At 65.4% G+C, this 45912-nt stretch carries 31 protein-coding genes and 2 pseudogenes; 13 read left to right on the forward strand and 20 right to left on the reverse strand.

From position 1 onward, the window contains the following. Both AC1DQF_RS07795 and AC1DQF_RS07800 read left to right on the forward strand, forming a co-directional pair. Positions 1-516, forward strand: a 516-nt coding sequence (locus AC1DQF_RS07795; RefSeq protein WP_477524646.1) for a hypothetical protein, incomplete at its 5' end; no start/stop codon positions are given. A 220-nt stretch (positions 517-736) separates the two neighbouring features. Continuing rightward, positions 737-2296 (forward strand): hypothetical protein, encoded by a 1560-nt coding sequence (locus tag AC1DQF_RS07800; RefSeq protein ID WP_477524647.1) that lies wholly within the window; start codon positions 737-739, stop codon positions 2294-2296. A gap of 35 nt (positions 2297-2331) precedes the next feature. On the opposite strand, the gene AC1DQF_RS07805 is transcribed toward AC1DQF_RS07800, so the two are convergent. The 12 genes from AC1DQF_RS07805 to AC1DQF_RS07860 all read right to left on the reverse strand — a co-directional run bounded on the left by AC1DQF_RS07805 (position 2332) and on the right by AC1DQF_RS07860 (position 12826). Further along, complete coding sequence (locus tag AC1DQF_RS07805) at positions 2332-5355, reverse strand: LysM peptidoglycan-binding domain-containing protein (RefSeq protein WP_477524648.1); 3024 nt, start codon at positions 5353-5355, stop codon at positions 2332-2334. Further along, positions 5352-5771 carry a pilus assembly protein TadG-related protein gene (locus AC1DQF_RS07810; protein ID WP_477524649.1) on the reverse strand — a complete coding sequence of 140 codons (420 nt, stop codon included), beginning with the start codon at positions 5769-5771 and terminating at the stop codon, positions 5352-5354. The genes AC1DQF_RS07805 and AC1DQF_RS07810 overlap by 4 nt, the downstream gene beginning before the upstream one ends. Then, positions 5768-6196, reverse strand: a complete 429-nt coding sequence (locus tag AC1DQF_RS07815) for a TadE/TadG family type IV pilus assembly protein (RefSeq protein WP_477524650.1) — start codon at positions 6194-6196, stop codon at positions 5768-5770. Before AC1DQF_RS07815 ends, AC1DQF_RS07810 begins: the two co-directional genes overlap by 4 nt. Next, positions 6193-6546, reverse strand: coding sequence for a TadE family protein (locus tag AC1DQF_RS07820; protein WP_477524651.1), 354 nt, complete (start codon positions 6544-6546; stop codon positions 6193-6195). The genes AC1DQF_RS07815 and AC1DQF_RS07820 overlap by 4 nt, the downstream gene beginning before the upstream one ends. Positions 6547-6565: 19 nt before the next feature. After that, a complete protein-coding gene (locus AC1DQF_RS07825) occupies positions 6566-6751 on the reverse strand; it encodes a hypothetical protein (protein WP_477524652.1) in 186 nt (61 codons plus the stop codon). 29 nt (positions 6752-6780) lie between these two features. Next, positions 6781-7527 (reverse strand): type II secretion system F family protein, encoded by a 747-nt coding sequence (locus AC1DQF_RS07830; protein WP_477524653.1) that lies wholly within the window; start codon positions 7525-7527, stop codon positions 6781-6783. 152 nt (positions 7528-7679) lie between these two features. Continuing rightward, a complete protein-coding gene (locus AC1DQF_RS07835) occupies positions 7680-8528 on the reverse strand; it encodes a type II secretion system F family protein (protein ID WP_477524654.1) in 849 nt (282 codons plus the stop codon). Beyond that, on the reverse strand, positions 8525-9835 hold the full coding sequence (locus AC1DQF_RS07840) for a CpaF family protein (RefSeq protein WP_477524655.1): 1311 nt from the start codon (positions 9833-9835) through the stop codon (positions 8525-8527). The genes AC1DQF_RS07835 and AC1DQF_RS07840 overlap by 4 nt, the downstream gene beginning before the upstream one ends. Positions 9836-9981: 146 nt before the next feature. Next, the gene (locus AC1DQF_RS07845) at positions 9982-10740 is read right to left on the reverse strand and encodes a P-loop NTPase family protein (protein ID WP_477524656.1); all 759 of its coding nucleotides are present in this window, start codon (positions 10738-10740) and stop codon (positions 9982-9984) included. Next, the gene (locus AC1DQF_RS07850; protein WP_477524657.1) at positions 10740-11282 is read right to left on the reverse strand and encodes an SAF domain-containing protein; all 543 of its coding nucleotides are present in this window, start codon (positions 11280-11282) and stop codon (positions 10740-10742) included. Before AC1DQF_RS07850 ends, AC1DQF_RS07845 begins: the two co-directional genes overlap by 1 nt. Positions 11283-11441: 159 nt before the next feature. Beyond that, positions 11442-12380 (reverse strand): hypothetical protein, encoded by a 939-nt coding sequence (locus AC1DQF_RS07855; protein WP_477524658.1) that lies wholly within the window; start codon positions 12378-12380, stop codon positions 11442-11444. Next, a complete protein-coding gene (locus AC1DQF_RS07860) occupies positions 12377-12826 on the reverse strand; it encodes a hypothetical protein (protein ID WP_477524659.1) in 450 nt (149 codons plus the stop codon). The genes AC1DQF_RS07855 and AC1DQF_RS07860 overlap by 4 nt, the downstream gene beginning before the upstream one ends. A 449-nt stretch (positions 12827-13275) precedes the next feature. Between AC1DQF_RS07860 and mobF the strand changes: the two genes are divergently transcribed. From mobF to AC1DQF_RS07880, 4 genes and pseudogenes are all read left to right on the forward strand, one after another. Beyond that, entirely contained in the window at positions 13276-16806 is a 3531-nt protein-coding gene (gene mobF, locus AC1DQF_RS07865; RefSeq protein ID WP_477524660.1) for a MobF family relaxase, read from the forward strand. Positions 16807-16910: 104 nt separating this feature from the next. Beyond that, on the forward strand, positions 16911-17255 hold the full coding sequence (locus AC1DQF_RS07870; protein ID WP_477524661.1) for a hypothetical protein: 345 nt from the start codon (positions 16911-16913) through the stop codon (positions 17253-17255). Positions 17256-17478: 223 nt separating this feature from the next. Further along, positions 17479-18555 carry a DNA (cytosine-5-)-methyltransferase gene (gene dcm, locus AC1DQF_RS07875; protein ID WP_477524662.1) on the forward strand — a complete coding sequence of 359 codons (1077 nt, stop codon included), beginning with the start codon at positions 17479-17481 and terminating at the stop codon, positions 18553-18555. A 603-nt stretch (positions 18556-19158) separates the two neighbouring features. Further along, positions 19159-19871: pseudogene (locus AC1DQF_RS07880) on the forward strand (type II restriction endonuclease). Here the strand turns inward: AC1DQF_RS07880 and AC1DQF_RS07885 are convergent. Together AC1DQF_RS07885 and AC1DQF_RS07890 are read right to left on the reverse strand one after the other, a co-directional pair. Next, positions 19845-20297, reverse strand: a complete 453-nt coding sequence (locus tag AC1DQF_RS07885) for a very short patch repair endonuclease (RefSeq protein ID WP_477524663.1) — start codon at positions 20295-20297, stop codon at positions 19845-19847. The pseudogene AC1DQF_RS07880 and the gene AC1DQF_RS07885 overlap by 27 nt on opposite strands. Beyond that, positions 20267-20473 carry a hypothetical protein gene (locus AC1DQF_RS07890; RefSeq protein ID WP_477524676.1) on the reverse strand — a complete coding sequence of 69 codons (207 nt, stop codon included), beginning with the start codon at positions 20471-20473 and terminating at the stop codon, positions 20267-20269. Before AC1DQF_RS07890 ends, AC1DQF_RS07885 begins: the two co-directional genes overlap by 31 nt. 163 nt (positions 20474-20636) lie before the next feature. Here AC1DQF_RS07890 and AC1DQF_RS07895 point away from each other — a divergent pair, with 163 nt between their 5' ends. The 5 genes from AC1DQF_RS07895 to AC1DQF_RS07915 all read left to right on the forward strand — a co-directional run bounded on the left by AC1DQF_RS07895 (position 20637) and on the right by AC1DQF_RS07915 (position 35046). Further along, entirely contained in the window at positions 20637-25427 is a 4791-nt protein-coding gene (locus tag AC1DQF_RS07895) for a DEAD/DEAH box helicase (RefSeq protein ID WP_477524664.1), read from the forward strand. Between the two features lie 5 nt (positions 25428-25432). Continuing rightward, positions 25433-27172 carry a UvrD-helicase domain-containing protein gene (locus AC1DQF_RS07900; RefSeq protein ID WP_477524665.1) on the forward strand — a complete coding sequence of 580 codons (1740 nt, stop codon included), beginning with the start codon at positions 25433-25435 and terminating at the stop codon, positions 27170-27172. Between the two features lies 1 nt (position 27173). Continuing rightward, the gene (locus AC1DQF_RS07905) at positions 27174-30347 is read left to right on the forward strand and encodes a helicase-related protein (RefSeq protein WP_477524666.1); all 3174 of its coding nucleotides are present in this window, start codon (positions 27174-27176) and stop codon (positions 30345-30347) included. After that, positions 30337-32055, forward strand: a complete 1719-nt coding sequence (gene drmB / locus AC1DQF_RS07910; protein ID WP_477524667.1) for a DrmB family protein — start codon at positions 30337-30339, stop codon at positions 32053-32055. The genes AC1DQF_RS07905 and drmB overlap by 11 nt, the downstream gene beginning before the upstream one ends. 1311 nt (positions 32056-33366) lie before the next feature. After that, positions 33367-35046, forward strand: coding sequence for a TM0106 family RecB-like putative nuclease (locus AC1DQF_RS07915; RefSeq protein ID WP_477524668.1), 1680 nt, complete (start codon positions 33367-33369; stop codon positions 35044-35046). Between the two features lie 555 nt (positions 35047-35601). On the opposite strand, the gene AC1DQF_RS07920 is transcribed toward AC1DQF_RS07915, so the two are convergent. Both AC1DQF_RS07920 and AC1DQF_RS07925 read right to left on the reverse strand, forming a co-directional pair. Beyond that, positions 35602-37158, reverse strand: a complete 1557-nt coding sequence (locus AC1DQF_RS07920) for a 5-methylcytosine restriction system specificity protein McrC (RefSeq protein ID WP_477524669.1) — start codon at positions 37156-37158, stop codon at positions 35602-35604. Next, positions 37155-38678: an McrB family protein gene (locus tag AC1DQF_RS07925; protein WP_477524670.1), complete on the reverse strand. Its 1524-nt coding sequence runs from the start codon at positions 38676-38678 to the stop codon at positions 37155-37157. Before AC1DQF_RS07925 ends, AC1DQF_RS07920 begins: the two co-directional genes overlap by 4 nt. Before the next feature lie 679 nt (positions 38679-39357). Here AC1DQF_RS07925 and AC1DQF_RS07930 point away from each other — a divergent pair. Further along, positions 39358-40785 (forward strand): MvaI/BcnI family restriction endonuclease, encoded by a 1428-nt coding sequence (locus AC1DQF_RS07930; protein ID WP_477524671.1) that lies wholly within the window; start codon positions 39358-39360, stop codon positions 40783-40785. A gap of 111 nt (positions 40786-40896) precedes the next feature. Further along, positions 40897-41043: pseudogene (locus AC1DQF_RS07935) on the forward strand (IS481 family transposase); the annotation flags it as partial. Between the two features lie 321 nt (positions 41044-41364). Here the strand turns inward: AC1DQF_RS07935 and AC1DQF_RS07940 are convergent. The 4 genes from AC1DQF_RS07940 to AC1DQF_RS07955 form a co-directional block, all read right to left on the reverse strand. Further along, positions 41365-42312 (reverse strand): hypothetical protein, encoded by a 948-nt coding sequence (locus AC1DQF_RS07940; protein ID WP_477524672.1) that lies wholly within the window; start codon positions 42310-42312, stop codon positions 41365-41367. A 2-nt stretch (positions 42313-42314) separates the two neighbouring features. Next, complete coding sequence (locus AC1DQF_RS07945; RefSeq protein WP_477524673.1) at positions 42315-43799, reverse strand: AAA family ATPase; 1485 nt, start codon at positions 43797-43799, stop codon at positions 42315-42317. A 315-nt stretch (positions 43800-44114) separates the two neighbouring features. Continuing rightward, positions 44115-45380: a hypothetical protein gene (locus tag AC1DQF_RS07950; protein ID WP_477524674.1), complete on the reverse strand. Its 1266-nt coding sequence runs from the start codon at positions 45378-45380 to the stop codon at positions 44115-44117. A 101-nt stretch (positions 45381-45481) separates the two neighbouring features. After that, on the reverse strand, positions 45482-45912 hold a 431-nt coding region (locus AC1DQF_RS07955; RefSeq protein WP_477524675.1), incomplete at its 5' end, for a hypothetical protein.

The raw sequence follows: 45912 nt of genomic DNA on the forward strand, positions 1-45912 counted from the left end.
GACGACTGCGGGATGGTTCGGAGGTTGTACGAGGACGTCGGCAGCCACATCAGTGAGGACGCCGCACCTGGAGGCCGACTTGACGGTGCAACGCTTCCAGATGGAGATGCTGATTCTGAAGCAGGGTCTGAACTGGAAGATCCGCGGCCAGCGTCGCGCGGCATCCGTAATGAGCCTGCCCTCGATGCAGATCCCACGTCGCTCATAGCGACCGCCGGCGGCTACATCGACGGTGGCTGGCAGGAATTCAGGAGCTCCCGGTTCTCAAGGAAGCTCGATGGAACATGGGTGCTCAACAGCTACCCCGCGCAGGGTGTGCTCGCACTCCAGTTCATGGGCCGCAACTTCTCAGGATTCGCCGAGGTCTTCAAGGACGACATCGCGACGGTTCGTGTCGCTGCCAAGAGGCTCACCTTCGCCGTCGAGCTGGTCGATTGCAACGGCAACCAGCTTGTTGCTCTCGGTCCGAAGGGCCGGCTCCGCAACATCTTCAAGCATCTCGGCCATGCGATCTGACTGCGATGACGTAGCCATCATCGCCCTGGAGCCGACGTGCGCATTGGGCGCCGCCAGAAGTGGTGAGCCGCTTCACCCGACTGCCTCACTCATTCTGCCTACTTGTGTCAGTGCAACTTCCTAGACTTCCGTCGGAGACGGGGGAGACCGAGCGTGATGATCGAGCAAGCAGCCTGGGTGGGGCCGCCCAAATGCAATCTGTCGACCCCGTGGGGGACCGATGAGTGAGTCGACGTCCCGTAACACCGACGCCGATCCGCCACGCTTCCAGACTCGATCCGAGCGGGCAATGCGCTGGCGCGCTGATCGCGTGGTCGCGAAGTGGGAGAGCCGGGGTTGGGATCCAGTTTCTCGAAGTCACGGTCCGCTGCGAACAACGATGGTCTTTCGTCGCCAGAAGAAGGCGAAACGGCGCTGGATCCGGTTCTCGATTGCCGTAACCGTCATCTTGTTGCTTGTGCTTGGCGGATTCGCCTTGGTCAAGTTCGCGCCTTCCAAAGTGGCGCCAGCTGTCGACCAGTTTCCAGGAGTGACGCTCGATAGCGATAACGACGGACTTCCGGATCAGGCGGAGACTGAGGCGTGGCGGACGCAGGCAGGCATCGAATACCGCACGGACCCGAACGACCCGGACAGTGACGATGATGGTCTCACTGACGGCGACGAGGCCGGCCCGCGAGTCGAAGGTCTGGACGGCGCGAGAGCCTACGCGGGGAGGTCGGATCCCAACACGTCGGACACCGATACCGATGGCCTGTCCGACGGGGTCGAAACAGGCGACGTCGCCGCACTGGGGCCTGGCCCTTCGGTGGCGTTCGTGGTGTCCAATCCACAAATGGCTGACTCCGATGATGACGGGATCGGCGATGGCGACGAGTACTTCTTCGACATGGAGCCGTTGAGCGCTGATACCGACGACGACGGATTGCCCGACGGCAAAGAACTGGACTTTGGCTCCGATCCCACCTTGGCGAATCCTGACGAGGACAGCTATGACGACCTTGAGGAGTACGAGCGGCAGTCGAATCCGCTCTCGTACGACCTGACGGGCGACGAGCGCGTCGCGGCGGGCGAGGCTGGTCTGAAGTACGGCGATTGCGATGAGTGCGCACTGGACGCAGGACTCAGGGTCGAGCAAATTGAGTCCGCGGAGTATCTCGGCGGGCACATCGCGAGCGGGATCGTTGTCTATGGGGATTTCCGAGACCTTGCCCTCAACCTTTGGAAGCAGAAGTTCCTCGCAGCGGGTCTCGCAGCCTTGGCGTTGATTCCGTACGCCGGCGACGGGACCAAGGTGGCTTCACTGCTGACCACGTTCGCCAGGCGCGGTGATCGCGCAGAGCAGGCCGTCCGGGACGTCACCGAAAGACTGCCGTTGTCAGCATCGATCAAGAAGAAGGTCCTTGACGGACTACCCAGTCGAGTTGGCAAGCTCCCGCCTGAGCTCGCTGGCGGGCCGAAGAACTACGTGGTCTACAAGGGCACCGATTATGTCGGCATCACGAACGACTTTGAACGCAGGCTGGCACAACATGCGAGAGCCGGTCGATCCTTTGTTCCGCAGCCCATTCCGGGGGCCTCAGGCCTGTCGCGTGGCGAGGCTCGTGCTATCGAGCAGGCTTGCATCCTCCAGGGCGGGCTGGCGTCGGGTGGCGGATCACTCCAGAACAGGATCAACAGCATCGACCCCAAACTCGGGTACACGACAGCCGCGGTCGACTTTGGACTCGCCCGGCTCAAGAAGGTCGGGGGCACCTGCCCTGTAGTGGCGCTGCCCTGATCTCAAGAGGAGATGACGCAACCACGCACTGTCGGCTATCCCGTGCGTGACGTGCGCCCGTCCCACTTCCGTCGTCGAATCACGTGGATTGACCGATCGGGAACGTCGATGGGCCCGAGGTTGTCGTCAGACCGGTTGAGCACCCCATTGGTCAGCCGGGCCTCCGCACGCTCGTCCTCGCCGGCGGCTTTGTCGACGGCCACCAGATCGAGCTGAGCGATCTCCTCATAGGGCGCAGCGTCCGAAGCCGTCTCAGCGGCGAAGCGGGCCAGGTCCAGGTCGCCGGCGGTCAGCGCGTGGGTCGTGACTATGTGGGCGGTGTCGACGATCGCGCAGGACATGATGTGGTCCAGGCGTTCGCCCTCGAGGAGCCAGCTCCAGCCAGCCGGGCGAAGGTCGGTGAACGGTTCGCCGCTCACGAGTGTGAGTGCAGTCGTCAGGTCCTCGATCCCGGCCGCCCCGCGGCTTTGGCCGCGCGTGCGGAGGCGGCGGAACAGGTCCAGGTCGGACGCAACGCCGCGTACGACGTACTTTCCCTGCACGCCATCCGCGTGGGTTTGTCGGGCGTTAGGGAGGTGCGGTCTGCCGGTGCGTGGGTCCGGTCCGAGCCACCCGCGGACGATGCCCACGTCCTTTCGCGCCCGTTCTGGTTGGATCCCGAACGCCTCGCTGATTTCTTTGGCCGTGACCCCATTGGGGTGGAGCGTGAGAAACGCGAGGAGCTCGACGTAGAAGGGTCGCCGATGTGCCATCTTGCGGCTGTCGCCGAGGGTGCGGGCGCTGACTGGCCCGAGCAGGGTGAGCTTCGGCTCCATGAGCCGGGACGCCTGCCACCGGGCGACGTCCTCGTCTAGCTGGGGATCAGAGTCGAGCACCTTGCGCTCGGTCTCGGCGGTCACGACCGGTGCGAGTCGCTGCATGTCTTCGGTGACGGCCGCAGCGCGGGCCTCGTACAGGCCGGTGTCCTGGGGCAGTAGAGATCGCTCTCCCGCCGGGCCTTCCGCCGGCCGCGGTTGGGTCATCGCGTTCGTGAGAGCTCCGCCCGCATCGGCGAACTCAGTCGACTCGTCCGCTGGGGCAGGCGTGACGGTGGCGTCTCGGGTGATGTCGACGAGGGTCGCGCAGGCCCGCGCCTCCTCGCCGCTCAGGCCTGCCGCGGTCAGGTGCAATCCGAGGGTTTCGACGGTCACCTGTCCCGTTTCACTGACATGGAGATCTACTTCGCCGAGCGAGGCGTCGGCACCGATCGTGAGGATGGCGGCACCCGATCGGCCCCGGTAGCCGGTGACGATCTTGGCGACCTCGCGCAGTGCTTCCACGTCGGCGGCTTCGGCCGTGCTGATCAGTGCCCGGAACTGGTCCGGCTCGATGGTCGGGTCCTCCGCCTCGAGATCAGCGGTGAGGCGTTCGAGGAAGGCCGTGTCATCAGTTGCGTGATGGTGGAGGCGACTCGGATCGATGTCGGCCAGTTCGTCGCAGATCCCGAGGGTGTCGATCTCGACGAGCGCTGACCAGGGATTGAGAGCGAGCTCGGCTGCGATATGGCGGCCCAGCGCGGTCGTCTTCTCCAGTGACCCGGTGAGAGCGGAGGTATGAACCTCTTCGAGGTTGACCAGGACGAGGGCTCCGTCGGCGTCCATGCCGATGCTGACGAGCAGTGGATGTGGGGCTGCCGATCCGTGCTGGTCAGCGGGGACGTCGGCGAGGGCGATGCTCCAGGAGGTGCCGGTGCCTGCCCAGCGGCCGGGGAGTTCGGCCGGCGTGGCGAGTTCCACGCCCACTTCTGCGCTCCCGAGGGTGGCTGTGACGACGCGAGTGCCAGGTGTGCTCTCTCCGAGCTGACGGAGCGCTCGGTCCAGGACCTCGATCCGCGGTGCTGTGATCGAGCCGGACGCCTGAACGCTCTTCTCCATTGGCGTCAGCTCGCTGGGTGGGGGAACGATGACGTGGCCGGGGCGGCGGTAGCGCAGTTGGGTGCGCCGGTGCTGGCGGAGCACCAGCATCAGTGACCCTGCGAGGACGGCGCTGGCTCCGGCAAGTCCGGGTAGGACCCAGGCGGGGAGGTCCTCGTCGCTGCTCGGCTGCACGGACATCTCGGTCACGGCACTGTCCTCAGAGGAGTCCTCGTGCGTGACTTCGGGAGGCTCGGTCACCTCCGGCGGCCGCCTCGAGTCGGATTCGCCATGCTGCGTTCTCGCCCCTCGATGGGTGTGGTCCTCGGTGGGCAGGGTGAGGCGCCACCCGGGCCTGATCAGGTCGGGATCGGTGAGGTGGTCCCCGTCCGGCTGGACGGTCGCACGGGACGCATCGAAGATCTCGGGATGCCGATCCGCCTCTCCAAGCTGGGATTCGGCGATCTCGGAGAGCGTGTCGCCATGCTGGACGATGTACGCGTCTCCCCGGTCGCCCTCCGGGCGTTCGTCGGGAAGACGGAGCACGAGTCCGGGCGCGATGAAGTCGGGTTCGCCGTTCAACGCCTGCTCGTTGAGCGCCACGATCTCGCGGAAGCGTGTGCCATCGCCGAGGTGCTCCTGGGCGATCCGCCACAGGCTGTCGCCGCGTTTCACCGTGTACTGAATCGTCGGCCGCGGTTCTGGAGTTGCAGTGTGCGTCATCGCCGACGTTGCAGATGGTGGCTGGGCCGCGGTGGCGAGCGCGGCCACGGGTTGTACCGGCAGTGCGGCGGCAGCCGGCACATTCACCGACTCGGACGCGATGGGTGTGCTGATGAACAGGAGCGCCGCCACTGCGACAAGCCGTCCTGCCGCCAACTGCGGCAACGCGAGCCCGGGAAGGCGCACCGTGCGGACGCCTCGCACTCGGGCAACCAACTCCGCGATGAGCGAAACCAGCATGACGGCCCAGGCCACCCACGCGACGGCGCTGATGATGACCAATGCGAGCGTGCCGTCGTCGGGCGCCATGAGGCGATCCCAAGTCACGTCGCTGCGACCAGGTACGGCGTCGATCGCCAGCAGGACTGCTGGCGTGCCAACGGCGATCAGCAGGATTGCGAGGGACGCGATCAAACCCGCAAGTCGGGTCTTGAGGATGTTCATCGTTCGGTGCCTCCGAGACTTCTCACGAGTCGAGCCGATGCCTCGCCGCTCACTTTCAGGTTGCCGATCCCGAGCACGCCGAGGAAGCGCGGCTGGTAGGTGTCGGTGACGTGGACGGACAGCGTGGTGCCGCCGGTGATGGCCACGGTGCCGTCGGCATGTGCGGCGGACAGGTAGTCCTGAGCCGCGTTCTTGGCGGCGGCCGCGTCGATGCGGACGTAGTCGCCCTCGATGGCAGGCGCTGCCTGCACCTGTTCCCCGCCGGCTCGGGCTGCTTGCGCCGCGAGGTCGTGGGCTCGCTGTTGTGCGTGAACCTGGCCGCCGAGGTCGACGGCCAGGCCGACCATGAGGGTCATCCCGGCGCTGGCCGTGGCCATCCAGATGGTGATCGAGCCCCGCTCGTCGGGGCGCGTCATGAGGTGCGCTCTCGCCACGTGTCCAGCGGGCTGCTCATCGACTCCCGGAGGAGGCGGCTGCCTGGGAGGCCGGGGATGCTGAGGTCCGACAGTTTCAGGCGGCACTCGACGGTGACGTCGACCGTTGAATCGCGACCAACGGCACGGGTGAAGGCCTCGGTGTCCACCGTGACCCCTACGTGCATGCAGGGGAGTCCTTGGTTGGCGATGCTTGTCTCGGCCGCCTCACGAGCTGCCTCGGTGGCTGCAGACGCCGTGCGTGCCAAGGACGCGGAGCGCGCAGCGTCCGCCGCGGCGGACTCGAGGGCCTGGTGGGTGGTCGCCGTACGACCGCCGAGGATGATGAGGGCGATGAATAGGGCGAAGGCGGGCACACCGACGGCGACCTCCACGGAGGCCGAGCCGAGGTCGTTGCGGCCCGTCATGGCGACGTGAGCCGTTCTACGGGCACGCTGGCGCTCTGCTCGATCTTCGGTCGCCAACCTGGGATCACACTGAGCGCGTACCCGGTCACGACGACGGTCGCCCGTGTCGACGAGCGGTGGGCGGAGGTAGTCGAGGAGCCGAGTACGTCGTCCCCGCCCGCCTCGCGGACGAAGGCGGTGGCGGCCGAGATGCCCGTCGACTCCAGCCCGCCTTCGGCGCCGGCCACCCTGGCGCCTTCCTGGGCGGCGGCAATCGCCACGCTTCGGGCATGGTGATAGAGCGCGGCCTGCATCCCCACGAAGAGGACCGCGAACAGGGCAGGGAGCAGGATCACCAGCTCGATCGTCACCGAGCCTCGATCACCGCGCCTACTGGATGTTTCCGGCCTGCGTCGTGACATAGGCCCGTACCGCGGCGACGACGATTGCGACGATCGCGATCACGGCGACGGCCCAGAGCACGTGCTCGATCGTGACCGATCCACGCGCGCGTTGATCACGTCGTACGTCGAGCGCCAGCCGCACGGTGATCAGCAGCGTCAGAATCCGACTCATCGGTGCCTCCTCTCCATGGTTGTTGTCTGTCAGGTGTTGCCGAACATCCGAAGCAGCGAGGGCGCCACCAACAGCGCCATGAAGACCACACCCAGCAGGGAGCCGGGAATGGACATGCGCTCGCCTACGGCGTTCGCCTCGGCGAGCTCGTCGTTGAGCATTGCGGCGCGCATGGCGCTGGATCGGGCGCGCAGGGTGGCGTAGACCGAAGCGCCCTCCTCGCCCGAGAGCCGCATGATGTCGGCGAAGTCGTCCAGCTCGGGAAGGCCGAGTTCGTCGGACAACGCGTGGAGGGCGTCCCACGGGGGCAGGCCGGACCAACGGGATCGGGTGAGTTCCTCGCTGAGGCGGGTGAAGACCCAAGAGTCCCCGATCTCCGCCGATGCCTCCATTGCCTGTCGGGCACCGGAGCCACTGTTGCGCTCCAACGCGACCAGGTCGATGTAGGCGCCGAGCGCTCGCTGGAACTCCAGCCTCGCCTTCTTGGCGTCGTCAACGGCGTTGTAGTTGGGCAGGAAGAACATGACGGCCGCAAGGCCGACCGACGCGAGGACGGGCAGCGCGAACGGCAGCCCCAGACCGAGGAAATCGAAGAAGACGGCCAGCATGGGAACCAGCGCGAGGCCGAGGGCCGCAAAGGTGACCTTCTCGCCATAGAAGCGTGCGAGAGAGATCCGGAGCAGTGCGAGCTCGCGGTGCGGCGTACGGGTCCAAAGGCCCGACGGCAACACCCGCATCGCCCACACGCCGACGCGCTCTTGGCGTGTGGTCGGCATCGGACTCGTACCCACTGCGGAAGGCCGCGACGGGGCAAGGCGTCCGAGGGCATCCGCAAGGTCAGGTTGGGCGGGAATCAGGCGTGCGACTATGWGCGCGAGGCCAAGCCCCACCAACCCGCCCGCCAGCAGCACGACTTGGAGCCCTGTCGTCATGACGTCACCGACCGGACGCTCAGAAATCGGGGGAGTGGTTTGCCGATCGCCATCTGGCGCATCCACACCAGGGTGGCGACGTAGGCGGCAAGCAGCAGCAGCAGGATGATCTGCCCCAATGGAGTGGAGTAGGGCTCGACGTAATCGCCAGACACAGCGAGGATCGAGAGCGCCGACGCGCTGATCAGGGTCACCCAGCGGGCGGTAGCGCGGGGTTTGGCGCGGTCGGCCTCGACCTGACGCCTGGCTCGGACGTCGGCCGACACCGACTCGGCGAGGCCCTCCAAGACGCTGGCCAAGCCGGCGCCGCGACGTCGGGCGCCGAGGATCAGGTTCGCCGCGACCAGGTCGCCGGTCGAGTCGTCGAGTTCATCTGCGAAGGCGCGCAGCGCGTCCTCGGTCACCCATCGCGCCCGGAGCCGCGCCACCAACCTGTTGACCTCGCCCGCAATCGGTGCGGGGGTCGATCGCAGTGTCGCGACCAGGGCCTGCTCCAGGCCCACGCCGACCGTCAGCACTCCCGCAAGAGAGCGTGTCCACTCCTCCATGGCCTCAAGTCGCTGGATCCGTTCGGCCGCTGCGGGCGCGGTGAGCAGCATCGGCAATCCGACCGCCGCGATAGGACCGAGCACGAGGGCAAGCACCCACCCGGTGGCGACGTAGCCCGCAACGCCTGCGCCGATCCCGGCCAGCACGAGCAGGCGGGTGCGCCGGGAGCCCGTGACGCGAGCCCCCCGGCTCCGTTGGCGGGGTGGCGCTGCCGGCGTACGTCGGACTCCGGCCACGAGCGCAAAGAATCCCGCCACGATCAAGGCGCCCGCGAGTCCTGGGACGAGCGCGATCATGGGCTGACCGCCTGCCCCGACAGATATCCGCGCAGGTCGAAGCCGTGGACCGTGAGCGATTGGTAGTCGTCGGGCAGGACGCCGGGTGCCGCGACGCCGTCCGGGCCGGCATCGAAGACGTGAGTAGTGGCGAATCCCGTCTCCTTCTCGCCGGTGTCGATCGCCACGATCTCCGCGACCCGTCGGATCCTCTTCGAAGCGCCCGGACCGATCGTCGTGCGAAGGTCGAGATGAACGATCAGGTCAAGTGTGGCCGCGAGCTTGCTGGTCGCCAATGTCTGAGTGACGTGGGGGCCGGCCTCCATGGCGCAGGTGACCAGCTTGCGCACCGCGGCGACCGCGTCGGAGGCGTGGGTGGTGGAGATGGATCCGGTGCCGGACTCCATCGCCTTGATCATCGCCCAGATCTCCCGGCCACGGACCTCGCCCACGATCTGCCGGGAAAGGTTGAAGCGGAAGGAGTCGGTGAGCGCCTCGTCGAGGGTGAACTCGCCAGCCTGCCTGCCATCGAGCCCGCGCTCGCCCGACCCGGGCCGTGACTCCCAGGCGTGGACGATTTCGTGCCGTGGCAGCTGGTGCAGGTGCAGCTCGTACTCGGTCTCAAACGTGCCGAGCGCCTCGAGCGGGTCGATCTCCGCGCACAGGGCACGTACCAGCGTTGTCTTCCCAGCTCCCTGGCAGCCGGAGACCACGATCGACTTCCGGGCTCGCACGGCCGCACGCAGGAATGAAGCAGCGACGGGGGTGAGCATGTCGCGGGCCACGAGGTCGTCGAGAGTGACGTGCATCAACCGGTGACGTCGGATGACCACCGACGGACGGGGCGTGACCCACGCAGCGGCCGCAAGCCGGGCGCCACCGTCAAGCCGTATGTGCAGGCGCGGTTGCGCCGAGGAGAACGAGCGGGCGCTGACTTCGCTGCGCGAGGCGAGGAAGACGAGGAAGTCGACCAACTCCTCGTCGGAGTCGGCGACATCGGGTCCAGTCAGCAGGGTTCCGTCGATGAGCTCGAGGCGCACGTTGTCGTGTCCGGCGATGATGATGTTCTCCACCCGGTCGTCATCAACCAGGGGTTGTAGGCGTCCCAGCCGGAACAGGGAGTCGAAGACCGCTCGAGCCAGTGCGGCCTGCTCGGCGGCCGACCAGGCCGCAGTGCCAGAGTTCACCGCCTCGGCCATCGAGGACTCGATCAGGTCGAGCACGATGGCCCGCCCCAGTTCCTCCTGCGACGTCTTGTCCAGTCGTCCACGCTCCGCCGCGACTGCTTGGCTCAGGCGCTCGGAGGCTTGGGAGCGCAGGGTGGACACGAGACCCCAGTCGACCGAGTCCGTGAGGGACGCAGCCACGGCGACTTTGTCGTCGAGGGGTGCTGGCTTCTCCGCCGCGGGTGCCGGCGGTTGCGCGAACAGCGGCAGCGAGGCGAGGTCGCCGTACTCGACGTGAGCTCCGTTGGTCATGGCTGGCCGACCAGTTCGAACCGGCTGCGGGCCATGGCGGCTTGGCACGAGGCGACTGCGGCGCGGAGGGACCGAACCAAGGGGCCTGAGTCGTAGTTGCGCGGTGGCGCGGCTCCGCGGTGGAGGACCGCTGCGGCCTCAGGCACGTCGGCCAGGCTCGCGATCACAGGTAGGTCGAGGACCTTCGCCACTTCGCCGTGTCCATAGGGCTGGCCCTCGCCGATCAGCAGTGCAGCGGGCTGTCGCCACGCTCCGTCTCGCCGGACGACTTGGGCCCACCCGCGCGCCGCAGCTAGCGAGGGTAGCGTTGAGCGGATGACGAGCAGGGTCAGATCGGCGGCAGCGAGCAACGGCTCGGGTGACCCGATGAGACCGAGGCGGCCGGCGTCCACGATGACGTCCTGGCCCAAGTCGTCTAGGTCGGCCAACGCCTCGGCCAGTGGCGCCCAGAGTTGGCTGAGACCAGCTGCCTGTGCCGGGGACCGAGCCCCTGCGACGAACGACGCGCTGCTGTCATTGAGGGGTCGTACGACATCGCGGAGAGCGTCCGCGGGAGAGGCGGGGGAAAGCGCCAGCTCGATCAGCCCGGCGTCGTACTCCCGCGTGCCGCGGAAGTAGCCAGCCAGGACTCCGGAGCCGCCGGTGGGGTCGGCCTCGACCAAGAGCGCAGGGCGGGGCCAGGACAAGGCGAGCCCGACCGACGTGGTTGTGACGCCGGGGGAGCCCGAGGCGGAGGTGAGCGCGATGACTGCCATCACTGCTCTCCGGAGTCCAGGACCAAGGCCACGTTGCCGGTGGAGACCCGTGCGGCGAGCAGGGTCGCCTCTGCGCGGGGAACCAAGAGATCGACGACCAGGTCCCCGCTCAGTTCGTCGGTGCGGGTTCCCACCACCTCTGCGTCGTTGATGGCCGGTGAACTGCTCGGCGGATCGGCGCCTTCGCCCGGCGTGACGACGACTCGCACGATGTCCCCGTTCTGGAGCGGGAGCCCCGGCGACTGCGAAGGCGAGAGCGCGACCCCCACGACGGACATGCCGTCGGGCGGCAGCGGTTCGGCGGTGGTCGCCTCCTCGGTGAGCAGGCTCCCTGCCGCGATGTCGAGTGCCGCACGTTGGCCGATGAGTTCGTCGTAGGACGAGGCTGCCAAGGGAGTGAGGGCGGGGTCTGCATTGATCCGCACCCGTGCGAGGTCCTCACTGGTGATGACCGCGCCGCGGGGGATCGTGTCGCGAGCCGCCAACACCTCTTGGGTGTTCGTCGTGGAGGTCCAGGCCCACGCGGCGAGGAGCGCGCCCATGCAGACCGACGCGACGCCGGCTCCGATGAGCGCCGGGCGACGTCGCAGCTTGGGTGGCGGCGTCAGGGGAGGGGCGGCGGGCGTCGGCTCGGGGCCGGTCAACCTGTCGTCTCGCGTGATGCTGTGCGTCATCTTGTCGCCTCTCACGTCGCTCGCTCGCTATTGCACGAGCACCTGCGCTTCTCCGACCGAGATCCGCGCTGTACGGGTCAGCCCGTTCAGCCGGACGGTCCCGGTCTGTCCTGCTCCCGACCACGACACGACCCAGTCCGAGGTCGCGGTGACGGTGAACATGTCGTCGTTCTCGCCTGCACTGGACTTCACATAGGTGTGCCCGCAGTCCGGGGACGCCTGCATGCCGAACGAGGGCTTGTACGGCGTTCCCGGGGTCCGGCAGACGACGGTTGTGCCGTCGCCCATCAACCAGGACACCTTGTGCAGCTTCGCCGTGGCGGTCACCGTGATGCCGCCGGCGCTCGCCGTGGCCGTGGTCGGACCCACGGTCTGGGCGTCCGGCTGGTCGGCCCACATCCAGACGGGCATCCCGATGATGCCGATGCTGTCCTCACCGGGCTTGGGTGTGATCCCGATCCGGATCGCCTCGAGGTCCATCGAGGCGATCGCTTGCTGAGCGACCACGCGTGGCGTCGGACCCTCTCCGGCTCGATCGGGCTGGTTCGCCGACCAGAGGGTGAGGACGATGCCCGTCTGTGGTTGGTAGCAGAGGTAGACCGCGCCATCGCTCGGCTCGTGGCCCTGCCACGCCTCGTCACCGGCAGGCGGCTGCGGATCCATCATCTGGACGTAGCAGTTAAGCGTGTTGGACCAGTAGCCGCTGTCGGACTCGCACGGCACCGGCCCGGCCGGTGGCTGTGACAGGCCCTGTTTGGCGGGATCCCAGTAGCAGGCCTCGCCGGCCCCGGAGTCCTTCGGTTCCTCCTCGTCAGGAGCGCCGGCTGTCCCCGGGTGGCCCGGCACCTCGACCCACACCAGGCAGATGCCAGTCAGCTCGTCGGTCTGGCCACACTCGGTGTCGGCCTGAGCAGACCCGGGGCACAGGAATGTGAGCATGGCAACAACCGCGAGGACAGCGGTCACGCGGCCGAGCATGGCGCCTTCTCCAGGTCCCTGCCGCTCACCACACGCCACCCGTCGTCCGGGCTCGTCTTCCACTGGTGGTTCGCAACCGTGTAGCGAGTCCAGCCGCGATCTGGTCGCTCCGGACTGACGATCGATCGACCGTCGCGATCGAGTACGTCGACGGCACTGACGTCCCAGCAGACGTCGAGTTGAACCGTGGGGATCTGGCCCTGCCCAGAACTGTTCAGGTTGACGGACTGCACCACCACGACGACAACTTGCGCGCCGCCCGCTTGACGATTGCCAGCCTTGCGTTGGTTTCGCGTGAAGATCGTCTGCGCCTCCAGTTGCCCGCCGTTTGCGACAGTTCTCAATTGACTGAGCGGCTGCGTCGGATCCTGGCGCAGGCGATCGACCGTCGCGTAGTAGCCGCGCATGAGTTGGCTGGCAGCCTGCTCGGCCATCTCCGAATCCGACGGCGGCTCACTCGCCGGCGTACCGGTTGATGGCGTCGAATCGGTTGTCGGCTCGGGTGGCGACGTCGTCCTCGCGGGGTCCTCGCTGCAGCCGGCGAGCACGCCGAGCAGGAGTGCGGCGGAAGCCGTCGTGACCCTCCGTGAATGCGCCATGCCCGAGACCCGTTCTGTCCTGTGCGCCCGAGGCTCCAGTGAACTTCCATGACGAAGACCGATTCCAGCCGCCGTCCGTTCTCCATTACGACACTTCTCACGCCTCTGCGCAATGCCCGCCTGCCAGGCCATCGCTCCTCCTCAGCTCGTCCTCCCTCACGAGGTACGCCACCTCTGCCGCCGCCCTCATCCTCGATACCTCCCTTCTCGTCTTCACACGCGTTGCAGATCGAGGGGTCTGTGGAGAAGGCCGCGCACCTGTGGCCTGTGGAAGGGAAACGGTCGTGACGGTCTCGATGCGCCGGATGACAGCTGGCTCGGGCTACAGGTACCTGCTGCGCAGCGTCGTCGTGGGCGATGGCAACCGCGCACCGTCGACTCCGCTGACGCGCTACTACTCCGAGGTCGGCACCCCTCCCGGACGGTGGATGGGGTCGGGCGTACGGCGCCTCGGTGGCGGGAAGTTGGCGCCGGGGATGGAGGTCTCGGAGGCACAGTTGGCGCTGCTGATCGGGATGGGCCGCGACCCAGTCACGGGGGACCAACTGGGCCGCGGGTACCCGACCTACATGCGCCCTGCGGAGCGGATCTCCGCGCGCGTCGGTGCGCTCGATCCCGAGATGACGGCAGACGATTGCGCAGCGGCGAGCGTGCGCATCGAGGCCGAGGAGGCCGTAGCCGGGATGCGGCACGCGGTTGCTGGTTTTGACCTCACCTTCAGCGTCCCCAAGTCGGTCTCGGTTCTCTGGGGTTTGGCGGATGCCGTGACTCAGGAGCGGGTCGTCGAGGCTCACCACGAAGCTGTCGCCGACGTGCTCGACTACTTCGAGCGTGAGGTGGCAGCCACCCGGGCCGGTGTCGCGGACCGCGATGGCGCCGTGGCGCAGGTGGGAGTGGCAGGAGTCGCAGCCGTGGCCTACGACCACTACGACTCCCGTGCTGGCGACCCTCAACTCCACACCCACCTGGTCGTCTCGAACAAGGTGCTCGCGCTTCTGGACGGTCGCTGGCGCAGTCTCGACGGCCGACCGGTCTTCGCATCGGTGACGGGCCTGTCGGCGCACTACAACGCGCTACTGGCCGACCGACTCACCCGAGAACTCGGCATCGAGTGGGAACAACGTGCTCGCGGCGCTGATCGCAACGCCCAGTGGGAAATCGCCGGCGTGGGCGAGGAGCTGATCAGGGAGTTCTCCAGCCGCACCCGAGAGATCGACCTCGAGAAGGATCGACTCATCTCCGAGTACGTCGCTGCTCAGGGACGGATGCCCTCGGAGAAGACGATCGTCGAGCTGCGCGCTCGGGCCACGCTCGCGACCCGCCCGCCGAAGGAGACTCGATCTCTCTTCGATCTCACGGTGGAGTGGCGTCGACGTGGCTCCGACCGGCTCCGGGGTGACGCGAATGCATGGACCGCCACCATCGTCGCCCGCAACGGCGCCGGCCCACTCAAGGTGACCGATGTCCCGCTCGCGGCCATAGAGGCGCTCGGTGCAGATGTCGTCCGGGCAGTGAGCGTCAAGCGCTCGACCTGGACCCATTGGAACCTGCTGGCGGAGGCATCGCGGCAGACGATGGACCTGCGCTTTGCCAGTTCGACGGATCGCGAGGCTGCCGTGGGCATGATCCTCGATGCGGCCCAGCAGCAGTCGATCTCCCTCACTCCGCCAGATCTCGCCATCAGCCCGGCAGCATTTCGTCGGGAGGACGGAACCAGCGTGTTCCGCCCCAGGCACTCGGTGAAGTACTCCTCGACCGCGGTTCTCGAGGCCGAGGCACGCATGCTCGACCGAGCCAACCGGACATCCTCGCCGAGGGTCCGCGTCGAGGTGCTGAGCCGGGTGCTTCGTCGCACCAGGCAGCGACTCAGCCCACAGCAGGCACAGGCGCTCGCGAGCATCACCACGTCCGGCCGTCAGGTCGACGTGTTGGTGGGACCGGCCGGAACTGGAAAGACGACGACCATGCGAGCGCTGCGCGCRGCGTGGATGCTCGAGCATGGGCGGGGGAGTGTCGTCGGGCTGGCTCCTTCTGCCACGGCCGCACAGGCGCTTTCCGACGACCTCGGAATCGCCTGTGACAACACGGCGAAGTGGCTACACGAGTTCGACCGCGGCCGCGTGGAACTGCGGGCCGGGGAGCTTGTCATCGTCGACGAGGCAACCCTCGCCGGCACGACGACCCTGGACCGCATCAGCGGCGTGGCCGCAGTCGCGGGGGCCAAGGTCCTGCTGGTCGGCGATCCGTTCCAGCTCCAGTCCGTCGATGCCGGCGGAGTGTTCGCGCTGCTCGTAGACCGCCGCACCGATGCTCCCGAGCTGACCGAGATCCATCGCTTCCGCAACGAGTGGGAAAAGGTGGCCTCGCTCGGCCTGCGCGGTGGCGAAGTCGAGGTGATCTCCACCTACGCCCGCGAGGACCGGATCCGCGAGGGCGACACCGACCAGATGCTCGACGCCGCGTACGAGGCATGGCGGACAGACGTGCTCGCTGGCAAGGGGAGCGTGCTCGTGACCGAGTCCTCTCAGGCGGTACGAGCGCTGAACGATCGCGCCCGAGCCGAGCGCCTCGTTCTGGACGGCGCCGACGACGGGCGGGAGGCTCACTTGGGCGATGGCATGCGCGCTTCGGTCGGCGATGTCGTCATCACTCGCCGCAACGACCGCACCATCCGGACCACGTCATCAGGCTGGGTCAAGAACGGCGACCGGTGGCGCATCGTCGACATCCGCAGGGACGGTTCGGTTGTCGCCGCCCGACTCGACGCGCGACGCCGGGGGAGCGCCGTACTGCCTCCGGAATACGTCGCCCAGCACATCGACCTCGGGTACGCCATCACCGCGCACCGTGCTCAGGGCGTCACCGTCGACACGTCGCACGTGGTCGTCAGTGCCTCGACTACTCGCGAGAACTTGTACGTATCGATGAGTCGCGGCCGCGACTCCAACATCGCATACGTCGCCCTCGACCAGCCGGACGACAGCCACTCGACTCCGGAGCCCGAGAACGTCAGCGCCCGGACGGTTCTCTACGGCGTGCTACAGCACAGCGGCGCGAGCCTGTCGGCGCACCAGACGATGGAGGCCGAATACGAGATGCATGGCGGGATCGACCGACTCGCGGCGGAGCTGGAGACCATCGCCGCCGAGGCGCAACGCGACCGGTTCGTCGAGCTGTTGGGAAGTTCGGGGCTGACCGACGAGCAACTCGGTGCGGTGGTCGCGTCCAACGCCTTCGGTCCACTCACGGTTGCGCTGCGTCGGGCCGAGGCACACCACCACGATCTGGAGAGCCTCGTTCCGCGGATCGTGGCGCAGCACGCTCTGGACGATGCCAACGACGTCGCCGCGGTGCTCCAGTACCGGCTGGAGAATGCGGTATCCGCTCCACCCCGCGGCTCCCAACTGCGCCCGCGCCTCATCGCGGGATTGATCCCCGAACCACTCGGGGCGATGAGAGACGAAAATCGTCAGTCGATCGCAGAGCGAAAACGGCTCATCGAATCGCGGGCACGGGCCCTGGCGGCAGTAGCGGCAAGGACAGGCGAGTCTTGGGTGCGACGGCTTGGCGCGCCGCCAAGCACAGTGGCTGGGCGTGAGGCCTGGCTCGCCGCGGCCAGCACCGTTGCCGCGTACCGCGATCGCTACCAAATCACGTCGGATCTGCCTGCGGGTCGAGGACAGACTGGTGACGCGCAGGGAGCAGACCGGGTGCGCGCGATGCGTGCCGCCAAGGAGGCATCGAGCATTGCGTCAGCCGAGAACGTGCAGCCTCGCTCGACATCCGTCCGAATCGATGCCATCTCAGCGCCATAGGACTGTGCGCCGGGCGGTTGTCCACAGTGAGCTCGAGAGGTTTCGTGTGGCCCTGCCGGCTGCCGTATGACGAGACATGCCGTTCGACACCCTGGAGGCGGACAATGCTTTATCTGCTGATCGTGCCCGTCCTACTGGCTGTTGCCACCGCTCACAAACTGCTTGCGCTCTACGCGCCCTCGAACGTGTTGATCGCCCGGGCGCGGATGACGCAGCCGCGTTGGCGGAACGCGTCGCTGTTGGCAGCCTTCGCGATGGCCGCGCTCGTGTTGATGCACCTCCTGACCGTGGCCGTTTCGGATGGCGCGTGCGGCGGGCTGAATCTCGTCGTCCTGGTCTTGGCATGGGACTCGATCAAGTTCGGGCTGGCGGCAGCAGTCGTGGCCACCAAGTGTTTGGCATCCGTCCGGCCAGTGCGAAGGTACTTCACTGGTGGGGGACGTCGATGAAGTCGGGGCTCGTCAGTCGCGACTCCGAAGGCCGTGCGAAGGACGTATCGTTCGCGTCGTCCAACATGCCCACGGGCGGCGATCCGGTACTCCGCGCGGAAGCTCGAGCACGAACGCGTGTTCGACACGCGCCGAAATGCCCGACGCTCGGAAGCCCGTCGAATACCGTGACGATCGCCAGGTCGAATCGACCTGGGGACACGACTCCCTGAGGACGACACGCATGGCCACCAAGAAGCCAGACTTCACCTTCATCGACCTCTTCGCCGGTATCGGCGGCATCCGTCGCGCCTTCGAGGGCAAAGAGGGCATCGGCGGCAAGTGCGTCATGACTTCGGAGTGGAACAAGTACGCGCGTCAGACCTACGAGGCCAACTTCCTCGACCACGACGACCACGTGTTCAACGGCGACATCACCGAGATCGACGAACGCGAGGTCCCCGACCACGATCTCCTGCTCGGCGGATTTCCCTGCCAGCCGTTCTCGATCGCCGGCGTGTCGAAGAAGAACGCCCTCGGCCGCGCTCACGGCTTCGATGACCCCACTCAGGGGACCCTGTTCTTCGACATCAAGCGCATCATCGACGAGAAGCGCCCCGCGGCGTTCATGCTCGAGAACGTCAAGAACCTCAAGTCCCACGACCGCGGACGCACCTTCGAGGTCATCAAGACGGTGCTGCAAGACGAGCTGGGCTACCAAGTGCAGACGCGTGTCGTGAACGGCAGGAACTTCACGCCGCAGAACCGTGAGCGCATCCTCATCGTCGGGTTCCGTGAGGAGAACGACTTCGACATCGACGCCATGGAGCTCCCCGAGCCCCACAGGACGATCGAGTCGGTCCTGCACCGGAAGGGCGAGACGCCACTCCCTCATGATGCGGGTCGCTACTTCGACCACCGCAAGGGCAAGGTGCTCGACAAGTACACGCTCACCGAGAACCTCTGGAACTACCTCCAGGGCTACGCGGACAAGCACAAGTCCGCGGGCAACGGCTTCGGCTTCGGTCTCGTGAAGGCCGGCATGACGACCCGCACCCTCTCCGCGCGCTACTACAAGGACGGCTCGGAGATCCTGATCGAGCAGCCAGGCAACCGGCCGCGGCGGCTCACCCCGCGAGAGTGTGCCCGGCTGATGGGGTTCGGCGACGACTTCKTGATCCCGGTGAGCGACACCCAGGCCTACAAGCAGTTCGGCAACTCGGTCGTTGTCCCCGCCATCCACGCGATGGCCAGGCACATGCAGCCGTACATCGAGAAGGCATTGGTCGCTGAACGCGAGGCGGCGCACGAGTCTGCATGATCTGATGTCCCCCGACCCAAGGGGACACGCGTGGACGGACGGCTTGGCGAGCACTTCTCCAACGTCGCAGCAAAGCGCCTCGCTGCTGTGGAGGTTGCCGCGGCGAAGGTGTCAAGGCAGCACGAGTTCAACGCGGAGCGATCCGTCGTCGACATGCTCGGCGACGAAGACAAGAAGTGCGACTGCACCTACTTCTATTTCGGCGAGGACGCAGACGAGACCCTTCGGGACGAGGACCTGACGCTCTCGTACTACGACTCACGACGAGGCGTCGGCCACCGGGCGGCCGAGTACCGCATGTACTACCCGGCGGGCTCGAACGCGATGCGGGCTGCGTGGGAGGGCGACTGGTTGTGGATCGCCCAGCGTCGCGACGGACGCCTCGTGGCGATCGTGGCCCGTGACGGGTCAGAGGTCGCGGCCCGCCTCGACAGGCTCTTCGCGACGAACCTCCGCGAACGCGAGATGCCGTCTGGTGACAACCCGTTCGACATCTTCGACGTCGACGACGCGCAGGACGAGAACCTCGACATGGCCGACGCGGACATCCGGCTGGCGCTCGGAATCACCCCGCGCAGCCACAACACCCAGCACCTGGACGCGATGGTGGCCAAGTTCGGTGGAACGTTTCCCCTCCCGGACACCAAGCGTTTCACCGCGCTCACGCGCTCCGTGTGCGAGGGCATCGACCCCGTTGGAGATCCAGACGGAACCCTGTTCGAGTGGTTCGCAACGACGAACGACCTGTTCTTCCTCTACGAGCGCCACGTCCTCCAGCCGGTTGTGGACGGCGAGTTCGCCAACCGAGAGCACATCGACATCGACAAGTTCTTCGAGCTCGCGACGAAGTTCAAGAACGGGCGGTTCTCGCGCGCGGGCCTCTCCTTCGAGCATCACATCGACGCCCTGCTGAGGGCCAACGACATCCGCTACGCCCGTCCCAAGACGATGAAGGACGGCTCCAAGCTCGACTACCTGCTGCCGGCCCTCGACGCGTATGGCGATGCCGACGTGCCCGACGAGTCCTCACGTTCCTTGCGGCCAAGACGACAACCAAGGAGCGGTGGCGCCAAGTCGTGACGGAGGCGACCCGCATCGACGTGCGGCATGTCATCACCATGGACCCGGGCCTCGTGCCCGACACCCTTGCGGCCATGGCGGAAAACGACGTCATACCCGTCATCCCCCAACCGATCATCGACACATACCCCGAGTCGATGCGCGGATCGATGATGAACGTCGCCGACTTGATCACCCTGGTGAGGGAACGCGAGGCAGAGGCCGTGCGGCTAGGGCACGTGGCCCCCCTCGTCTGAGATTCGCGTGACGATCTCAGCCACGACAGCGACCACCGGCTCATGCTCCCAGAACCTGAGAGCCGTCCAGCCAGCCTCCTCCAAGATGCGTGTCGTCTCGGCGTCCCGCGCGGCATTGCCCGCGATCTTCGCGGCCCAGAACCCGGTGCGCGTCTTCGGCTCGACGTAGTGCTCGGGGCAGCCGTGCCAAAAGCAGCCGTCGATGAAGACAGCCACTCGCTGCTTGGTGAACACGACGTCGGCAGTGCGGCGTAGACCGGGCAAGGGGGCGTAGTTGACGCGGTACCGTTTGCCGAGGCGGTGCAGCTCCCCGCGTACCAGTAGTTCGGGCTTGGTATCCCGCCCGCGAGTTCGAGAGAATCGGGCCGACACCGACGGGTTGACAGGGGGCTCCGTCACGACGGCTCGATGTCTCCGTGCCCGCACAGCAACCAGATCCCGTCGCCGAACAACACCTCCACCACACGCGTGTTCAACTCCCGGATCGCGAAGACCGGATTCCCGTCTCGCTTCACTGACGCACCGTCTCGAGCCGAGATGGTATGGAAGACGCCGACAGGTCGACCGTCGATCGACGCCAGACGGCGAGGCGACGTGGGCATGGACCAGACGCTACCTCYACGCTACGCCCCTTCCCTGCTTCCGGACATGACGAGCTCTGATTCCGGGCCAGAGATCGATGCCGATCGGTAGGTTCCTCGCACGAGTGTCGGTGCCGACACGTAGGTTCACCCCGTTACGTCACAAGCTTCACGGGGTGAGGAAATGCGTGGTTGGGAAGCCGGTTCATCCGGTTTGGCATTGGTGGTTGAGGAGCAGACTCGCGTCTGTCTGAAGGTGTACGCCGAGGATCCGTCGCGAGTGATTCAAGACGCGAACAACGAGCGCCGTATCGCCCATGGCGGTTATGCCACTCGACAGCTTGAGGAGCTGGTTCAGAACGCGACGGACGCGACTCGCAGAGGCGGGGGCCGGGTCGAGGTCCTACTGACCGATAAAGCGTTGTACGTGGCAAACGATGGTGAGCCCTTTGATGAGGCCGGGGTCAGGTCGATTCTTGCATCAGACATCTCCAGTAAGGCCGATGACCGAATCGGCAAGTTCGGAATCGGCTTCAAGTCAATMCTTGCGGTGTCGGATTCGCCGCGCGTCTACAGCAGGTCGGTGTCGTTCGGGTTCGACAAGGACTGGGCGGCGGCGCAGCTCAAGGGCGAGGGCTACGACGTCCCCAACTATCCCGTGATGCGCCTTGCCCGGGTCTTGGATCCCGTCGCCGACGGCGCCGCTCAAGACCCGGATCTGGCCGAGCTCATGGAGTGGGCATCGACCGTTGTGGTGGCTTCGCTCGCAGCTGACGCGCTGCCGCTGGCCGGCAGGTTGGCGCAATTCTCCCCCGAGTTCGTGCTGTTCTCACCCCACGTGCGCGAGGCACGTCTCCGCAATCGGATCCCCGAAGGGAGCGGTCAGGGCGCTCTGATGTCAGGGGAGCGGCGCATCTTTCGAGAGGACGGCGCGGATGGCTTCGTCCGGTTGCGAGCGGGCAGCGACGAATCCGTCTGGTCCTTGGCCGCCTGCACGGTGCGCCCCAGCAAAGCCGCGTTGGAAGAGGCTGGACACGTGGCCGCGCGGGAGTCTCTGGAGGTCCAGTACGCGGTCCGTGTTCCTCCAGCGACCGGCTTGGGGTCCTTCTGGGCCTACTTCCCGACCCAGACGAGGACCACGCTGTCCGGCATCGTGAACGCGCCCTGGAAACTGAGCGACGACCGGCTCTCTCTTCTCGAAGGTCAGTTCAACACAGAGTTACTCGAGGTGCTGCCCGATCTCGTGGCCACGGCGCTCGGCCGATTCAGTGGCACGCCGGAAGCAGTACGCGTACTCGAGGCCTTGCCGTCTCGGGGCGGCGAGTTGGGAGCGAGGGAGGCCAGGAACTGGGTCGACCGTGACATCAATGGCCCGATCTTCGCGCACCTGCGCACTCGGCCCATCCTCCCGGACGGAGCGGGCCGGTTGCGTCGCCCCGCTGATCTGCGATGGATCGGAGAGATCACCAAGAAGCGAATCGGCGAGGACAGACGAGGCCCTGACCACAACGAGTGGCTGGAGGCCTGGGCCGCCGTCCGCGGAGCACCCGTAGCTGACTGGGTGCACCCGGACGCCTACAAGAACCAAGAACTGGCCGTCAAGGTGTCGCGCCTCATGGATGGCTTCGGCGCAGATGGCGGTGTCTCGAGTCTCAGCAAATGGTTGGAGGCCCTCGTGCTTGAGGGCAGCGTGGAGGCATCGGCCGCGGCGATCGCGCTCGCTGCGCGGATGGTGCGCGACGTGAAGGGGTCTTCAGACGCTGCCTTGGCGACGAAGCTGAACCACGAGATCAGGTCCGCGCGGATCATTCGCCTGGAAGACGGAACATTCAGCCAGACGGTTCGGGGCAAGGTCTTTGTTCGTGCTGAGGGGCAGCAACGGCTGGATGTTCTGTTCGTCGACCCCGTCCTTGCTGCCATCGACCGAGTTTCGATGGACCTCCAAGACTTGGGCGTGGTCCTCATGGACCAGAGCGGTGAACTGCGCAAGCTCCTGCACGAGGCGGGGCAGCCCAACGGACGACGCAGGGAGGTCATCTGGCCCCTCATCTGGTCAACGATGAGGAGCATCCCCACAGACACCGCACTCCAGATCCTGAAGGAGGACTTGGGGGGAGAGCTGACGGAGACCGTTCACGTCAAGACCGCAGCGGGCAAGTGGATCCCGGTGAGCAGTGCCTTCCTCGGCGGGCGGTTGGTCCCACAAGACGGCTCCCGGGACAGGGCGTTTCTGATCGACCCCCGTGAGCATGCCCAGGACGACGAACTCCTTAAGGAGGTCGGTGCCGTCGAGCTTCCGCAGACCCGCGCCCTCTCYGGGTTCGCGGCAGGACGCACGGAGCGGTGGTACGGCGATTGGGTATCGGACGCCAAGTCACTCTTCCTTCAGAACCAGACATCGAAGATCTCTCCCGACAAGGTCGAGGTCGAAGCTCCGACGCTCGTCACGTGGCCCTTGGATCCAGTCGCGAGCATGAGTGACGAGGGCAAACGCATCGTCACCGAACTCCTGCTCAACCGCGGTCTGCCCGCACCGACCAAGATCCGTCACCTGTCCAACAGTGCCTACGGCACATACAACTGGATCGGTCCGGAGACTCACTTCCTCCGCCGGCACGGCCGCTTCGCCACGTCCCACGGACTCAGAGCCCCCGGCGGAGTGCTGATGGCTCAGGACGAGATCGACTCGGGGGCCTTCCCAACCGTGGATGTGCAGGAGCGCGCCGCGAAGTCGTTGGGGATCAAGACATCTCTCGAGGCCCTGAGTGTCTCGGAATGGGAGGTACTCAAGGCGACCGTCGACAATTGGAGGTCCGGCGACCATGACAAGCCACGCGCCACCTTCTATTCGTGGCTCCTCTTCCGAGGTCCCGTGACCGAGTTGAAGCTCAAGGAACTCGTTGCTGCCGTCGGCAGGCAACGCGTACCTGTGCCAGTGGAGAACATCGGTGTTACCAGTTCCCCGCAGACCTACGACTCCATGATCGACGCGACGGTACCTGCCCTCCTGGTCGAAGCAGAAGACGTCACACTCTTTCTCGAGCATCTGGGTATGCCGCGAGGGGAAGACCTCCTTCAGGAGGAGATCGTGGTGGACCCCGCTGGAGAGTCCGTCCACCTGACCGATGYGTTCCCCCCGCTCAAGATGCGACTCGACGCCGGTGATCAGGACCTCATGCTGCAGCCCGTCAGCCGTCTTGTGCGGATGACCGCAACGCCAAAGGGTCAGATTGCTCGTCCACTTCCGGCACGGCGTGACGGTGACATCGTGTTCGTCACGGCCGAGTCCCCAACCGCTCGCCTCGCACAGGTCTCCGAGGTGCTCGGCCTCGGACTCGGCCCGCAGGACGTCTCCCAAGTCCTGCGGTCGATGGAGAAGACCGCCAGCGACAAGCTGCGTACCCGGGTCAAGCGATGCCACGACGATGACGAACGACTGGTCCTTGCCGTGGGCGTGGATGCTCTGCGCCGCACGGTTCCGGCACAAGCCCTCGCAGTGCTCGACGAGGAGAAGGGTGGCGCCTCGTCGCGAGAAGTTGCGTCCTTGGCGAGAGCGGTCCACGGTGTCGCGATCCTGAAGCACCTGCGGCACGCGCTGGAGGAGAGGGGCCTCGAGCCGCCGAAGGAATGGGCTGGCCGGAGGATCACGCGCCAGTGGGTCAACGGCCTTGGATTTCCCACGGACTGGGCTGGATTCCCGGGGAGCCAGAGAGCTGCGGTCGAAATGATCGACGGCCCGGCGGTACTCAGCCCGCTGCACGACTATCAGGAGTTTGTCACCGAGCGCATCGAGGCGATGATGCGTGGTGTCGGACCGGACCGCGGAATGGTGTCACTGCCCACCGGGGCAGGCAAGACCCGAGTCACGGTCGAGGCCTTGGTCAAGGCGGTGCGCATGCATCTCGTGAGCCACGCTCAGCCTCTCGTGTGGATCGCCCAAACGGACGAACTGTGCGAGCAGGCGGCTGAGACTTGGACCTATGTGTGGCGTGCGATTGGCCCCCAGATCCCGATGCGATTAGGTCGTCTCTGGGGAAGCAATGAGGTAACGGAGGAACCGGGTTCGTTCCAACTTGTTATCGCGACGATCGACAAGCTTTCGGTCCTGCAGAAGCGGTCGGGAGACGAGTACGGATGGCTGCGCGACCCGTCGATCGTCGTGATCGACGAGGCGCACACCTCGATAGCAACCTCCTACACACAGGTGCTCGAGTGGATGGGCCGTGGCGGCCGCGCTCGTGACAAGTCCGCGCGTCGTCCCCTTGTCGGCCTGACGGCAACGCCTTTCCGGGGCAATTCGGAGATTGAGACCGAGCGCCTCGCCGGTCGCTACGACGGAAATCGTCTGGACCGTGGAGCGTTCCGCAAGGAAGACCCCTACGAAGAGCTCCAGGACATGGGCGTGCTTGCCCAGGTGCGCCACGAAGTCCTCGCTGGGATCGACGTGACGCTCAGCGACCGGGACAAGGAGGACATCGAGAAGATGGGCCGACTGCCGTCATCCGTCACCGAGCGCCTCGGTGCCGACCTGGCACGCACCCTCCGCGTGGTGGACCACATCGCGTCCCTGCCTGAGGACTGGACCGTACTGGCGTTCGCTCCTTCGGTGGAGAACGCACGTGTCTTGGCGGCGCTGCTCGCCCACCGAGGCGTCCCAGCCGTATCGGTCTCAGCCGACACCGAGACTGCGGCACGTCGCCATTACATCGACGAGTTCAAGGCTGGACGGATCCGTGTGTTGACGAACTACAACGTCTTGACCCAGGGATTCGATGCGCCCAAGGTGCAGGCCGTCTACGTGGCCCGCCCCACCTTCAGCCCCAATGTGTATCAGCAGATGATCGGGCGCGGCCTCCGCGGTCCCCGCAACGGTGGTTCCGAGGAAGTCCTCATCGTGAATGTCGAGGACAACTTCGACCAGTACGGAGATCTCCTTGCCTTCAACGAGTTCGAGTACCTCTGGACCAAGAAGTGACCCCAGTGCTGCTCGACCCCGAGCAAAGTGAGGTCGCCACCGCCGACGCCTCCGCTCGTCAGGTGGTGATCGCGGGCCCGGGCGCCGGCAAGACACAGGTGGTGTCGGCTCTGGTCGAGAACTTGGTGCTCGAGGAGCGTGTGGACCCGGTGCACGGCCTGTTGGTGCTCAGCTTCTCCAATGCAGCCGTGCATGCAGTGGACGGTCGGCTCCGGGCACGAGGCGTACCTCCGGTTCACGTTCGGACGATCGACTCGCTGGCCTCGCGCATCGTCAGCGAGTCGTCGGAGGGTGAGATCGGTTCAATGGCCTTCGACGAGAGGATCATTCGTGCAACCGAACTGGTCCGTCGGGGTGAGTGGGGCGATCTTGACGACCTCGAACACGTTGTGGTCGACGAGGCGCAGGATGTCGTCGGTGTACGAGCGGACTTCCTGCTCGCACTGATGGACGGACTGCCCGAGGACGCTGGCCTGACTTTGCTCGGTGACCCCGCGCAAGCGATCTATGACTTCCAGATCGAGCAGGAGGGGGAATCGGCCACGACTTCAGCCCAACTTCTCGAACAGTCTCGGACAGCGGGGGCGCGCACGATCGTGCTCAAGGGTCAGTACCGCGCGTCCACACGAGACGCACGGGCAGCGGCTGGGTTGCGTGGCGAGGGCGAGGTGGTGCCGCACCACTACGAGGTCGAGGACTTCTGGAATCAGGTCGTCCACGTGGGTGACCTCGCCGCCGCTGCCGTTGTCGCCCGTCGTCGCTTGGAGTCAACGGCATTCCTGACTGCCACGAATGGGCAGGCGCTCGTCGTCGCCGCGGAGCTCCGGTCCCTCGGTCTCAACGTGGGTGTTCGCCGAGGAACGGGCCAGCAGGTCCTTGCAAGCTGGATCGCCCGGGTCCTGGGACAGGTCTCGGCGTCGTCCCTGACCCGTGAAGAACTCGATGCGAGGTTGCAGGAACTGGCTCCAAGTGTCGATCCGACGATCGCGTGGAGGGCCCTCAAGAGCTTGGCAGGGGGCAAGGGCCGCGAACTTGACCTGATCTCACTAGGCATGGCACTGCAATCGCGATACTCGATACCGCCGGATCTCCTGGACGCCCCCGAGACCCAGACGGTCGTCTCGACTGTCCATCGCGCGAAGGGACTGGAGTTCGACAACGTCGTGCTCGTCGAATTCCCGCCTGGGGGGCGGGTGGAGCAGTCGGAGGAGTTCGTCGGCCGCGAGAGATTCGTGGCCCTGACCCGGGCGCGCCGGCTTCTCGTGCGCGCCGACGGACCAGACGTCCGATGGGTCAGAACGGTGCACTGTGGTGGAGACTCCGGCCCGCGATGGATCAGGGGAGGCCACAAGCCTTGGATGACCACGGCCTTCGAGGTCAGAGCTGGGGACCTCGACGTGGGCGCCATGGCCACGTACCCGCTGGCACAGGAATTGCTCTTCGAGGGGACCGCCGTGTCAGCCGAGGTGGAACTGGCTCCCTGCGCCAACAGATCAACCCTCAGGGTACCGATCTTCGAAGTGAGGTCGGGCGGCACGACGCTCGGGGTGACCTCAGAGCACTTCGGCGTCGAGTTCGCCAACCGCACGGGCACCTTGGAGCAGACAAGGCGAGGATGGCCCTCACTGCGGGACGTGCGCGTCGAGAGCGTGGGAACGGTCGTCGTCGAGAGCAATGGCGTTGGGAACGGGATGCTTCTGGCGCCCGTCATGTCGGGTTTGGCTCGGATCGAGTGGAGTGAATGAGATGACTGTTCTGGACCCGTGGTACGCGGCGCGAGATCTCATGGTCCAAGCACTGATCGCGGACCTGCATGGGACCGTCGACGGCGACGATCGCATCGGAGAGTCGCCTCTCCAGAGATTCATCGTCGGCATCCTGCACCCCCGGTCGCTCACCTCGGTGGAACCCACCGGTGAGACGGAGATCGGTGACGACGCCGATCAGGACGCCGGCACCGAGGTCGATGCCGACTTCGATCCGGGTGTCTCCTTTGCCCACATGAGGAAACCCTCCACGATCGGTTTGACCGCCGGAGTCCTGAACACAGTGGCATCTCTGAAGGTCGACGTCGCCGCGGACCGCTACGTGAAGGACGAGTCAGATTCCGAGAACGTCGGATGGATCCGACAGCCGTTCGGGCCACAGACCGTTGACGTGTCCCTGAGCGCGGTAGGTCATGGCGAGATTCGCTTGTGCGAAGGCCTCGCACTCAGATACGTGGTGCGTGGCGAACGCGATGGTGTGCGCAGTGTGACTCTCGTCCTTGTGAACACCTTTCAGGAACCGTCGAAGGGATCGCGCGACCCCTACTGCTGGTTCCGGCCATCGCTGGTCGCTCGCATCGAAGGAGGTGGATTCGCCGACCGTCGTCCTCGATTGGCCATGGAGCACATGGATCAGGACGAACTGTCGGGGGCTCTGCTCCACCGAGCGCAGCGCCACCTTGCGGTCGGCCACGGAGTCGCTGTCGACTGGGAGGAAGGGGACGAGGTCGGCGAGGTGCGCACGACGTTCTTCCCTCAACACGACCTGCCCTTGGCCAACGCGTCACGGGACGACGTGCCCTCGCTCGACATGGGAATACTCGCCTCAGGCGAGTACGAGTCCTTGAACGAACTGATCTCCGCATACGAATCCTGGATCGACGCACGTGAGAATGACGATCTCGTGACGCTCGAAGGACTCCATGCCGAAACGGCCCATCGCCACCTGGCGGAGGCAAGGCGCGCCGTGGGGAGGATGAGACGGGGGCTCGGCCTCCTGACCTCGGACCCGCTCGTCGCCCGAGCCTTCAGAGCAATGAACACTGTGATGAAGATGCAGCGTGAGCGGCAGGAGATGATTCGATCCGGGGCAACGGGTGTGCCCGCTCCGGTGGTCGCTGAGTGGCGCCCATTCCAGATGGCGTTCGTCCTCCTGAATGTCGAGGGTCTCGTCGATCCCACGAGTGAGGACCGTGACCTTGCGGACGTCCTCTGGTTCCCCACGGGTGGCGGTAAGACCGAGGCCTATCTCGGGCTCATCGCCCTTTGCGTGGTGCATCGTCGCTTGCGAGGCGCCGGAAAGGACGGGACCGGAGCCGGCGTGGCCGTCATCATGCGCTACACGCTGCGCCTCCTCACGCTGCAGCAGTTCGAGCGGGCGGCCGGACTCATCTGTGCTCTCGAGGTGTGGAGGGACACGGAACCGGACCTGCAGGAGAAGGAACCGTTTTCCATCGGGCTTTGGGTGGGGCAGGGAGCCACGCCCAACAACGTGGCCGACGCCGCCAAGGCGCTACGACGACAGGGGAGGGATGACGCGTCCGACACGGGCGACCCCGTACAGCTCCTGCGTTGCCCGTGGTGTGGCAACCGTCTCACGTCTGACGACTACCACGCCGACAGGAGGGCGGACCAGATGAAGGTCGTGTGCCCCGGGCAGGGATGTCGCTTCGGCGGGCCCAGCAACCTGCCGGTCCATCTGGTCGACAGCGACGTCTATCAGAATCGACCGTCCCTTGTGATCGGGACCGTCGACAAGTTCGCCATGCTTGCGTGGCGAGCCGAGTCGGGCAACCTCTTTGGAAGGGGACGGGACGCACCTCCGGAATTGGTGATCCAGGATGAACTTCACTTGATCAGCGGGCCACTCGGCACCCTTGTCGGGCTATACGAGACGGCAGTCGACCACTTGGCCACCGACGCGCTCACCGGTGCACGGCCCAAGCTCGTCGCATCGACTGCCACGATTCGACGTGCTGTCGAACAGGTGAAGGCCGTGTTCGCACGCGAGGCGCGGCAGTTCCCCCCGCCGGGAGTCGACGCCTCGGACTCCTTTTTCGCAGTCGACGCTCCCCGTGACGTCAAGGGGACGCGCAAGTACGTCGGCGTGATGGCACCCGGAACAAGTCATGCCACCCTCACAGTGAGGACCTATGCGGCTCTGCTGCAGGCGGGTGCGAGTCCRGAGATTTCGGACGAGGTGCGGGATGCCTACTGGACGCTGCTGGGCTACTTCAACAGTCTTCGCGTACTGGGGGCGGCCTACATCGCCACGATCGACGATGTTCGCGATCGCATCAAGGTCGTGTCCAATCGGATGGTCCAAGCTGAGCGAGAGACGAAGGATCCCCGCGAGCTCACTTCACGCAAGAAGTCCAGTGAGATCCCACTGGAGCTTGAGTTGCTCCAGACGGCRTATCCCTCTCCCCAGTCTCCCGACACGGTGCTGGCCACGAACATGATCTCGGTCGGCGTCGACGTGGATCGTCTCGGACTGATGGTCGTGTCCGGTCAACCGCAGACGACGTCCGAGTACATCCAAGCCACGAGCCGTGTCGGCCGCCGTCATCCAGGACTGGTCGTGACACTCTTCAATTCTGGACGCTCGCGGGACCTGTCCCACTACGAGGCCTTCACCACGTACCACCGTTCGATCTACCAACAGGTCGAGGCGACGGGGGCGACTCCGTTCGCTCCGCGAGCCCTTGACCGCGGGCTGCACGGACTGCTGACGATCCTGATCCGTCATCTCGTTCCGGGGGCTGCCGCGGACTCAGGGGTCGACGTCCCCGCCGCCTCGCCCACAGAGCTGGGGGACGTGAAGCAGGCAATCCTGGCTCGTGTGCGCGAGGTCCACCCTGAGAGCGAGGACGAGGTGGCGGAGGCGTTGGAAACGTTGCTCGACTATTGGCGCCAATCGGTGGACGACGGAAGTGTCACCAAGTACGCGGGCTGGCGATCGCCCGTGAACGCACTCATGGTTCCAGCCGGAGCAGCGCTGACCGACGAGTTGAGGGAACCGTTGATCGAAACCTTCCCGCCAGGTAGGCCGGCGTGGCCGACGCTGACGAGCCTGCGCAATGTCGACAGGGAGAGTTCATTGCGCCTGATCAACGCCAAGGGCAGCCGGGGAAGGAGCAACGATGAGGGCTGAGGACAGCCGAGTTCGCCAAAGTCAGCTCGTCTCGACGTTTGGCGTGGGCTCGATTCTTCCAGCCGGTGAGCAGAGCTACTTGGTCTGCGGCTTGGACGACTGGGACGAGCGGTGGTGCGCTCCGGTCGAGGAGCCGCGCCTGGCCAAGTCGCTTGGGGTCCATCACTTCCGGTCCCCGTCCACCGGTCAGAGGCGCGGAGATGTCCCCGTGGTGCGGTTTCCGGCCTTCCAGTACTGCCCGGGGTGCCGGAGATTGGACAATTACTGGAAGTTCGATTCGCGGAGAATGCAGTGCCCCGAATGTGTGCGGGAGCTGACCCCCTCACGATTCGTCGCTTGCTGCGAGAACGGTCACCTCGAGGAGTTTCCCTACTTCCAGTGGGTGCACCGCGTGGCTGATGGTCGGGAACCTCAGGAGAATGTGGCCGATCACCGCATGACCCTGCTGACGCGGGGCGCATCCTCGTCACTCGCCGACATCGTGGTTCATTGTTCGTGCGGCGTGGCTGCCCGCGACCTTGACGGGGCGTTCAACAAGAACGCGATCGCCATGGTGAAGCCGTGCGGTGGGCGTCGGCCTTGGTTGCCGGGTTCCGAACGCGAGGTCTGTGACAAGAACCTTCGCGCCCTGCAACGAGGGTCTTCCAACGTCTGGTTCGGCGCCGTCCGGTCAAGCATTTCGATTCCGCCGTGGTCCAGCCCGAATGCGCGATACGTGACGCGCTTCTGGGAGGTCTTCCGCGACCAGGAGGAGGACCAGGTCCGGGTGGCGGCAGAAGGGGCGGCTGCGCGCGATCGCACCATCGACGTCGAAGGTGTGCTGGAGGTTGTGGCCCAGCGGCGCGGTGTGGAGAGGGCAAGAGTCCCCAGCGAGGCTGATCTGCGCGTCGAGGAGTACCTTGCGTTGCGCGACGGCAACGACGCCGGGTCGAGTGACGCGTTTCAGTGCATCGAGGTGGAGGTTGCCCCAGAGGTCTCAGAGGTCGTGGCGCAAGTGTCACGAGTCTCTCGTTTGCGTGAGGTACGAGCTCTCCACGGCTTCTCTCGCGTGACCCCGATGGCCGCCGACGGGACCGAACCGAAGCTCGCGCGCCTCAGCGCCGCGCCCCGGAACTGGCTGCCAGCCATCGAGGTGTATGGAGAGGGAGTCTTCGTCCGCATCGACGAAGCGTGGCTGGCCCACTGGGAAGCCGGCTCCGTCGCGAACCAAAGGGGCCGCATGCTCGAGGCCGCCATCAGGCTTCGAGCCAAGGAATCTGGTGCGCCGGCGGTCGAGATCCCGAGTTCGCGGTTCCTGGTCATGCACACGTTGGCACACGCTGTCCTCAAGGAGCTCAGCCTCAACGCCGGCTATCCCGTGGGTGCTCTGCGGGAACGGGTCTACGCAGAGGAGGGCCAAGCAGGTTTCCTCATCTATACCGCGTCCTCGGACGCTGCTGGCAGCCTCGGAGGTCTGGCTGCCCTGGCGGACGAGGACCGCTTCGCTGACATGCTGGTCGCAGCAGCGTCGCGTGCCGTGTGGTGCTCGAACGATCCGGTGTGCGGTGAGTCGGGCCCCTCCGGAAGCGACGGTCTCAACCTTGCTGCCTGCCACGCTTGCCTGCTGCTGCCGGAGACGAGCTGCGAGCATCGCAACATCTACTTGGACAGAGTCTCGATGGTCGGTGGCCTTGAGGGCGCCGAGGCGGGTTTGCTGACCAACATGTGACGTGCGTCGGGGCCTCGGGACGGTGCTCTGGTGGTAGCCGCCAGCCTTCCGATAGGCCGCGGCCCTCGAGGTGGGGCCACGGCAACCTGTCATGGCCAGTCGCCGAGTGCGGGGTTGCTGCGCAATCAGCGGACTGCGTGAGTTAGGCGCCGAATGGGCGGGGTGGTCACGATGGTTTCGAACTCCATGAGGGTCAATCGTTTCAGGGAGTCCTGCCTGCGTTGGAAGTGATGCGCCCGTTCGATCCAGGTCACGCTCGAGATCCTTGCGGGTGGCAAATGGTTGCCCGGGTGAGGTCGTTCTTCTGCGTAGACCATGGTGCCAGCGATCTCGATGCCGTCGGAGCGGGACTCGCGTGCAGCTGGTGCACGTGGGTCGTGCACCCGTGCCCTTTTTCCGTCACTGACGCATTGGAGCGTTTCCCTCCCTTCCGGCCAGCCGTGGGCGATCATCTGACGTAAGCGAAAATGCGCGGGCGTGTGGGAACGTTGTGCCGCCCTGTGAACGAGGATGGGTATGTCTGACTGGCTAAACGCCGAATGGGTTACTGCGATCGCAGGTGTTATCGCGTTGGGAGCCGCGTTCTGGGCTGCGATCTACGCCGGAAGGCTCTTCAAGGTGGAGAGCGATCGCGACCATCGGATGGAGTCGCGTGCCAAGCGGGAGCAGGCGAGTTTGGTCAATGCGTGGTGGGTCACCTGGGGTGGCCCGGGGGGCGACCGGTACGGGTTGCTCTTCCGGAACTCATCGACGGCCCCTGTGTTCTCGCTACAGGTCAATTCGACCTCGAGTGGCAAGACCCGTGCGCCTCTGGCGCTGGCGTGGCTCCCCCCAGGTGAATACGTCGTCGAGAATCAGAAAAGTGATAGAACGCGGGCGGCGCCATCGGGGGACTCGACCCAGAACAAGTCCTCTTGGGGGCTCGCACAATCCGTGGAGGCTCTGCCGGAGCCGCCGCACCCCATGTTGCGTGGACGTGAATACACGGTGGGGATCGAGTACATGCGGGATTCCGTCGGCAACTGGTGGACCCGGGACACGCATGGTGTCTTGCAGGAACGGGACGCGCCAACGACGGGTTAGATCGCGTCGCCCGCTCGGTGAGTGAGAGGCCGTGCTCCGGAATCCGGGTTTGGTCGGCTCGCGCGGTCGTCGAAAGGATCCGCCGGACCGTACGCGGCCTGTCCTTGAGCGGATGTGGGCACTCTCGATTGCTGCCTTCGACCAACACATAGACAGGAGCCGATGGTGGGTCATGACTGATCCCCATCGCTTGATGATGAGAGACAACGCAACTGGGGGTAGTACGTGATGGGTGAGCAACCGCTTCTGCTGAGCGGGCACGACGCGAAGCGCTGTGCCCGCCGGATCCACAATGAGTGGGATCCGACCTTTGAGCCTGCGAGTTGGGAGGTTCCGCCCGAGCTTCAATCGCGGTTCGACGCAGGGTTGGCATTCGAATCTTCTGTCTTTGAGGCGATCAGGCGGGTCCTTCCAGAGTCCCGCTTCGCTGATTTGACCGGGGTACGCGGCAAGGCCGCAGTGATCGCTGCCACGCTGACAGCCATGGACTCCGGCATCCAGGTGATTCTCGGCGGTTGGCTGCCAGACGATGTGGAGGGTGGGCGGTCCGGGCGCCCGGACATCCTGTTGCGCCACGGCGCGGGCGGTTACGTGCCTGGTGACGTGAAATCACACCAAGTTGTCGTCCGCCGCGCCAAGGGCACGCTCACCTACTCCCTCTTGGCAGAACCCGTCACCCCCCTCGACACAGCCGGCCACGCGGCTGCAACGACCACTCGCATCGACGACTACCTCCAGCTGGCGCACTACTGGCGGATGCTCGAAGCCATGGGACAGGCCCCCGCACGCGAGCCGGTGGGATTCATCATCGGGACCGACGTGCTGCCCGACTCGAGCGACGCCGCTCCCGTCCTCACGTGGCTCGACCTGTCAGTCCCGCAGTTCCAGACCTATTCGCGGTCACGGGGTACGGCCAAGCGCTCGGCGATGGAGCGCTACGACCACGAGCAGGGGTTCCGTCTGAAGGTTGCCCGCAACGCGGTCGCGGGGGCTCCGGCGCTCGTCCTTCCCATCTTCACCGACGAGTGCGACTCCTGTCCGTGGCACGAGCACTGCCGCGACATCGTCCAGACCGACGTCGCGAGCGCCCAGATCACCTCTGGCCGRCTCGGCGTCCGCGAGTGGCACGCGCTGGCCCGAGCGGGTGTTGTCAACGTCGAGCAACTGGCCTCTCTCGACGTCGCCGAACCCTCCTTCCGCTCCGCCTACCTTCTCGAGGTCACTCACCTCAAGGATCCGATCGGCAGACTGACGGCGGCGGTACGTCGAGCGAGGATGATCCGTGAGGGTGTCACGCTGGAGCGTGAGACTTCCGGACGGATCGACGTTCCGCGCGCTGATGTCGAGATCGATCTCGACATCGAATGGGACCCCAGCGACCACGTCTACCTTTGGGGTGCGCTCCTGAACCGCCGCGGGCATGCGCCTCGCTTTCACCCATTTGTCGCTTGGAACGATTTGGATGCCGCCGGCACCCAGGCGCTGGCCGAGCAGTTCGCTGCATGGCTACGCGGGCAGATCTCTGCCGCGGATTCAGCCGGACAGTCCCTGCTCGTCTTCCACTACTCGCATCCGGAGCCCACGTACCTGGCAAGGCTGCTCGGTGATGCCGAGGCAGCCGATCTGCTGACGAGGTTCGTCGACCTCCTGCCCATCGTCCGCCAGCACTACTTCGGACTTCACGGCCTCGGCATCAAGAAGGTGGCGCCCGCGTTCGGGTTCAACTGGCGCGACGAGGACCCGGGGGGTCTCCAATCGCAACTGTGGCTCCTGGAGGCAAGACAGGCCCCAGAAGAGGACGTCCGATCCGCGGGGCGGGCAAGAATCCTTGCCTACAACGAGGACGACGTCCGCGCCACCGCGGCGATCCGCGACGGGCTCGCTCGAGAGCCGAAGGCGAACGTATAGGCGGGCGGCGGGCCCCAGACGGGTGTCGAAGCTGGAGGCAGTCCACATCGGACCATTCCTCGGCTCCGTGGAGGGTGACATTCGTCCGCTTTGAGCAGGCGCCGTGACGGAGGAGAAGCCGCTTCGCGCTTTGGATGCTGGAGACGATCAGGTCATTTACGAGAACGGCCTCACGTGGCCGTCATGAAGAGGCCCCCGCACCCGGCCCCACCGTGCGCTACCGCCGAGTCGACGACCGACCCGATCTCGGCAATGACCTCAAGCCCAGGGTCCACCTCGTCGACTGCGACGTCATCGGCGGGGCCTGGGTCTTCGGTACCCCGGGGAACCTCGCCGTGGCCCGACAGGTCGCCCGGGACCTGGGCCTTCCCACCCACACGGAGTCAGGTCCCGGGGCGTTCACGACGCGCTGTGCCTGCCGACCCCAGCGCACGGATACGTGCTGAAAACGAGATCTCACGCTACGTGGATTCGTCGTGGTGACCGACAGCTTCCGGCACGGCAATGATTGATCCCCAGCACGCACCGTTCCCGAAGCCTCCAGCACAGGCGAGCCTAGGAACGAACGTCGATGAACCGCTCGAGCCGTGCGGCCACGCCGGCGATGTAGGCGGGCCAGGCGCCGGGCTTGAGGTCGGCAATCTGGGGGAAGTCCAGCTTCAGGGCGTACAGGAGCGGTGGCGCTGTCGTGTCCCTCGGACCGCCACCGCCTCGTGACCAGTGGGGAAGGATTGAACCCGCCCGGTCCCGACCAAACACCTCGCTGTCCGGTTCGGTGTCAGATGTGGATTCGACTGGCGGGGCCGTCCGATCGGTGGGGTAGACGAGCGCAAGCGCCGTGGTGGGCCTGTCCTGTTGGCCGATGAGGTGGGAATAGGCGAACATTTGATACTCGTCGTCGCGATCCAACCTCCCGTCGAATCGCTTGTACTTTGCGTCGAAGACGAGGGTGTCCGTGTCGGTGATGACGACATTGTCGGGTTCGGGACGCAGGGACCACAGATGGGGGCGTGCATCAGCGGGGCATGCGCTCCCCTCCCGCTTGTCGTTCGGCGTTCGTATGTCGAACCCACGGTCGATCGTGCGGAGCGCTTGGGTGAGGATGCCCTCCCATATCTTCTCGGTCTCGACGGAGATTTCAGCGGCATCCAGGTCGACGCCTGAGTGGGCGGGTTCCGCCTGGATGCTGGCAAGGATCCTGAGGGAGAGTTTCAGGGCGCTCGCCCATGGTCGGTCAAGTCGGCCGAGTCGAAGTCGTCCAGCCATGGCGAGTGCAGTCCTGGCCGGCAGGGGTTCGATGCCTCCCAGCGCGCGGCGGTACACCACGGCGTCGTGGCGGAGGACTTGTTCGGCATAGTGCCCGGGGAATGCCGAGGGGCGTCCACGACCGTCTGCGACCGCCTCCAGCGCGGTGCACACGATGCGGAGGAGTTCGGTCGATTCGGTGAGTTCGTCGTAGGTGCATCGAAGACGAGGAACGCCGGTCGCAGCCATCTCGAGCAGGCTGTTCGCGCGCACTCGCCCACGCACCACTCCGCGATGCTCGGTCACGGTGCGATAGCCGCGCCGCACCTGTGGAAGGCACCGGCCGACCTCGTCGAGGAAGCGACGCACCAGCAGGGGGCGGAGCAGGGGCGCGGAGGCGTCGGCGCCGCCAATGGTGTCCGAGTCCAGATCGAGAAATCCGACGCGGGTGAGCAACTCCAGCAGGCCAAGCACGCGCTCATCCGAATCTTCGGCCACGGAGGAAGATCTGGGCGACTCGGGAGGTCGGGAGCGCGGTCCCGGGATTTCGCTGAGCAAGGATTCAAGGGTGCCGGTCGACGCACTCGTATTCAGGCGGCGGTCGGCGATCTTCGCCGACAGGCGTCGCACCAGGTTCTCCATGAATACGCTTGCCTCGGCGGCGTGGACGATCAGACGTTGCTTCTCCGCCAGGGACAACCGGTTGAAGCCCTCATGCGTCCAGGAAACCAGGCTGACGTGTTGTTGCGGCGCACCCTCGAACGACTTGGGCACGACGCCGATCAGGACTCGGGTCCGGCCCGAGGAGGCAGCGATGATCCCAACCCGCTTGCCGCCCGGCGAGGCGGCGAAGGAACCGAGACTCACGCGGACTCGAGTGCCGGTTCGTCGAATGCCCCCACCTCGGAGGCAGTGGAGGCCCCCGGTACGCAGGGGCCGATTCGAATGCTCCGGGACAGTCCGGTGCCCACTACGTGGACGGCCAGCCCGAGCTGTTGCCCGAGGAACCCATGGAGGTTTCCCAAGGATGTGGAGGCACCTTCCGACACCTCGCGGATCTCGGGACGTTCCGCAAGCCATTCGTTGCGACGACCTGCATCAAGGAGATCCTCGGCACCGACCGACCGGAGTGTGTCGACGAGCTGGGGGAGGACGTCGTACTGCCACACCCGGATGAGGACACGCCGGGCCGCGTCCTCATCCGAATCCGGTGGAAGCCGGTCGATCTGATCGATCGCCGCGTGGACGTAGGAGTGCCCGAGGAGGGCGTCCGGTCCCAGGCACGGCTCCAGGACCGTGCCGTTGAGCTGCTCGAGGATGTCGATCGTGCCCGACACGACAGAGGTGCCCAGCGAGGGGAGTCGGTCGCGGCATGCCTCGAAGTCCGGCTCCAGTCGGACAAACGCGAACCGGCGCCGGATGGCTGCGTCGAGCGGCGCCACCGATCGGTCCGTGGTGTTGGTCGTCGCGACGACATACACGTTGTCCGGCACGAAGAATGTCTGCTTGGTGTAGGGGAGACCGACCTCGTAGGGCGCGTGCCATTCGTCGTTCTCCCGGGCCGCGCGCTTGCTGGGCTCCAAGCAGAGCAGGAGGTCGCCGAGAACGCTCGAGACGTTGCAGCGGTTGAACTCGTCAAGGAGGACCAAGAAGTCGGAATCGGCGTCTGCCGCCGCCCTGCGGCAGACCTCCTTGAAGAAGCCCGATCCCACCGCGAAGTCGGAGGACGGTTCAGCGGGCTCGGTGGATACGGTCCGGTCGAAACGGCCACCGCCGTTCGGCTCGCGGCCGCCCGGCCGGATGCCCTCGACGAAGTCCTCGTAGGTGGTGCTCGGGTGCATCACCATTGTCACGAAGTCACGGCGATCCTGCGTTCGCAGGCGGTGCCCGGTGACCGCCTCCCAGCGCTCTGCAATCTCTTGGACGACGTGAGTCTTCCCCGTTCCAGGTACGCCCTCAAGGACGACGTTCTTGCGGGTGGCCAAGAGCTCTACAAGGTCATCGATAGGGCGTCCGTCGTCGGACGTAGGGCTTGTTGTCATCACGGCCCACCTTTCGAAGGCTGCGAAGTGAAGTGATGCTGCCCTGTCGTGCGACAGATGTTCCCTGAGCGCTCGGTATCCGCTGTTGGACACCAGGCGACTGATCTCCGTCCGACGGTTCAGCTTTCCCAAGAGGGTGTCGATGAAGTTCATGTTCTGTTCGAGCCGGTCGGTCCAGCTTCGATCGGGGAACACGGCGTTCCACTCGGGCAGCACTTCGTCGCGGCCCCGTCTGTCCAGCCGCCGTTGCCTGTACATCCATAGCCATGAGGTGTCCGGGGTCAGCGTCGTCCCCAGCTCACGGATGGCGTCTTCGATGGCGCGACGTACGTCGTCTGAGGGCATGGGGCGAGTCACGACAGGAAAGCATGCCCCCTGAATGTTCCGAGTGCTGCCGAACGAGCGAGATACGACCTTTCTCACAGCAGAGCGGGTCCTCGCAGGTCCAACTCCAGTGAAACCTCACCGGACGTCCTTTCACCCGCCCCGAGAGCGTCTTCGACATTGTCGTGTGGCCCACAACGAGTCGGCCATGCAGACTTGACTGCTGTCTCGGACCTCGCGATAGCGCATTCGGTCCGAAGCGTTTCCCCAAGACACGTGGACGCCACAGGAAGCCCGAGCTGCTGGTGCGCCGTGCCCTGCATCGACTCGGTTACCGCCACCGAGTGAACTCTGCTCGCGTCCCGTGTCTGCGCAGAACCGCTGACATCGTCTTCACGCGACAGCGGTGGCTGTCTTTGTCGACGGGTGCCTCTGGCACGGCTGCCCCCTGCACTACGTCGAGCCCACGACCCGTCGGGAGTTCTGGACCCCCAGGATCAACGGCAACATGGCGCGCGACGTGGCCACGACTCAGTCGTTGACRGAGGCGGGATGGATCGTGCTGCGCTTCTGGGAGCACAAGGACCCCAACGGGGTCGTGGTCGCGGTCGCCAAGTCAGTCAATCCTTCCGATTCGGAGATGCCACGACCGTCTTCGTGATCCCATGCCTCCGACCATGAAGAGGACGGGGTGTACGGAATGAACGTGACAGTGATGGATCAGGCACATGACGTGTGGGTGGCGGGACTGACCCTCGAGCAGGTCGAGGAGCTGATGGCGCGCCACGGGGCGACCAGCGTTGCGGTCAAGTTCCTGCCCGAGAGGCAGGACAACGACAAGAACCAGATCTACCTCGGCATGGACCTCTCCGGTGCCGCCTCATTCATTCCCTCAACAAACCTTCGCGGTGAACACACCTCCTCGACCAAGCCGGGTGCACCCGGAAAGACGTTGTTCCAAGCCGATGTGGACTTCCGATGGCTCACCCGAGCCGGCGCTGTCGAGGCGCCCAATGCGAAGCTGATCTACTACCCGCAATATCCTGAGGTGAGACTGTCCGGACTGATTCGCGGGGCGGACAGCCCTCCTCGGACGTTGTACGTCAAGGCCATCGGTGCGCAGGTCGCAGGCCGGGTCTTGGTGCTCGGAGTGAACGACGCAGGTACCACCCACGGAATCATCCTGCCGCCCTCGTCCCCGGCGGCAGCCTCCCTGCACGCCACCAGAGGCTCATTGGAGAGCTATGGCGTGTTGCATCTGTGGCGGGTGCGCGGTGAACGGGCTCTGTCCGCCGAGGGACTCGCCGCAGAGTTGCACGGAGTCCACCGACGAGGCTGGGTACCGGGCTGCCGACTCACCAAGGCAGGCATCCAGCCGTACTGGGCCCGCCCTGCGGGAGGCGCCACCTTTGAGGCGCAGTTGGGCGTCGTCACCAACTCCGCGGCGGAACCCGACTTCCAGGGGTGGGAACTGAAGCAGCACGGCGGCAACGTGCTGACATTGTTCACCTCGGAGCCGGACGGAGGACTCTACGCCGCCGACTTCGCCTCGTTCATGCGTCGATATGGAGTCGAGAAGCCGCACCGGCACGACTTCACCGGGATCCAGCGCCACGGCGCAGGGCCGCACAAGACCAATGGTCTCCGGCTCGCGTTGCGTGGCTTCGACCGTGATGGGGAGTACGACCCGGAGGGCGGGGTCGACCTGGTGAATGAGCACGGAGACATTGCGGCGTCGTGGTCCTTCCTGAAGCTTCTCGAGCACTGGCGAGCCAAGCACGCAAGGGTCGCGTTCGCCCCGTCGGAAAGTAGCGAAGACCTCCGTGCCTACAGATTTGGCAAGGACGTCCGTCTGGCCGAGGGCGCATCGTTCACCCGGCTCCTCGCCGCGATCGAGGCAGGTCGGGTCTACTACGACCCCGCGTGCCATCTCTCCTTGGACGATCAGGGGGCCCCGGTGCGGGGATCTGGCAAGAAGCGGAACCAGTGGCGAGTGCACGTCAAGGACTTGAACTCCCTTTACGCGACCGTGACGCCGGTCGATGTGACGACCGTCCCGGCCGACAACTCGCTGTCCCAGCGGGTGCTCGACGCCTTGGGGATAACGCTGCCCGTTCTCGCGAACTAGATGCGATGCCCCACGGACGCTGGGTACAGCGTGCCTGCTGGACGATGACGAAGACCTCCGAGTGAGGTGTGGAGCCACCACGCGCCCGCTCCTCGAACCTCGGAGGTCTTCGTGTCCCACGACAACGCCCAACTCACCCCCGCCGGTCGGCTACGCCTGGCCAAGCTCGTCGTCGACAAGAAGTGGACCCTGCGACGAGCGGCCGAGCGGTGGAACTGCTCAGTCACCACCACGAAGCGGTGTGCATATCGAGACCGGCTCCAGGGCGCGGCCGGGATCAAGCTACAGCCGAGGCGGGCCACCCGGAGTTTGCTTAGGCTCTATGCAGGCGGTCTGCATCGGTCGGCCGACTCCAACGTCTTGCCCGATGAGGCAGGCAGGTTCGTGGCTCCGTCTCGCAGGCACCGGAGTGCGAGGGCGTCGATGTCTGCGCCTCCTCCTTCAAGGAGCGCTCGAATCGAGGATCGCGACGCGGAGTCGTGGGCTCACGAAGAGCCCGACGACTTGCAAGGCTCGGAACCGGCGCAGGTTGACCCTGGCGGGCTTGATGGGAAATTGTTCAGTTCCGAATGTCGAATGTTACGAGGTTTGGTCTCGTGGCACTCGACAGAAATCTCTGAACGAGGCCCTGACGTCCTTGACTAGTGTGTGATTGGGCTGACACCCCAAACTTTCCCCGAGTTGCTTTCGATCAAAGGTCGCCATGCCCTTGTGGATCTCAAACCCCACCCAGCCATCGAAAGCGATGCGTCGGCGGTGCAGTTCGACCCGCGGTGGAGCAGTCCACAACTCCACGGTCATCCTGGGAAAGCGGCTATCGAGTCGTGTCGCGAGCTCGACTGCATTGATCGAACTATTTGCAAGCGAGCGCTCTTCGGTCGCGACGGATACGTGACGCACTCCGCTTCGCTGCAACCGATCCAGAAACCACAAACACCCTCTCGGAGTGCGTCTAGGTGACCTGACCTCATCACCCATCGCGTTCCACAGATCCTGACCCGCGTGCTCTTCGACGATGTAGACACGCGGATGCCGTCGAGCGAACGGCTCGAACCGCCCAGTCCAGACGGCGTCGCGATCGGTTCCCTTCGGGACTTGGGCAGCCCAGCTTTGCTGGATGGCAAGAAGGCTCTTTGAAGTCGCGATACGCTCAATGTCTTGAACCTCGGGCGCTGCTGGCAATGTGCCCTCAAGAAGGTCTATCTGGAGTTCTCGCAGCACCACCAATGGGGCAATGTCCGCCAACTTCGCAAGCTCAGCCGCTTCCTCGATGTCCTCCAGTTTCAACAGATCCGCTGCGACCTCGCTGCGATCCGTCAAGAGTTTCTCTAGTGCCATAGCAACCTCGGGGGCGTGGCAGGCTCTTAGGCTCCTGATGAGTTTCGCTTTGGTCTGGTCTGACCCCACCACGAAGATCGATGATGTCCGAAGGTCCCGCACTAAGCGACCTATTGCCTCAACGCGGCGGGGCGACAGATCCTCGAGATCCGCAAAGGTGTCCTCCGACAGCGCAACCTTGAGCAGCATGCCTACTCCTCGCCGGATGGGTCGAGAATGGCGACAAGGTCGTCCAAGCGATTGTCAAAGAACCCGCCTGGCCATTGGTAGTCGAGCTGTCCGTTCGGTTGGAGCTTTACTTCCTCTAGATCAGACGCTTCGCCTGCACGAACTACATGGGTTATAGCAAGTTCGTCGTAAGCTACCCGGCCCTCAGCGACACGTCGCTGAAGGCGGAGCATGATGGCCTCGCTATGCGTCTCAACCACGACGGTATTTCCATAATCTTGCACGCTTTCGATAAATAGGTCCCCAAGCACGGATTGCAGCCGGGGGTGAATGTGTGCTTCGGGCTCCTCGATAAGAATCGTCTTCTCTCGACTCCCAATCAACTGCACCACGAGCGGAAGCAGTTGGCTGATTCCGAATCCGACATCGGGTAGCTGTACCGATTCCCCAGCCCCTCGACGGACCAGTGAGAGGCCGAATTCGGCCTCGTCGCCATCGCCTCCATACAGGTCAATCCTCAACTCGTACGGGATATCGAACTTATTGAGCCACAGGTTCACGTCTGCGAGCAGCGCATCGTCGTCGTAGAGACGCACCACGTAGGGCGCATGCCTCTTCGCCTCAGAAACAGTCAGGTCGCGGGCAGGCACCTCTCTTACCGGGCCAATATGCTCAATCGCTCCGAACAGGTCATCTGCGCCGTCTACTATCTGGCGGGCCAATTCGACCAACCGGAGCCCGTGCTGTGGGTCCCGCATCACCTTGATGCTATTGAAGTCGGGGAAACCGTTGGAGTCGACGTCGACGAGCGCCTCCCACTGGGCGGGGAGACCGTCCTCGAACYCAGCCCCGGGACGGACCCGGGCGATGACCCACCCGGAGGGGCCCGATTCATCAGATGACGCTTCGGGAATCAGGATGAATTCGGTCTCGCCTGCTGCACACCCGATGGCAGCCAGCGGCTGCGCAGGACCATATGCCCACTGCTCCGCACTCGAGGCGAGAAGTTGCACCGACCACTCGCCCCAATCTGCTCTTAGCCCGACTCGTCTTTCAAGGTCGTGGCGATGGACGACCCGGCTATGGAAATCAAAAGAGAGCCGGCCCTCGCCCTCGTATTGGAGGTCAGGGGTGCCCCACGACTGCTTCATCAGCCTAAGTGCCTGCAAGAGGCTCGACTTGCCGGTGGAGTTCTCCCCATAGATTAGGGAGATCGGCGCAATTGTGAGGGTCGCCTCTTCAAAGACCTTCCAGTTCGTGGCTCCAAGCCCAGTAACGCGCGTCGTAGCACGAGGAAGGGAAGGCAACGTGACGCCGGCCAAGGACCACCGCGGCGGCAGTGACTCGTCGGAGGCGAAGTCTGGAGAGCTGTAGAGGACTGAGTTGACCATGCTCTTGTCTGTCTTGAACCCAAGTCGGCGCAAACGACTAACGATGGCGCGCGCCGGAAGGCCAGGCTCGCGCCTAAGCATGCTGATGATCTCGCCTTGGAGGGTCTTGACGGACAACTCGACCTACCTCTCGTCTACTAGGCACGCTACCGAGCGACATCGGTCCGCGCCGCACGTCCCACCGCACGATGCTCGGCGAGTCGATTGATCACCCGAAGGATTGTCTTCTGAGGTGGCGATGCGACCAGGGGCGGATCGGAGCGAGCGCGTCGCGCTGCAAGAGCACCTTCATCAGGTCAAGACGTCGGCGCGCTTCTTCAGCCTCAGGCCCGCGCGATGATCTCGGTAAGTGTGGCGGGGACGCRGTGGCTGATCGAGGTGAAGAGCCGGGATGAGTCGACCTTGGGGGCAGTCGACTCAGGTGCGCACTCGCTACGCGGTCTCGCTGATCGCGCTGAACGCGGCGGTCACGCCACCGAGGATCTCCTCCACACCGATCTTCATGGCATCGAGGTCAGAACGAGCCTTCGCGATCGCCTTTTCGGCCGAGGTCARCGAGCCCTTCACTGTGCTGACTGCCTTCAGCTGGGCCAGCGCCTGGTCGATACGACGCCGTAGGTCGTCAAGGTCCAGGTCCACGCCGTCGTCGTCCGCAAGCGAGGCCAGAGCGTCAGCCCTCGCCATCTGGTACGCCACCCGCAGTGCGAGCTGCGACGGGTCGTTGCGCTCCGCGACAACCACGTAGCGGGCAGGAGCCATGCGGTACAGGGGCTGTTTCTGGTAGCCGTAGTCGTCGCGTGCCACCACCAAGATCGATGCCACTGCGTCCCGGTTCTCAGCACAACCGTCGAGCTGGCCCAACATGTCCTTGGGGCCAAGCTTGGAGTCTTTCGCCTCAACGGCGAAGCGGGCAGTTCGCCCACTGGGACTGCTCACCTGGACTACGAAGTCGCCCATCTTCGAATCGCCAATACCGCGCTCTGTTCCTGTGGTCTTCACTACGTCTCCGCAGGTGGTGGAGAGCTCGTTGAGAACCCCACCGAGCACTGTTTCGTACTCCAGCCCGTCGGCCGGGGTCGTGGTCAGGTCCCGCCTCTCGACCACGAGCGCATGCACCGCGGTCATCTGCTGGGTCACCTGATGCAGTGGGCTCGCGAACCCGTCGAGCAACTCGCGACGCAACTGGCCAAGGGGGCTCTCTTCGCGAGAGGCGTCGAGCATCGCTCGGATCTGGGTCACGGCCCCGGCGAGCTCGGTCTGCGACTGACTCTGGACTGCATCGAGGAGCTGGCTTGCGGCGCTCTCACGGTCGTTGGCGTTGAGTGCCTGCGTGATCGCCTCCTTGAGTACCTGGCTGCTGTCGCGGGCGGCGGCCGGGATGGCGCCTCGCACGGGGTCGATGGCGGCCTCGACCTGCTGTTGCATCTGTAGCGTCGCCTGATCGGTGAGGCTTCGAATCTGGCTTTCGAATCTGCCGAGTTGCTCTTCCAGCCGGGCAACCTCATTGTCGGTCTGGGCCAGGCGTCGCACCGCCACTCCCAGGTTGAAGACCTCTTGGCAGACGGCGCCGGCCGCGTGCTGGTCGTTGAGCGCCATGACCTCTGCAACCAGGTCCGCATCATTGGTGGTCAGGTTGTCGACGTCGATGATGCCGTCGTAGACGGCGGCGACAGGCAGGTTGCCGGTCAGCGAAGTCATAGGGTCTCCCGTCGTTAGGCCGTGGGCCGTTGGCGCCTGCATGCAGTCTGGTCGCTCTGTTGGCGGTCCGGCGCGAGATCGAGAATCTTGTTGCATCGGGCCTAGTTGCTGGACGCACCGACCAACTTGTTCAACCGCCTCTGTCCCTCGAGCTGTTGCTGGCGATCGGGACTGTCAAGGCGGTCAGCGATGTGGATGAGCCGTGGCACGGTCGCTTGCATTGACCCACCGGCCTGCGTCTTGAGGTGGTAACCGGACGCGACGGTACGGATGGTGATCGGCGATCGGTCATGCTGCGCCGGCCGGAGGTGGAGCCTGCTCACCAGCCAAGTCTCAAGTTCGCTTGTCATATAGAGGTACTCAGCGGATCGGACGACGTCGGGGAACCCGGTCATGAGGCGATTCCACGAGCGTTGGCTGATGCCGTAGATGGTCCTGGTGTCGGCACGCTTGGCCAGCCATCGCCGTACCAGTAGGGGATCGAGCGGTCGCTCCGACAGGCGTCGCTTCAGTCGTGATCGCTCGCTAGCAG

The sequence above is a fragment of the Nocardioides sp. P4_G4 genome (genome assembly GCF_056401085.1).

Coding starts and splice junctions, on each gene's coding strand:
- AC1DQF_RS07870 (WP_477524661.1), top strand. CDS start 16,911: ATGCTTTATCTGCTGATCGTGCCCGTCCTACTGGCTGTTGCCACCGCT.
- AC1DQF_RS07940 (WP_477524672.1), bottom strand. CDS start 42,312: ATGCTGCTCAAGGTTGCGCTGTCGGAGGACACCTTTGCGGATCTCGAG.
- AC1DQF_RS07925 (WP_477524670.1), bottom strand. CDS start 38,678: ATGCCCTCAGACGACGTACGTCGCGCCATCGAAGACGCCATCCGTGAG.
- AC1DQF_RS07930 (WP_477524671.1), top strand. CDS start 39,358: ATGAACGTGACAGTGATGGATCAGGCACATGACGTGTGGGTGGCGGGA.
- AC1DQF_RS07810 (WP_477524649.1), bottom strand. CDS start 5,771: ATGACGCGCCCCGACGAGCGGGGCTCGATCACCATCTGGATGGCCACG.
- AC1DQF_RS07860 (WP_477524659.1), bottom strand. CDS start 12,826: ATGGCCGAGCAGGCTGCCAGCCAACTCATGCGCGGCTACTACGCGACG.
- AC1DQF_RS07825 (WP_477524652.1), bottom strand. CDS start 6,751: ATGAGTCGGATTCTGACGCTGCTGATCACCGTGCGGCTGGCGCTCGAC.
- drmB (WP_477524667.1), top strand. CDS start 30,337: ATGAGGGCTGAGGACAGCCGAGTTCGCCAAAGTCAGCTCGTCTCGACG.
- AC1DQF_RS07835 (WP_477524654.1), bottom strand. CDS start 8,528: ATGATCGCGCTCGTCCCAGGACTCGCGGGCGCCTTGATCGTGGCGGGA.
- AC1DQF_RS07815 (WP_477524650.1), bottom strand. CDS start 6,196: ATGACGGGCCGCAACGACCTCGGCTCGGCCTCCGTGGAGGTCGCCGTC.
- AC1DQF_RS07830 (WP_477524653.1), bottom strand. CDS start 7,527: ATGCCGACCACACGCCAAGAGCGCGTCGGCGTGTGGGCGATGCGGGTG.
- AC1DQF_RS07800 (WP_477524647.1), top strand. CDS start 737: ATGAGTGAGTCGACGTCCCGTAACACCGACGCCGATCCGCCACGCTTC.
- AC1DQF_RS07890 (WP_477524676.1), bottom strand. CDS start 20,473: ATGCCCACGTCGCCTCGCCGTCTGGCGTCGATCGACGGTCGACCTGTC.
- AC1DQF_RS07845 (WP_477524656.1), bottom strand. CDS start 10,740: ATGGCAGTCATCGCGCTCACCTCCGCCTCGGGCTCCCCCGGCGTCACA.
- AC1DQF_RS07805 (WP_477524648.1), bottom strand. CDS start 5,355: ATGAACATCCTCAAGACCCGACTTGCGGGTTTGATCGCGTCCCTCGCA.
- AC1DQF_RS07850 (WP_477524657.1), bottom strand. CDS start 11,282: ATGGGCGCGCTCCTCGCCGCGTGGGCCTGGACCTCCACGACGAACACC.